Origin of the sequence: Nocardia shimofusensis NBRC 100134, from assembly GCF_001613125.1 — a bacterium.
Lineage (GTDB): Bacteria > Actinomycetota > Actinomycetes > Mycobacteriales > Mycobacteriaceae > Nocardia > Nocardia shimofusensis.
Genome location: NZ_BDBT01000001.1, coordinates 55,730 through 112,973, shown reverse-complemented (window position 1 = coordinate 112,973; position 57,244 = coordinate 55,730). Strand labels below are relative to the sequence as shown.

Sequence of the window (57,244 nt, the reverse complement as noted above, 5' to 3'; positions counted from 1 at the left end):
CTATCCGGCTCGACGGCGAGACGTGGACGTACTCGACGGTGCTCGGCGCGGCGTCGAGCCTGGCGCAGTCGTCGAACTACCCGGCCCTCGCGACGCTGTTGCAGCGCCTGTTCGACGCGGGCACCACCGTTCCCGGACTGCTGCCGGTGGCACGCGGCGGCCCCTACCCCGGCAATCGCACCGAGGCTTACCACGCGATCCAGTGCGCTGACAGCGCCGTCCCGACCGACCCCGCCGCCTACAGCCGCGCGGCGATCGCCGAGGACCAGCGGGTGCCCTGGTTCGGCCGCATCGCCGTCTTCAGCAGCACCGCGTGCGCGTTCTGGCAGGGACCGGACCCCGACCGCTACCCCGGTCCGTGGAACCGCCGCACCGCCGCCCCGATCCTGGTGCTCAACACCCGCTACGACCCGGCGACCCCGTTGTCCGGCGCTCAGGCGGGCGCGGCGCAACTGGCCGACGCGCGAGTGGTGGTGATCGAGGGCGCGGGCCACAGCACCATGTACGCGCCGAGCACCTGCGCCGAACGAGTGAAGCGGGAATACCTGTTCACTGCGCGGCTACCGGAGCCGAACACCGGGTGCGCGGTGGACGCATCGCCTTTCGACCGCTGACAGCACCCCGTGGCACGACGTGCTACGGCTCAGGATCCTGGCAATATGAGTGCGCGGCCCGAGTATCCCCCAGCGGGCCCAGCGCGAATTCGACCCGATTCCCTTCGATGTGGAAGTCGCTCGCGCTTTCGCGCGGCCCGCGGTACCGCACGAGATCGGCTGCTGATCACCGGCGCGGGACGGCGCCTATCCGATAGTGGCCGCGTTCAGCTCAGCCCCCAGAAGAGCCCCGCGGCGGCGGCGAGCACGCCGCACGCCGCCAGTCCGATCGCGAGCGGCCGGGAGGTCTTCCACAGCGAGTAGGCGCCGCCGAGCAGGAAGCCGGCGAGGGCGAGCATCAGGATCATCGTCACGTCGGGGGACATTGGGCCGATTCTGCCGTGCCGCCGGTTCGGGCGGTGCACGATAGGCGGGTGGCGCGTCCGACGTGGGCTCGCCGGTGCGGATTTCCGCGGGTTCCGGCTGTCCGGGTAGGGCGCTGACCTGCATGGACAATTAACAAGCACGCTAGCTTGATTTTTTCTCGACCGGATGTGATGCTGGGGCGGACGCGAACAACCGACCGATGTGATGCATGTCGAAGGGAGGCACCGGGCTGATGCGCAGGCTTGCCGCCGATCCCGAGGTGATCAGGATCGGCAACTGTTCCGGGTTCTACGGCGACCGTCTCTCCGCCATGCGGGAAATGCTCGAAGGCGGGGATATCGATGTGCTCACCGGCGACTATCTGGCCGAGCTGACCATGCTCATCCTCGGCCGTGACCGGATGAAGGACGCGAGCCTCGGCTACGCCAAGACCTTCGTCACCCAGATCCGCGACTGCCTCGGCCTCGCGCTGGACAAGGGCGTGCGCATCGTCGTGAACGCCGGCGGCCTGAACCCCGCGGGTCTGGCCGAGAAGGTGCGCGAGATCGCCGCCGAGCTGGCACTGGACGCGAAGGTCGCCCACGTCGAAGGCGACGACCTGCTGCCGCGGGCGAGCGAACTCGGCCTCGGCGCGCCGCTGACCGCCAACGCCTACCTCGGCGCGTGGGGCATCGTGGAATGCCTCGGCGGCCGCGACGGCCAGAACGCAGCTGCCGACATCGTGGTCACCGGCCGCGTCACCGACGCCTCGGTCATCGTCGGACCCGCCGCCGCGCACTTCGGCTGGACCCGCACCGACTACGACGCCCTCGCCGGCGCGGTCGTCGCCGGGCACATCATCGAATGTGGCACCCAGGCCACCGGCGGCAACTACGCCTTCTTCACCGAGATCGCCGACATGGGCAGGCCGGGCTTCCCGATCGCCGAGATCCGCCGTGACGGCAGCAGCGTCATCACCAAGCACGACGGCACCGGCGGCGCGGTCACCGTCGACACCGTCGAAGCCCAGCTCATGTACGAGATCCAGGGCGCCCGCTATGCCGGACCGGATGTCACGGCCCGGCTGGACAGCGTGCGGCTCACCCAGGACGGCCCGGACCGGGTCCTCGTCTCCGGTGTCACCGGGGAGGCCCCGCCTCCGCAGCTCAAGGTCTCGCTGAACACCCTCGGCGGCTTCCGCAACGAGATGGAGTTCATCCTCACCGGCCTGGACATCGAGGCCAAAGCCGACCTGGCCCGCGAGCAGCTGGAGTCCTGGCTTCCGGTGCGCCCGGCCGAACTGGAGTGGACTCTCGCCCGCCTCGACCGCCCCGACGCCGAGACCGAGGAACAGGCCAGCGCCCTGCTGCGCTGCGTGGTCCGCGACCCGGACCCGAAGAAGGTCGGCCGGGCGTTCTCCGGCACGGCCGTGGAACTGGCGCTGGCGAGCTACCCCGGCTGCAGTTTCACCACCCCGCCCGGCAACGGCTCGCCCTACGGCGTCTACACCGCCGGTTATGTCGACGCCTCCGAGGTCGCCCACGTCGCGGTCCGGCCCGACGGCTCCCGGGTCGAGATCGCACAGGCCGAGCAGACCCGCTCGCTCGAGGCCGTTGCGGAACCCGAACTGCCGCAGCCTTTCCCGAGCGCGCAGACCCGGCGAGCCCCCCTCGGAGCGATCGCCCTGGCCCGCAGCGGCGACAAGGGCGGCGACGCCAATATCGGCGTCTGGGTGCGCACCGACGAGGCCTGGCGCTGGCTCGCGCACACCCTCACCGTCGACAAGCTGAAAGAACTTCTGCCCGAAACCGCGGGCCTGACCGTCACCCGGCATGTCCTGCCGAACCTGCGCGCGGTGAATTTCCTCGTCGCGGGTCTGCTCGGCAAGGGCGTGGCGTATCAGGCCCGGTTCGACCCGCAGGCCAAGGGACTCGGCGAATGGCTGCGGTCCCGTCACATCGATATCCCCGTGGAGTTGCTGTCATGACCGCTTCTGTCAATCCGTGGACCACCCCGGAACGGCGCGAACTACGCGCCACCGTGCGCGGTTTCGTCGAGCGCGAGGTGCTGCCCCACCTGGACCAGTGGGAGCGTGACGGCGAACTGCCGCGCGATCTGCACAAGAAGGCGGGCGAACTCGGTCTGCTCGGCCTGCAGTTCCCCGAGGAGGTCGGCGGTGGCGGCGGCACCGCTCTCGACACCGTGATCGTCTGCGAGGAGATGCACCTGGCGGGCGGCTCGGGCGGCCTGTTCGCCTCGCTGTTCACCTGCGGCATCGCGGTCCCGCACATCGTGGCCTCGGGTAACCAGGATCTGATCGACCGCTATGTCGAGCCGACCCTCGCCGGTGACATGATCGGCTCGCTGGCCATCACCGAGCCCGGTGGCGGCTCCGATGTCAACAACCTGTCGACCACCGCGCGCCTCGAGGGCGACCACTACATCGTCAACGGCGCCAAGACCTACATCACCTCCGGCTGCCGCGCCGACTTCGTGGTCACCGCGGTCCGCACCGGCGGCAAGGGTTCCGGCGGCATCTCGCTGCTGGTCGTCGACAAGGGCACCCCCGGCTTCACCGTCAGCCGTAAGCTGGAGAAGATGGGCTGGCAGGCCTCCGACACCGCCGAGCTGTCCTACGTGGATGTGAAGGTGCCCGTCGCGAACCTGGTCGGCCCGGAGAACGCCGGCTTCTACCTGATCGCGGGCGCGTTCGTCAGCGAGCGTCTCGGCCTGGCCGTGCAGGCCTACGCGCAGGCCCAGCGCTGCCTGGACCTGACCCTGGAGTGGGTGCGCAACCGCGAGACCTTCGGCCGCCCGCTCATCACCAGGCAGGCCGTGCAGAACACCGTCACCGAGATGGCGCGGCGCATCGATGTGGCGCGGGTCTACGCCCGCGAGGTCGCCCGCCGCGCCGCCGAGGGCGAGACCGATCTGATCGCCGAGGTGTGCTTCGCCAAGAACACCGCCGTCGAGGCCGCCGAATGGGTTGCCCACCAGGCGGTTCAGCTGCACGGCGGCATGGGCTACATGCGTGAGGCCGAGGTCGAGCGCCAGTATCGTGACATCCGTCTGCTCGGCATCGGCGGCGGCACCAGCGAGATCCTGCTGGGTCTTGCCGGTAAGCGTCTGGGTTACCAGGCGTGATCGGGGGCGGACAGGCATGACCGTGTTGCGCAGCGTCCTCGACTCCGGCACATCGGAGTACCGCGCGGCCGCCGACGCGATGAGCGCCAAGCTCACCGAGGTCGAGGCCGAGTACGTCAAAGCCGTGGAAGGCGGCGGGCCGGACAAGCTGGCCCGGCACCGCAAGCGCGGCAAGCTCACCGCCCGTGAGCGCATCGAACTGCTCATCGACGAGGACTCCGCGTTCCTCGAACTGTGCCCGCTCGCCGCTTGGGGCAGCGAATTCCATGTCGGCGCCAGCGTCGTCACCGGCATCGGAATCGTGGAAGGCGTCGAGTGCATGGTCGTCGCGCACGACCCCACCGTGCGCGGCGGCACCTCCAACCCGTGGACGTTGCGCAAGAACCTGCGCGCCAACGACATCGCCCGCCAGAACCGGCTGCCGCTGGTGAACCTGGTGGAGTCCGGCGGCGCGGATCTGCCCACCCAGAAAGAGGTGTTCGTTCCCGGCGGAAGGCTGTTCCGCGACATCACCCAGCTGTCCGCCGAGGGCATTCCGACCATCGCCCTGGTGTTCGGAAACTCCACCGCGGGCGGCGCGTACGTGCCCGGCATGTCCGACTACACGGTGATGATCAAGGAACGCTCCAAGGTGTTCCTCGGTGGCCCGCCGCTGGTGAAGATGGCCACCGGCGAGGAGTCCGACGACGAATCCCTCGGCGGCGCGGACATGCACGCCCGCGTCTCCGGCTTGGCCGACTACCTGGCCGCCGACGAGCAGGACGCGATCCGCCTGGGCCGCTCCATCGTCAAGCGGCTGAACTGGCGCAAGCAGGGCCCAGCGCCCCATCCGGTGCTCGAACCCCGTTACGACGCCGAGGAACTGCTCGGCATCGTGCCCTCGGATCTGAAGATCCCGTTCGATCCGCGCGAGGTGATCGCCCGCGTCGTCGACGACTCCGATTTCGACGAGTTCAAACCCCTGTACGGCAGCAGCCTGGTGACGGGCTGGGCGCGCCTGCACGGCTACCCGGTCGGCATCCTCGCCAACGCGCGCGGCGTGCTGTTCTCCGAGGAAGCGCAGAAGGCGGCCCAGTTCATCCAGCTGGCCAACCAGTCCGACACGCCACTGTTGTTCCTGCACAACACCACCGGCTACATGGTCGGCAAGGAGTACGAGCAGAAGGGCATCATCAAGCACGGCGCGCTGATGATCAACGCGGTCTCGAACTCGAAGGTCCCGCACCTGACCCTGCTCATGGGCGCCTCCTACGGCGCGGGCCACTACGGCATGTGCGGGCGCGCCTACGACCCCCGTTTCGTCTTCGCCTGGCCCAGCGCCAAATCCGCCGTCATGGGTGGCGCGCAGCTGGCGGGCGTCATCTCCATCGTAGGCCGCGCCGCCGCCGAAGCGCGTGGCAAAGCCTTCGACGAAGAGGCCGACGCGGGGATGCGCGCCATGATCGAAGCGCAGATCGAGGCCGAGTCGCTGCCGATGTTCATGTCGGGCAGGCTCTACGACGACGGCGTCATCGATCCTCGCGATACCCGCACGGTGTTGGGCATGGCGTTGTCGGCCGTCCACAACGCCCCGATCGAAGGCGCCGCGGGCTTCGGCGTCTTCCGGATGTGAGGCTGTCATGACAACCGATCGGGACGCGACGATTTCCACAGTGCTGGTGGCCAATCGCGGCGAGATCGCGCGGCGGGTCTTCGCGACCTGTCGCCGGATGGGGTTGGGCACCGTCGCGGTCTACTCCGACGCCGATGCGCAGGCTCCGCACGTCGGTGACGCCGACGCCGCCGTCCGCCTGCCCGGCAACACTCCCGCCGAGACCTATCTCCGCGGCGAGCTGATCATCGAGGCGGCGCTGTCCGCCGGTGCCGACGCGGTGCACCCGGGCTACGGATTCCTCTCCGAGAACGCCGAATTCGCGCGCGCCGTGCTCGACGCGGGCCTGACGTGGATCGGCCCGCCGGTGGCCGCCATCGAGGAGATGGGTTCGAAAGTCGCCGCCAAGAAGCTGATGGCCGCGGCGGGGGTACCTGTTCTCCCGGAACTGGACCCCGCCGAGGTCGCCGAGACCCACCTGCCGGTGCTCATCAAGGCCTCGGCGGGCGGCGGCGGTCGCGGCATGCGCGTGGTCCGCGACCTGGCCGAGCTGCCCGAACAGATCGAGGCCGCCCGCCGGGAGGCCGAATCCGCTTTCGGCGACCCCACCGTGTTCTGCGAGCGTTATCTCGAGACCGGCAGGCACATCGAGGTCCAGGTCATGGCCGACACCCACGGCACCGTCTGGGCGCTGGGGGAGCGGGAGTGCTCGATCCAGCGCCGCCATCAGAAGGTCGTGGAGGAAGCACCCTCGCCGCTGGTCGAGCGCATCGACGCGGCCCGCAACTCCGCGACGGCCCCCGGCATCGACTCCTCTGCCGAGCACCGTACCGACGGCGTCGGCTTTCCCGGCGCCTCCGGCGGCGACCGCCCCGGTATGCGGGACCGGCTGTTCGAGGCCGCCCGGCTGGCCGCGTCCGCGATCGGCTACACCGGCGCGGGCACGGTCGAATTCCTGGCCGACGAGGCAGGCGAGTTCTACTTCCTGGAGATGAACACCCGCCTGCAGGTGGAGCATCCGGTCACCGAATGCACCACCGGAGTCGATCTGGTCCGCCTCCAGTTGGCGGTGGCCGCGGGCGATCCGCTGCCCGCCGAGCCACCGGCGATGCGCGGTCACTCCATCGAGGTCCGCCTCTACGCCGAGGACCCCGCCCACGACTGGCAGCCGCAGAGCGGCACGGTGCACCGCATCGACATTCCACAGGTGGCAGCCGAATTCGAACCCCTCACCCGCACGGGCATCCGCCTCGACACCGGTGTGCTCGACGGTTCCGTGGTGGGCGTGCACTACGACCCGATGCTCGCCAAGGTCATCGCCTTCGCCGAAACCCGCACGGAGGCAGCGCGACTGCTGGCCTCGGCATTGCAGCGCGCACACGTTCACGGCTTGGTCACCAACCGGGACCTGTTGGTCCGCGTCCTGCGTCACCCCGCCTTCCTGGCGGGCGACACCGACACGGCGTTCTTCGCCACCCACGGCCTGGACACCCTCGCCGCCCCGCTGGCCGAGCCCGCCGATGAACGCCTGTCCGTCGTGGCCGCCGCGCTGGCCGACGCCGCCGCCAACCGCGCGAGCGCTCGCACCGGCGGCGGATTCCCCAGCGGCTGGCGCAATCTGCCCTCGCAGCCGCAGCGCAAGTCCTACGACAGTCGCCGCACCGGTATCCACGACATCGACTACCGGTATGTCCGCGGCCGCGTCACGGTCGACGGACACGACGGCCTCGAGGTCGTCTCGGCAGGGCCCGACCGGGTCGTGCTGTCCGTGCCCGGCGCACGCGGCCCCGTGCGCCGGACCTTCGACATCGCCCGCTACGGCGACCTGGTCTGCGTCGACTCTCCGCTCGGCCCGGTGAGCGTGCGCAGGCTGCCGCGCTTCAGCGACCCCGCCGACCAGTTCGCCACGGGTTCCCTGCTGGCCCCCATGCCGGGAACCGTGATCCGGCTCGGCGCCGCCGTGGGCGATCGGGTGAGCGCGGGCCAGCCGGTGCTCTGGCTGGAGGCCATGAAAATGGAGCACACCATCGCCGCGCCCGCCACGGGCGTGCTCAGCGCGTTGAACGTCGAGGTGGGCCGTCAGGTCGAACTCGGCGTAGTACTGGCCGTCGTAGATCCCGACGACGCGATCGACGAGAAGTAAGGACCCATCATGAGCTTCATCGAAACCGACGAACGCAAGGCGCTGCGCGCTGCGGTGGCCCAGCTGGCCCTCAAGTACACCTACCGCGACTACGTACTGCCCAAGGCGCGCAAGGGCGAACCGCTCACCGAACTGTGGCAGGAGGCGGGCGCGCTCGGCTTCCTCGGCGTGAACATCCCCGAGGAATACGGCGGCGGTGGCGCGGGCATGTACGAGCTGTCGCTGGTCATGGAGGAGCTGTCCGCCCAGGGCGCGGGCCTGCTGCTGATGGTGGTTTCGCCGGCCATCTGCGGCACCATCATCAGCCGCTACGGCACCGACGAGCAGAAGCAGAACTGGCTGCCGCGGATCGCCGACGGCTCGGCCAAGATGGTCTTCGGTATCACCGAGCCCGACGCGGGCTCCAACTCGCACCAGATCACCACCACCGCCCGCCGCGACGGCGACGACTGGCTGCTGACCGGTCGCAAGATCTTCATCTCCGGCGTCGACCAGGCCGAGGCCGTGTTGATCGTCGCCCGCACCGAGGATCACAAGACCGGCAAGCTCAAGCCCGCGCTGTTCATCGTCCCCACCGACGCCCCCGGCTTCACCAAGGTGGCGCAGGAGATGGACATCATCGAGCCCGACCACCAGTACAACCTGTTCCTCGACGACGTCCGCCTGCCGTCGACCGCCCTGGTCGGCAAGGAGGACGCCGCGCTCATGCAGCTGTTCGCGGGCCTGAACCCCGAACGCATCATGGGCGCCGCCATGGCCGTCGGCGTCGGCCGCTACGCCATCGACCGCGCCGTCGAATACGCCAAGGAACGCACCGTCTGGAAGACCCCGATCGGCGCGCACCAGGGGATTTCGCATCCGCTGGCGAAGGTGAAGATCGAACTCGAGCAGGCCAAGCTGATGATGCAGAAGGCCGCCACCCTCTACGACGCCGGGGACGAGATGGGCGCCGCCGAGGCCGCGAACATGGCCAAGTACGCCGCGGGCGAGGTCAGCATCAATGCCCTCGACCAGGCCATCCAGACCCACGGCGGCGCGGGCCTGACCGCTGACTACGGTCTGGCCGCCATGCTCGGCGCGGCCCGCATCGCCCGCATCGCGCCGGTCAGCCGGGAGATGATCCTCAACTTCGTCGCCCAGCACTCGCTCGGTCTGCCGCGCTCGTACTGATCGACGCCCGTTCGAAGGAGAGCACGATGTCCGATGCCAGGCCGTCCGAAGGCACAGCGTCCGAAGGCGCAGCGTCCGAAGGTACAGCGCCCGAAGGCGCGTCGTCGGGGACCGCGTCCGGCGCCGGGGTATCCGGGCAAGCGGCTCCGCTTGTTCGCTACGAGGTCCGTGACCGTTTCGCGGTCCTGACCTTGGACTCCCCGCACAACCGCAACGCACTGTCGACCCGGCTGGTCGCCGAACTGCTGCGCGGTCTCGACGACGCGGCCGCCGACCCGGCGGTGCGCGGCATCGTGCTCTCCCACACCGGCAACACCTTCTGCGCCGGCGCCGATCTCACCGAGGCGAGCGACGCCGATCCCGCCGTGGCCGCCGACCAGCGGACCAGGACCATGATCGACGTCCTGCGCAGGCTGGTGGAATTGCCCAAGCCGGTCGTCGCGCAGATCGACGGCAATGTCCGCGCGGGCGGCATGGGCATCGTCGCCGCCTGCGACCTGGTCGTGGCCGGGCCGTCCAGCTCCTTCGCCCTCACCGAAGTGCGCATCGGCCTGGCCCCGTTCATGATCTCGCTGACCCTGCTCCCGCGCCTGGACCCCCGCGCGGCGAGCCGCTACTACCTGACCGGCGAGAAGTTCGACGCCGCCGTCGCCGAGCAGATCGGCCTGGTCACGGTCACCGCCGACGACCCCGCCGCCGAGGTCGCCCGGCTGTGCGCCGAACTGCGCAAAGGCGCGCCGCAGGGCTTGGCCGAGGCGAAGCGGCTGGTCAACGCCGCCGTCCTCGCCGAGTTCGACCGCTCCGCAGAGGAATTGGCGCAACGCTCGGCCTCCTTCTTCGGGACCACGGAGGTGCGCGAGGGCATGACGGCCTTCCTGCAGCGCCGACCGCCGCACTGGGCAGAATGACCATCATGGCGACACCGCACGAACCCAAGCAGGACCGCAGCCGGGCCACCCGGCAGCGGCTGCTCGAGGCGACCATCGACTGCCTGGCCGAAATGGGCTGGGCCGCGGCCACGGTCTCGGTGGTCGCCGAACGCGCGGGCGTCTCCCGTGGCGCGGCCCAGCATCACTTCCCGACCAGGGAAGAGCTCATCACCGCCGCCCTCGAGTACATGTTCGACATCCGCACCGAACAAGCCCTCAGCGAAGCCGAAGCCCTCGCCGAACACCTCGACGGCATCGCCCGCACCGAGGCGGTCGTCACCGGTCTGGTCGAATCCTGTACCAGCCCTTTGTTCAAAGCGGCCCTCCAGGTCTGGACCCACGCCGCCGCCGACCCCGCCCTCCGCGAACGCATCGTCCCCCTGGAAGCCCACTTCGGCCGAGCCTCCCACCGCCGCGCCGTGGAAGCCCTCCGAGTCGACGACTCCGACCCCGTCACCCACCACCTCGTCCAGGCCACCCTCGACCTCGCCCGTGGTCTCGGCCTGGCCGACGTGCTGACCGACGACTCGCAGCGGCGTAAGCAAATCGTTCACCAGTGGGCCGCCACCCTCCACACGGCACTCGCCGCAACATCGGCCGCGGAACTCGGCTGACGTCTGCCAGGAGTGCGCGCGAGGAGCCCTGTCGGCGGCTCAGGGACCAGCGGGAAAGGTTCGGCCGACCTGTGACCGAAAAATCGTCAACGGCAATCGGATTGGACTGGTTCTCAATCGGGCACAGAACATCAGACGTGAGAACATCGCGTCGCTGTAGGTGAACCAAGGTCGGATGACGAGAGGAACACCATGAAAGCGCCGAGGACGCTGCTGAGCGTCGCTGTCGCCTTCGCGGGGCCCGTGCTGATGGCGGGTGCCGCGCTTGCGGACGAGCAAGAACTGCCGCCCCCGCCGCCGCCCCCGGCGGTCGACGTCGTAGCGGGCCCGAACTGGATGGTCGTCACCGTCACGCCGCTCGGCGGCGACGCTGCCGATGCCTGCTCGATCGACCCCTACAACGGCACACCCGAAACGCAGAGCATCCCGGTCGCCCCCACCGGGAACGTCTTCGTCGACAACGTCCCCGTCGGCACGCACACCGTCTCGGCCTGGTGCCCGAACGGCGGGATCGCGACAACGACGGTGGAGATCACGGGCTGACCTGACGTACCAAGTCCGAACAACGAGTCCACCCGGCGTATCCGCGCCGGGTGGGTTCTTTCGTCAGCGTTCAGACGCCCGTGGCTCCGTCGATGCGTTCGCGGATGAGGTCGGCGTGGCCATTGGCGGGAGTGCTGGGCTGCGAGTTCGGCACGCTTATCGTTGCTATGCGGACGATAATCCTGGGTTAGGTTATGGCGGTCCTGGTGTGTCATAGTTATCGTTGCCATATCAGTGATAAGAAGGCGGTTGGCACTCTCTGGGGTGCGGCAACGCTGTTATCGTTGTTTCAGCACCGATAGGAGTGTCATGATGACCAGGCCTCAACCACGTCGACGTACACATGCTGAGACGGGACCGCTGTCCGAGTTCGGCACTTATGTCGTCGAAAGACGCTTAACGCTCGGTTTGACGCAGCAGGACGTGGCCGATCTCGCCGATGTCGGTTTGTCGTCGGTGCGCACGCTCGAAGGCGGCAAGAGCTCTCCAACGCTGACCGTGACGCTCCGCATTCTCGATGCTCTTGGACTGACTCTGGTCGCTCTTCCCACCGGGAAGGCCGTCGAACTGCCCGGACAGACAGCCCAACTGCGGCCTGAGAGCGGGGTGAAGAATGGTCGCCTGGCCTGACCCGGAACGTATGCGCGACATCGCAGAAGCCGATGTCTACAAATCGGGTCGATTCGCGGGTACTTTGCGCCGCGAACGAGACGACATCGTCTTTCGGTACGCCGAGGCCTATCGCGCCGACACCGACGCCCCACAGGTGGCTTTCACGCTGCCGAAACGCAACGGCATTTTCCGGTCGACCGGTGGATCAGTTCCCGCATTCTTCGCCGGCCTCCTGCCCGAAGGGGCACGGCTCGCGGTGATCGAGAACTTCTTTCTCGACATGGCTGCGGCGTGCGGCATTCGGGTACCAGACCATCGCCTGGCGACCGATCGCAACGGCCAGACCGCGCTGTTCGTCGAGCGGTTCGATCGTGTGCCCGGACCCGGTGGCGTCCGCCGTCTCGCTCAGGAAGACGCTTGTCAGGTCCTCGATCGATACCCGGCTTCGAAATATCGGATCAGTCTGCAGGAGGCGATCATCGGTCTCGCCGAGGCCGTGCAGGCAGGGGCTGGTTCGCGACGGTCGGCTGTCCTGCACATGCTCGAGATCGCGGCGTTCAGCTATCTCATCGGCAACGGCGACTTACACGGAAAGAACTTGTCGATTCGGCAAGCGCCGGGAGGTATCTGGGAAGTAACCCCGGCTTACGACCTGCTGACGACACAGCCGTACCTGTCATGGAAAGACCCGATGGCGCTGTCACTCTTCGGCCGAAACAACAAGCTGCATCGCCGCTGGTGGCTCGAAGCTGCCGAGCGGCTGGGCGTTCCGGCACGTGCTTGCGATCGCAGTCTGAATCGAATCATCGAGGCAGCCGAACCCTGGATCGATCGCGTCATCGAAATCGGGTTCGAAGAAGAATGGTCGAAGCGCCTTGCCGCGCTCATCGCGGAACGCCGAGACCACCTGCGTCAGCCTTCCTGAGCGGTTCAGATGCCTGTGGTTCCGTCGATGCGTTCGCGGATGAGGTCGGCGTGGCCGCAGTGGCGGGCGTACTCGGCGATCATGTGCGTGTAGATCCAGCGCAGGCTCACCTGGTCATTCATGAACGGACTCGTGTCATCCAACTGGCGGGTGGCGCAATTACGGCGGGCGTGGGCGATCTCGTCCTGCCAGATGGTCAGGGCGGTGTCGTACGACGATTGGTCGGATACCTCGAAACCGCCACTGTGCCCGGCGGTGCCGACGTGAATCGGCGGGGCGGACTCCCCGGTGAGGACCCTGCGGAACCAATTGCGTTCGACCTCGGCCATGTGCTGAACCAAGCCGAGCAAGGTCAGCGGAGAAGGCGCCGCGGCGGCGGTACGCAATTGAGCATCGTCGAGCCCCTGGCACTTGACCACCAGCGTTGTGCGGTAGAAGTCGAGCCACGATTCCAGCGTGGCGCGCTCGTCGGCGTTCAGGGGCGGCATCGGCCGTTCATGGATCGTCACGAACGTCGATGGTGCCAGTACGGTCGGACATCAACTCTCACTCATCATCTCGGCCCGGTGCCCGATCGGCGGGACCGACGAGGGCGACTGCGCAAGTCACGGGCGCTCCCGGCGCCGGCGCCTCGAACTGGCACCAGCCGATTCCTGTGGACTCGCCGTAGCGGATACTGACCTTCGGACGACGACGACGTCGGAGGTGCGGACAGTGGCAATCGATCAGGTGGGCCGAGGACATGCGGTGGTGCTCGGCGCGAGCATGGCCGGGTTGCTCGCGGCGCGGGTGCTCAGCGAGAGCTTCGAGCGGGTCACCGTGATCGAGCGCGACGACCTGTCGCAGCCGGGAGACCGGCAGGGGGTCCCGCAGGGGCGGCACGTGCACGCGCTCCTGGCGCGGGGCAAACAGATCTTCGACGAGCTGTTCCCCGGCTTCACCGAGCAGACGCTCGCGGACGGGGCGGTCGAGTGTCGCTCGCTCACACAGATGCGGATGACGATCGCCGGGCAGACCTTGCGGCAGGCCGATGCGGGCTATTCGTTGCTCCAGGCCGGCAGGCCGTTCCTGGAGTGGCGGGTGCGCGAGCGCGTCCGCGCGCTGCCGAACGTCACGATCGTGGACGGCTGCGCGGCGTCCGGACTGCTCGCCGCGGACGGGAACCGGCGGGTGCGCGGGGTCCGGCTCGAATCCGCATCGGGCGGGGTGCGGGAGGTCGAGGCGGATCTGGAGGCGGATCTGGTCGTCTCGTGCATGGGCAGGCACGGTCCGATCGAGGACTGGCTGGAGGGACTGGGCTACGAGCGTCCGCGGGCCGACGGCGTGCGGATCGACATGAAGTACGCCAGCCGGTACGTGCGGCTGCCCGCGGGCGCGGTCGCCGACAAGGAGATCGTGGTCGCGAACCAGAATCCCGCGCGCGGGCTGGCGCTGTTCGAGGTCGAGGGTGACCGGCACATCCTCACCCTCATCGGCTACGGCGCGGATCACCCGCCGACCGACGACGACGGGTTCTGGCGGTTCGCGGCCTCGGTCGCCCCGCCGGACGTGCGCGAGGCGCTGCTCGACGCGGAGCCGCTCACGCCCGTCTCCACCTACCGCTACCTGGCCAATCAGCGCCGCCGCTACGAACTGCTGACCCGCTTCCCGGACGGCCTGCTCGTGATGGGCGACGCGGTGTGCAGTTTCAGCCCGGCGTTCGGTCAGGGCATGAGTGTCTCGGCGCTGCAATCGCTGTGCCTGCGGCGAGTGCTCGCCGAGCCCTCCGGCTCCCCGCTGGCCGCGCGCTGGTTCGGCGCGGTCGCCGCCGAGATCGACGACGCGTGGATGATCACCCGGCTGTTCGACCTGGCCATGCCGCATGTGGACGACGGCGGCCGGATTCCGACGCGCGCGCTGGAACTCGCCACCCGTGCCGCCATGTCGGTGGGCGCGCGGGACGCGCTGGTGGGCAGGCAGATCGCGCGCATCGCGGGGCTGCTCGACAGGCCGGTCAGTGTGCTCGACCCGAAGCTGCTCGGTCGCGCCGTGGCGGCGCTCGGCGCGGTCGGAGGTCTCGCGCTGCGCGATACCGCCCCGGTGCGGGCGGTCGTGTCGGCACTGCCCGAGGCCCTGCGCGGGCGGGTGGATCGACCGGCGGTCGTCGCGATTGCGGCCTCGTCCGGGTCGCCGGGCTTCGATCCGATGCCCTACGGTCCCGCCCGTGGCTTCCATCGGTTGACCGTCCGCGCGGTGCACCCGGACACCGCCGACAGCGTCGTCGTCGAATTCGATGTGCCCGAACGCCTTTCCGAGCGCTTCCGGTATCGCGCCGGTCAGCACGTGGTGATCCGGGGAGCGAGCCCGGCGGCCTCGGTGCGCCGTACCTACTCGCTGTGCGAGGACCCCGCCGCGGGCGCCCTGCGCATCGCGGTCAAGCGCCAGGAAGGTGGCTTGTTCTCCGCCTACGCGGTGGGCGAGCTGGCCCCCGGCAGCGTCCTGCACGTCTCCGAGCCCGCGGGCACGTTCACCGTCGACCCGCGCCCCGCCTGCCGGTATGTGGCCGTCGCGGCGGGCAGTGGCATCACCCCGATCATCGCGCAGGTCGCCGCACTGCTGGCCGCCGATCCGGACACCACGGTCACCCTGCACTACGGCAGCCGCGACGACCGCGCCATCATGCTGAGAAAGCAACTCGACCATCTGCTGGCCCGATACGCCGACCGGCTCCGGATCGTGCACCACCTCTCCCGCGGCAACGCCTACCCCGCCGACCCCGGTTTCCGCTCCGGCCGCCTCACCCCGGAGGTCGTCGCCGCCGAGGACGCCGACCACTGGCTGCTCTGCGGCCCACGCACACTCGTCACCGACACCGTCGACGCCCTGCGCGCCCGCGGCATCCCCTCCGAGGCGATCGCCTTCGAATTGTTCGACACCGCCCGCCCGACGGCGCGGGGCGCCGCAGACGGTGAAAGTCCGACCAGCGCCGTCACTCTCACCGGCGACGGCTTCGAATTGCGCTTCGACATGCCGCGCAGCGCGACCGTGCTGGACGCGGCACTGCCGCACCGCGAAGACCTGCCCTATTCCTGCCTCGGCGGCTCGTGCGGAACCTGCCTGGCCGCAGTCGAATCCGGCGCCGTGGAACTTCCCGACGACCCGCTGCTCGCGCTCACCGATGCCCAGCGAGCCGTGGGCCGGACGCTGCCCTGCGTGGCCCGCCCGACCACGGACAACCTGACCCTCCGCTTCGTCGACCCCGACTCGTCGCCGAGCTGAGTGTCGGACCGTTCTCCCCTCTCATTGTTCGCGCAGGAGACACTTATAGTTCGCACATGAAACGAATCGTTCTGTGTCTCCGATGATTCGGGCAGCACCCGTCACTCGGCGGGGCCCTTCCCTCGGAGGAGATATGAAGCGATCCGTTCTGCTCATCGCCGCCACGGCCACCGCCGCGGCCGTGCTCACCGCGTGCGGCGGCGAAGACGCCTCCGACAAGGGCTCCGCGGCCTCGACCACCGTGTCCACGAGCGCCTCGGCCCCGGCGACCACCCCCGGCGCCCCGGTCCCCGGTCCCGACGCCGGAACCGCGGCCCCCGCTCCCGAGACCACCGTGCCCGCTCCCGAGGCGACGGTGCCCGCTCCGGAGCCGACCGTGCCCGGCGATACCGGCGTGACCGAATCCCCGGCGCCGTCGGAGGACCACTGTGCCGTGGTGACAGACGAGTATCTGATCACCTCGCTACGCATGACGGGTCCCCCCAACTCCCTGGTCCCGCTCCAGGACTCGCGCTGCACCGGCACCTTCGCCTCGGCGAACAACTGGCCGGAGGGCGCCCTCCATCCCGAGCTGTACCTGTTCCAGTACTCGGAGGCGCACGGGCACTGGCGCTTCATCGAACACGGCTACGGCGGCATGGACTGCGCCGGCAAATACGGCCTGTCGCCGGAGGCCGCCTCGATCCTCCGCTGCTGACCGCGCCTGCTCACCCGCTGACCTACCGGTCCTGGTCCAGGAGAACCGGGCGCGGTTCACCTGATCACTCCCGGGCGGTCAGGTCGTAGACGGTCACGCCGTCGACCTCGATGGCGGTGAAGTTCTGCTCGACCCAGTCGCTGATCCGTGAGCTCTCCGACTCGGAGCTTCCGCCCGGGCCGCCGCGGCTGCCGCCGAGGAAGTAGTGGATCTCGCCGTCGCGCACGTACTGCTGGAACTGTTCGAGGGTGGGCGACGGGTCGCTGCCGTTGAACCCGCCGACGGGCATGACGGGCATGCCGGTCGCCAGCTGCACGCCCGCGGCGCTGTTGGACCCGACGGCTGCGGCGACCCAGGTGTATTGCGAGGCATCGGTTTCCATCAGGGCGACGAGTTCGTTACCGGCTGTGGTGGCGCCGAGGAGGCCGCCGGGGCCGCCCGGCATGCCCGGGCCGCCGATCATTCGTCCGTCGGTGGGAGCGCCTGCCTGCTGTCCGGCGGCGGAATCGTCCGGCGCGGCGGATCCGCTCGAGTTGGGTGCGGCACCGAGGGCCGGGACGGTGTCGTCGGTCGATCCATCGCCGGGCAGCTCTTGTCCGGGGAACAATCCACCGGGCGGCGGGGAACCGCCGGGCATGGCGCGCATCTCGCCGGGCATCCGTGGTCCGGGGCCGCCCCAGCCCCCGGTGGCGGGGCCCGCGGTGGGGATGGAGCCCTGATGGGAGTCGGCGAGGGTCTGGACGGTGTAGGCCACCGGCCCCGCGAGGCTCGCGAAAGCCGCTGCCACCGCGATCCCGGTCAGCACTTTGCGCGGAACGGGGACGAGCACACCGAGGGCGGCGGCGAGGCCGGTCACCAAAATCGCCCAGCGCAGCCACGGCACGAAATCCGCGCTGCGCGACAACAACATCCATGCGATCGTCGTGCTGAGGGCCACAGCGGCCGCGAGGGCGAGCCGCACCCACGGCCGGTCGCGCTCGCGCCAGGCCGGTACCGTTCCCGCGCCCACGAGAGCGGCGATGCCGGGGGCGAGGGCGACCGTGTAGTACTGGTGGAAGATGCCCTGCATGAAGCTGAACACCAGGCCGGTGACGATCAGCCAGCCGCCCCACAGGATCAGCGCGGCGCGCTTGTCGTCGGTGCGGGGAGCGCGGCCGCGCAGCACGAGGCCGGTCACCAGCAGGAGCAGTGCGGCGGGGATCAACCAGGCGATCTGACCGCCCTGGGCATTGTCGAACATCCGGGTGATGCCGGTCTGCCCCCACATGCCGTTGCCGCCGGGCGGGAGTTCGCCGCCGGGGCCGACGCTGCCGGTCTCGTGACCGTTGAGCCTGCCCAGACCGTTGTATCCGAGGGTCAGTTCGACGATCGAATTGTTCTGCGAGCCACCGATCCACGGTCGCGACGACGCGGGCCACAGTTCCACCGCCAACAGCCACCAACCGGCCGCGACCACCATCGCCGCACCTGCCGCGAACAGCTGGGCGATGCGCTTGCCGAGCCGTGGCGGCCCGGCCACCAGGTAGGTCAGCGCGAGCGCGGGCACCACCAGCAGGACCTGCAACTGCTTGGCCAGGAAGCCGAAGCCGATGAACGCGCCGGTCAGCACCAGCCACCGCCAGCGCCCGTCGTCCACCGCGCGGGTCATCGCCCACGCGGCCGCAACCATCAGGAAGATCAGCAGCGCTTCGGGATTGTTGAATCGGAACATCAACGCCGCCACCGGGGTCACCGCCAGCGTCAGCCCCGCCAGCAGGCCGGCGGCGGGACCGAACACCTTGCGCACGGTCGCCCACAACAGCGCCACGCTGCCCACGCCGAGCAACACCTGCGGCACCAGCATGCTCCAGCTGTTGAGCCCGAACAGTCGCGCCGACAACGCCATCGGCCACAGCGAAGCGGGCGGCTTGTCGACGGTGATCGAGTTCGCGGCGTCGGAGGAGCCGAAGAAGAACGCCTTCCAGGATTCGGATCCCGCCTGCACAGCGGCCGAATAGAAGGTGTTGGCCCAGCCGTTGGCGGAGAGGTTGTAGAGGTAGGCCGCGGTGGTGCCCACGAGCAGCAGTGCCAGCAGCACGTATTCGCGGCGGATCGACAGGTGCGCGCGCGGATCGGGCTGTGCGGGCGAGAGGTTCGGCGCGGCGGGGTTCGATGATGCGGTAAGGGTGTCGGTCACCAGGCGGCTCCTGACTTGTCGTCGGTGCGAGGGGTATCGGCCGTGCGCGCGGCGCCGCGAGCGTGGTCGTGGAAACCGAGGAGATCGGCTGTATGGGAGGGATCCGCGCTGTCACCGGAGTGAGCACGACCGGCGGGGTCGCTCGGCGTGTGGTGTCGGCGGACCATCCCGTCACCTCCCGCGTCGCGGAACACCCAGCGCAGGCCGACGAAGCGGGCGATGGTGGCGACCAGGTTGGCCGACACCAGCACGCCCAGCTCGACGAACACGGGCGCGTCGGCGGCCCAGCGGTGCAAGGCGAACAGCGAGCCGCTGGTCACCAGCAGTCCGAAGCAGAAGACCAGCAGACCTTGGAACTGATGGGTGAGCACGCGGGTCGAACCCCGCACGCCGAAGGTGAAGGCGCGATTGGCGGCGGTATTGGCGACCGCGGTCAGCAGCAGGGCGAGGAAGTTGGCGGCCTGCGCGCCCGCGATCGGCTGCAGCAAGAGATACAACAGTATGTAGGCGAGTGTCGATCCCACGCCGACCAGCGCGAAGCGCACCACCTGCCCGACCATGCCGAGGGGGACGCCGGGCACCAGCGGTTCGCGCCCGATGGCCGCGCGTAGTTCCTCCAGCGGCAGTGCGCCGGTGGAGATCGCCCTGGCCAGCCGCCAGACGCCGCGCAGGTCTTTGCGCGCGGTGTCCACGATGTCGACGCGGCTGTCGGGGTCGTCGATCCAGTCGACCGGCACCTCGTGGATACGCAGTCCGGCGCGTTCGGCGAGGACAAGCAATTCGGTGTCGAAGAACCACTCGCCGTCCTCGATCAGCGGCAACAGACGGTGCGCCACCTGCGCGCGGATCGCCTTGAAGCCGCACTGCGCGTCGGAGAAGTGTGCGCGCAGAGCGGCTTTCAGGATGAGGTTGTAGCAGCGGGAGATGATCTCGCGCTTGGGCCCGCGCACCACCCGTGACGAGGCGTCCAGGCGGGTGCCGATCGCCAGATCCGAGTGCCCGGACACCAACGGAGCCACCAGCGGGAGCAACGCGTCCAGATCGGTGGACAGATCGACGTCCATGTAGGCGAGCACCTGCGCGTCGGATAGCTCCCACACCGCGCGCAACGCCCGCCCGCGTCCCTTGGCATCCAGGTGCATCACCCGCACCCCCGGCATCGACGCGGCGAGATCGTGCGCGATGCGCAGAGTGTCGTCGGTACTGGCGTTGTCGGCGATGGTGATGCGCGCGGAGAAGGGGAAACCGCCGCGCAGGTACTCGTCGAGGCGGCGCACGCAGGCGCCCAGCCCGGCCTCCTCGTTGTAGACGGGAATCACGATGTCCAGCACGGGCGCCCGGTCTCCGGCAGCGGAACTGTGCGCCGCCGCATCGGCTGTTGCCACGGTCTCGGTCATGAACTCCACGATCGAGCCCGCTGCTCCCGCGCCGCTGGGATGGAGCTGGGAGGTTCCTGGGAACATCGCGCCGGGTACCGGTGCTGGTCACCACATCGCCGCGCGCGGTGGTCGGCATGCCCGCTGCACGAGCATGCCGATGGTGCGGCCTGGTCAGCGGTCGGAATCAGCTTCCGGCCTGCGCAGGCGAAGGACCGTGTCGGCTCGGGCGCCGATCTGCCCTTCGGGGCCGACCATTTCCTGCTCGACACGCTCGCTGGTCTCGACCGACCACGGTCCGTAGGGGTCGAGCAGCGCGAGGGTGCCCTCGATGGTCGGGAATTCGAAGATCGGCGGCTCGGTCATCCAGCTCGGCCAGCCCGCGTGCCCCACGATCAGGAACACCCCGCCCGGCGCGACGGCCTCGGCCGCGCGGAACATGATCGAGTCGCGCTCGCCGGGCGCGGCCACCGGGGAGTGCAGGAATTGCGCGGATACCAGGTCGAAGGTGCCTTCGGGGAAGGTCTCGAGCAGGTTGTGCCGGACGAAGGTGATGCGATCGGCGACATCGGCGTCGGCGGCGTGCTTCGCGGCGCGCTCGAGCGCGGTCGCGGAGATGTCGGTGGCGGTGACCTGCCAGCCGCGTTCGGCCAGCCAGATCGCGTCCGCGCCCTCACCGCAGCCGAGGTCGAGTGCGGTGCCGGGGGTCAGTGCGTCGGCTTCGCGGGCGAACAGCGGGTTCACCTTGCCCGACCAGATGTTGTCGCGCTCGCGGTAGAAGTCTTCCCAGAACTGTTCGGGCGTGGGCTCGGGCATGCTTGTCTCCTCGTCACGTGGTGCGGTGGGGCTCGTGACGTGATGGTGCTCGCTCGCCGTGCCGGTCGGCAAGTAATGTTGCCGATTCGGCAAAGTATCCGTCGCCTCCACCATGGAACGCCGTTGTCCCGAACCGTCCGCGCCGTTGCGAGTGATGGTGGTGGCGACTGCCGAAAGTATGGGCTCGGCCATCGGCGTGGTCATCGGCTTCGTTCCGTTGAACGGAAGTCCGGATTCGGGAACGGCGCCTGTCCGGGCGTGCGCGCTTGCCTCGCGCTCGGCCAGCGGCACCATGAATCCCCGGCCCGCAGGATGCCGGCCTCGGTGCCGGGCCGGGGTGAGGTGGAGTCGTCGTCACCGGGAACGCCGTTGGTCCGGATTGCCGCGCCGTTGCGGTGGATGGTGGCGGCGACGAACTCAGTATCGCGCCGAGGTCCGACAGGTTTTCCGCACCGGCCGAGCGTGTGGATCAGGCCTGGTGCAGCCGCCAGAGCGGGGAGACCGGGCCGTGCCCGGCGCCCAGGTCGTAGGCGGCGGCCAGGCAGCGACGGGTCCACTCCTTGGCGAAGGCGACCGCGTCGGGCACCTGGTAGCCGTGGGCGAGAGCGCAGGCGATCGCGGCGGCCAGAGTGTCGCCGCCACCGTGGTCGTTGCCGGTGGCGATCCGGGGTGCGGTGAACTCGTGGAAGGCGTGGCCGTCGAACAGCAGGTCGGTGCTGACCTGGGAGGACCGCAGGTGTCCGCCCTTGACCACCACCCAGCGCGGGCCGAGCGCGTGCAGGGCTTCGGCGGCCTTGCGCGCGGAGGCGTGGTCGGTGACCTGGATACCGGTGATCAGCCGCACCTCGTCCAGATTCGGGGTGACGACCGTGGCCAACGGGAACAACGTGTTGCGGACAGCATCGAGGGCTTCCTCGTGCAGCAGCGGATCGCCGTGCATGGAGGCCGCGACCGGATCGACCACCAGCGGGGTCGGCCCGCCGCCGCCGATGCCGACCTCCCGGCACACCTCGGCGACCGCCTCGATGATCGCCGAGGACGCGAGCATCCCGGTCTTGGCCGCCTGGACGCCGATGTCCCCGGCCACCGAGCGCACCTGGTCGGCCACCACCTGCGGCGGGATCTCGTGGAAACCGCTGACGCCCACCGAGTTCTGCACGGTCACGGCGGCCACCGCGACGAGCGCGTGCACGCCGCACAGCGCCATGGTCCGGGAGTCGGCCTGGATGCCTGCACCACCACCGGAGTCGGTGCCTGCGATGGTGAGGACGCGGACCGGGGTCTGTCCTTCGGCGGGGAGGGGCAGCAGTTTCACAACAGGCACATTACGGTCTCGCGGCCAGCCGCGGGGCGGCCGGTCGCGCGGCGGATCGAACCCCGCTTACCGACGATTAATGAAAACGATTATCGTTTACTGTATGACCGAATCCGTGAGCATCGCTCCGCTGCCCGTCACCGTTCTGTCCGGCTTCCTCGGGGCGGGCAAGACCACGTTGCTCAACCATGTCCTCGCCAACCGGGAAGGCCGCCGGGTGGCGGTGATCGTCAACGACATGAGCGAGGTGAACATCGACGCCGCCCTCGTCGCCGGTCAGGGGCACCTCGACCGCACCGAGGAGAAGCTGGTCGAGCTGACCAACGGCTGCATCTGCTGCACGTTGCGCGAGGACCTGGTCGAGTCGGTCGGCAGGCTGGCGCGGGAGGGGCGCTTCGATCAACTGGTCATCGAGTCGACCGGTATCTCCGAACCGATGCCGGTGGCGGCGAGCTTCGAGTGGGAGTTCGAGGACGGGTTCCGGCTCGGCGATATCGCCCGGCTGGACACGATGGTCACCGTCGTGGACGCCTCCACGTTCTTGGCCGAGGTGGTGCGCGGTCAGGCGCTGGCCGAGCGCGATCTGCAGGCGGGCGAGGGCGACGAGCGCACCATCGCCGACCTGCTCGTCGACCAGGTCGAGTTCGCCGACGTGCTGTTGATCAACAAGACCGACCTGGTGAGCGAGTCCGCGGCGGGGACCGTGGAGGCGACCGTGCGCCGGATGAACCCGCGCGCCCGGGTGCTGCGCACCGAACGCGGCGTGGTCGAGCTGTCCGAGGTGCTGGGCACCGGCCGCTACAGCCCGCTGCTCGCGGCCGAAAGCGACGGGTGGGACGAGGAATTGGCGGGCGGTCACGTTCCCGAGACCGAGGAATACGGAATTCGCAGCATCACCTACACCGCCGCGCGCCCCTTCCATCCGGCGCGGCTCGGCGAAGCGCTCGAGCAGATGCGAGGGATGTTGCGCAGCAAGGGATTCTGCTGGATCGCCAGTCGCGGTGAGTTCGCGGCGGTGTGGTCGCAGGCCGGGCCGAACCTCACCTTCGAACCGGCCGCCTGGTGGTCGCAACTGGATGGGGCGCCGGGGCAGGAGATCGTCTTCATCGGGGTGCGTCTCGACGGGGACCGGGTGCGCGGGCTGCTGGACGCCGCGTTGCTCACCGACCAGGAGTTCGCGGCGGGGCCTGCCCGATGGGCGGCCTACGAGGACCCGTTCCCGGCCTGGGGTGCATTGCACGAGCACGCGTGAGTGGCGCCGACTCGAGGTTTACGATGCTAGACAGATAGTGCAATCTGTCTTACCGTCGAAACATGTTGACTCAGAAGTATCACGGCTTTCGGCTGTGCACCGGCGCCACCTGGGCCGCCCCGTGGTCCCTGTACTCGGCGTTGCGTGAGCACGACCCGGTGCACCGCGTGGTTCCCGAGGACAGACCCGAGAACGACTACTGGGTGCTCACCCGGCACGCCCACGTCGTCGCCGCGGCCCGCGACACCGCGACGTTCTCCTCCCGCGACGGACTGACCGTCGAATACGGCGAGCTGGAGCAGATCGGACTCACCGCGAATCCGCCGCTGGTCATGCAGGACCCGCCGCAGCACACCGAGTTCCGCACGCTGGTGGCGCGCGGGTTCACGCCGCGGCGCGTGGAGACGCTCGAGCCGATGGTGCGCGCTTTCGTCCGCGAGCGGCTGGACCTGCTCGCGGACGGCGGCGACATCGTCGAGACCCTGTTCAAACCGCTGCCGAGCATGGTCGTCGCGCACTATCTCGGTGTACCGGAGCAGGATCGGGACAGGTTCGACGGGTGGACCGACGCCGTGGTGGCGGGCGGCGTCGACCGGACGAACGAGCAGGCCGAGGCGGCCTCGACGGACATGGTCGGCTACTTCGCCGAGCTGATCCGGCGCAGGCGCACCGAGCCCGGCGACGACACCGTTTCGCTGCTGGTCCAAGCGGGACTCGGCGCCACCGACGAGGACGTGACCGGTCTGGTCCAAGTGCTCGCCTATGCCTGGACCATGGTCGCCGGCGGCAACGACACCACCACCGGCCTGCTCGGCGGCGCGGTCCAGTTGCTGCACCTGAACCCCGCGCAGCGAGACGCGCTGACCGCCGACCCCGCCCTGATCCGGCCCGCGATCGAGGAGTTCGCCCGGCTCACCTCCCCGGTGCAGGGCCTGGCCCGCACCACCACGCGCGAGGTGGAGATCGAGGGCGTCACGATCCCCGCGGGCCGTAAGGTGCTGCTGGTGTACGGCTCCGCGAACCGCGACGAACGGGTGTTCGGCCCCGACGCCGCCGACCTCGACATCACCCGCAATCCACAGCACATCCTCACCTTCGGCCACGGCCCGCACCACTGCCTCGGCGCGGCCGCCGCTCGCTTGCAGGCTCGCGTCGCGATGGAAGAACTGCTCGCCCGCTACCCCCGCTTCACCGTGGACATCGACGCCGTCGAATACGCCGAGGGCCCCTACGTGCGCCGACCCACCCGGGTGCCGTTCCGGAGCGCGGCATGAGCGGAGACTGGCTCGCCGGTCAGCGCACCGAACTCGCCGCCGAACGCATTCTCGACGCGGTGCGCGGACTGTTCCTGGAACGCGGCGTCGAGGGCGTGACCGGGATCGGCATGGCCGAGGTGGCGGCCGCCGCCGGTTGCTCCCGCGCCACGCTCTACCGGTACTTCCCCAACCGGCAGGAGCTCTTCGTCGCCTTCGCCGGGCGGGAGGCACGGCGCGTCGTCGCCCGGGTGTGGCGGGATCGCGCCGCGGCGACCGACCCTGCCACCGCCCTGCTCGACACTCTCACCGCGATCCTGGCCGAAGTGCGCGAAACCCCGCATCTGGCTGTCTGGTTCCGGCCGGTGAACGCCGGTGTCGTCGCCCAGCTGGCCGACTCCTCGACCGTTGTCGAGGAACTGGCCCGCGATTTCGTCGCCGCGTTGCGGCCCGATCTCGACGCGCCCGCCGCGCGCAGGCTCGGCCGGTGGACCGTGCGGGCGGTGGTCTCGCTACTCACCATGCCCGCACCGGACGCCGATGAAGAGCGGGAGATGCTGCGCGCCTTCGTTGTTCCGTTTCTGGTGGACGAACACATCGCTGTGTGAACGCGGCCCGATGCGAAAGCGGTGAGCCGCACTGCAACTCCAGGAGTCACCGATGACCAGCACCACACAGCACCCGGCCCCTGTTCTCATCCGGTCCGAGAACGCGGCCACGCTTCAGGACGGCGCGCTCAGCCTCATCACGCTGCTCGCCGACGCGGACGCGACCGGCGGAGCGCTCACCGCGAACAAGGCGACATTGACGAAGGGATCGCCCGGAGCGCCCGCGCACTTCCACACCAAGGCCACCGAGATGTTCCTGGTGCTCGAGGGTTCCGCGCGATTCCTGCTCGGCGACAGGGTGATCCGGCTCGGCAGGGGCGACTTCCTGACCGTGCCGCCCACCGTGGCGCACGCGTTCGCCCCGGCGCCGGACGCCGACGCCGAACTGCTCGTGGTCTTCACACCCGGCATGCAGCGCTTCGACTATTACCGGCTGTTGGAGCGGGTCTACCGCGGTGAGGCGACGGTGCAGGACATCCGCGAGAGCTCGCCGTTGTACGACAACCATTACGTCGACAGTTCGCTGTGGCGTGATGAACTGGCGAACAACTGATCTCGCTCGCGTCGATGGTGTCCTGGCGCGGCGTCGAGGGCGAACTCCCGGCCGCGCCGGAAGCTGGGACGGACGGCGGTGGACGCCGCGGCGTGAAGCCGGTCCGGACCTGAGCGACCGGGCCCGCGTGCCGAGTTTCCCGGTCAGCGCGGGCCGAGGAATAGAGTCTGGGTGCTGCGGCCGAGCGGTCCGTGCTCGTCGAACAACGCCGACTCGGCCAGGCCGATGCCGCCGGGCTGCGGGTGGGTGACAGCGTCCAGGCAGACCCATTCGCCGACCGGCTGGCGGTGCAGGGTCACCGTGAGGTCGGTGTTGATGAACAAGTACTTCGACCAGTCGAGCACGGCGCTGACGCCGTTGCCCGAGTCGGCCGCGGCGAGGGTGCGTTCCAGCGGGCTGGGGGTGGTGCCCGCGACGATCGGGTACTTCAGCCTGACCCAGCACACCGCCGGGCCCGGTTCGGCGAAAGATCCTCGCTGGAAGCGGTATTCGATGCCGGTGTGGAATCCGACCGGTTGCAGGGAGGGGAACGGGGTCGGCGGCGGCGTGGTCTCGGGGCGAGGGCGGCTGCCGGTGGGCCGGAACTCCTCGGGCACGTCGAGGTCGGGATCGGCGCGGCGGAAGCGCCACGCGTTGGCCTTCATCACCGGGCCGCGATCGGCCGACAGCGTCGCTTCGAGCAGTTCCACGCTGCGGCCCGGCCTGGTAACCCTGGTCTCGACGGTGAGCGGGGCCAGCGGCACCGGGCCGAGGATCTCCACCGCGACCCGGCCGATCCGGAAGTCCTCGCGCGGTTGGCAGCGCTCGAGCGCGTGGCCGATCAGGGCCGAGGGCGGGCCCGCGTGCTGGGCGTCGGGGGACCACGGTCCCCGGGTGAGTTCGGTGGACAGGAAACGGCCCGGCTGGTCGGGGTCGGGCAGGTAGAAGGCCTCGGGCGCGTCACTCATGGTCGTTTCCCGTCCATCGGGCCGACGGAGGCCGCCGGTCACGGATAGTTCGTTCGGCAAATGATTCTGCCATCTCCCGCTCGGACCGGCCGGTGGCAGCGCCCGTGCGCTCGGCGGCAGCCATGATGCGGTCAGGCGCGGCCGAAGACCAAGGCGACATTGTGGCCGCCGAACCCGAAAGAGTTGTTGATCGCGTAGTCGATCCGCTGCTCGCGGGGCTTGTCGGCGACGATGTCGAGATCGATCGCGGGGTCCGGATGATCGAAGTTGAGGGTGGGCGGGACGATCTGCTCGCGCAGGGTGAGGGCGGTGACGGCGGATTCGAGGGCGCCGGCCGCGCCGATGGAGTGTCCGAGTGCGGATTTCGGGGCGTAGACCGAGGCGTGCGGGAGAACGGCGGTCAGTGCCGCGGCCTCGGAGGCGTCGCCGATCGGGGTGGAGGTGGCGTGGGCGTTGGCGTGGGTGATGTCGGCGGGGCTCAGACCTGATGCGCGGATGGCTTGACGCATGGCCCGCGCCGCGCCGTCGCCGGTCGGGTCGGAGGCGACGATGTGGTGGGCGTCGGAGGTGATGCCCGCACCGAGCAGCCTGGCGTGGATCTTCGCTCCACGGGACCGCGCGTGCGCTTCCGATTCGAGGACGAGCAGGGCGCCTGCCTCGCCGAAGACGAAACCGTCGCGATCGGCGTCGAAGGGTCGCGACGCCCGTTCCGGTTCGTCGTTGCGGGTGCTGAGTGCGCGCATCATGGCGAAGCTCGCGATCGGAACGGGATGCAGATGGCCCTCGACTCCGCCCGCGACCACCAGGTCGGCCGCGCCGTCGCGAATCAGCCGCCAGCCCTGCGCGATCGCCTCCGAGCCCGAGGAGCATGCCGACACGGGGGCGAAAACCCCTGCCTTCGCTCCGATCTCGAGTCCGACGGTGGCTGCGGGACCGTTGGGCATGATCATCGGCACCGACAGTGGCGAGACCTTGCGGTAGCCGCCCGTACGCATGGCGTCTACGGCGTCGATGAGTGCGTCGCCGCCGCCGAGGCCGGTGCCGATCGCCACCGCGAGGCGCTCGCCGTCGACCTCCGGTGCGCCGGCGGCCGCCCAGACGCGCCTGCCCAGCACCAATGCCAGTTGTTCGACGTAGGAGAGTCTGCGCTGTTCCAGGTGGGTGAGTCGCTCGGTGGGCCGCTGCGCGAGCCTCCCCCCGATCCGCACCGGAAGGTCGTGTTCAGCGGTGAAATCGGCGTCCAGAGAACCTATTCCGCTGCGACCCTCGAGCAATGCCGACCAGGTCGCGTCCATGTCGTCGGCCAGTGCGGTGGTGGCCGCGTAGCCGGTCACGACAACGGAGCGGAGCTGCGCATCGATAGTTTGTGAAGCGATCGGTACAGTCACGATGACATGAATACCTGTAGCAATCGCTACAGTCAATGCATGGCCCGTCCTCTCGACCACGTGCGTCGTGCCGAACTGCTCGCAGGCGTCGTCGGCTATATCGCCGAGCGCGGACTCGCCGAACTGTCGCTGCGTCCGCTCGCCGCGGAGTTGGGGACCAGTTCGCGCATGCTGATCCACTACTTCGGCACGAAGGAGGAACTGCTGGTGCAGGCACTGGCCACCCAGCGACCGGATCTCACCGCCGTCTTCGCGGACGTCGCCGACATGGCGACCTTGCGTGATCGGCTGTGGGAGTTCTGGCGGTCCAATGCCGACGGCGCGGAATCCACGAGCGTGAAGGTTCTGCTGCAGGTGCTCGGCGCGGCCTGCGCCGCCGGTGGGCCGTTCCGGGACTATGCCACCGAGGCCATCGCGGCCTTCATCGGGACGCTCGCGGACGGGTTGCGTCGGATCGACTCCGTGGACGACCCGGAAATCGTTGCCACGCTGCTGGTGTCCGGCCTCCGGGGTGTTCTCCAGGATCGGCTCGTCACCGGCGAAGTGGAGCGCACCGATCGTGCGGCTCGTCGGCTGATCGACACCGTTCTCGGCTGACTAGCGGCCGGGTCGGTCGGCGTCGCCTCGGGCGGCGGTGGCGAATCGGGCGAGGAGTTCGCGGAGGGTGTCGCGCTCGGCGGCGGTGAACGCGTCGGCGATGCGGCGTTCGATCGCGGCCGCTCGGCGGTCCGCGGCGTCGAAGGCCGCGCGACCGGCCTCGGTCAGGCGGGTTTCCAGGACGCCGCGGTGCCAGGGATGGGGCGTGCGTTCGACGAAGCCGCGGTCCTGGAGGTTGCGCAGGACCACCGTCATGGCCTGGGGGGTGACCAGGCAGGCGCGCGCGAGAGCCGCCGCGGAGATGCCGGGGTTGTCGGCGAGGGCGAACAGCGCGGCGTATTGCGGGACGGTCAGCGGTTTGACCGCCTCGTGCTTGGCGGCCATCAATTCCTGCTCGGCTCGTTTGAGGTCCAGGCCGAGTCGTTCGTGCGCGGGCATGCCCATGACAGTCAAGAGTAGGGCTGATATAAAAGCTTTGATGGTAATCAAAGCTTGGAGATGCGCATGATTCCCGATAGTCACACCGACCTGTTGACCCGCCCGTTGTTCGCGCATATGGGCACGCTGAATCCCGACGGCACGCCGCAGGTCACTCCGGTCTGGCAGGTGTGGGACGGTGAGTTCCTGCGGCTGACCACGACCACCGATCGCGCCAAACATCGCAATGTCGACCGGAATCCGGTGGTCGCGCTCAGCATCAACGATCCCGAGCAGCCCTACCGGTACCTGGAGGTGCGCGGTGTGGTGGAACGGGTCGAGCCCGATCCCGAGGGCGAGTTCTTCGATGTGCTCGCCCGCCGGTACGGGCTCGAGTACGACAAGCCGGTCGGCGATCATCCCCGGCGTGTGGTCGTCGTCGTCCGGCCGGTGCACGCCACTTTCCAGTAGATCCGGCCGGGCTGCGCGGCCCGGGCTCGGCGCGATGGCCGAAACCCTGGCCGCGCAGTCGATTACGACACGACCGGGAGGTAGACCTGCCCGCCCGCTTCGGCGAACTCCGCGGACTTCTCCGCCATGCCCGCCTCGATCGCCGCGACGTCGGTGAGGTTGTGGGTCTCGGCGTATTCGCGGACGTCGGCGGAAATGCGCATCGAGCAGAACTTCGGGCCGCACATGGAGCAGAAGTGCGCGGTCTTGGCGGGCTCGGCGGGCATCGTCTCGTCGTGGTACTCCCGGGCGGTGTCCGGGTCCAGCGACAGGGCGAACTGGTCGCGCCAGCGGAACTCGAAGCGCGCCTTGGACAGTGCGTCGTCGCGTTGCTGGGCGTGCGGGTGGCCCTTGGCGAGATCGGCGGCGTGAGCGGCGATCTTGTAGGTGATCACGCCGGTCTTCACGTCGTCGCGGTTGGGCAGGCCCAGATGCTCCTTGGGGGTGACGTAGCAGAGCATGGCGGTGCCCGCCTGGGCGATGATGGCCGCGCCGATGGCCGAGGTGATGTGGTCGTAGGCGGGCGCGATATCGGTGGCGAGCGGGCCGAGGGTGTAGAAGGGGGCCTCTTCGCAGAGTTCTTCCTCGAGGCGGACGTTCTCCACGATCTTGTGCATGGGCACGTGGCCGGGGCCTTCGATCATCACCTGCACGCCATGGGATTTCGCGATCTTGGTGAGCTCGCCCAGGGTGCGCAGCTCGGCGAACTGGGCCTCGTCGTTGGCGTCGGCGATGGAGCCGGGGCGCAGGCCGTCGCCGAGGGAGAAGGTGACGTCGTAGCGGGCCAGGATCTCGCAGAGTTCTTCGAAGTGGGTGTAGAGGAACGATTCCTGGTGATGGGCCAGGCACCAGGCGGCCATGATGGAGCCGCCGCGAGAGACGATGCCGGTGACGCGCTTGGCGGTGAGCGGCACGTACCGCAGCAGCACGCCGGCGTGCACGGTCATGTAGTCGACGCCCTGTTCGGCCTGCTCGATCACAGTGTCGCGGTAGATCTCCCAGGTCAGCGCGGCGGGATCGCCGTTGACCTTCTCCAGCGCCTGGTAGATCGGCACGGTGCCGACCGGGACCGGGGAGTTGCGCAGGATCCACTCGCGGGTCTCGTGGATGTTCTTGCCGGTGGACAGGTCCATGATGGTGTCGGCGCCCCAGCGGGTGGCCCACACCATCTTCTCCACTTCCTCGGCGATCGAGGAGGAGACCGCCGAGTTGCCGATATTGGCGTTGATCTTCACCAGGAATTTCTTGCCGATGATGGTCGGCTCGAGTTCGGGGTGGTTGTGGTTGGCGGGGATAACCGCGCGGCCCGCGGCGACCTCTTCGCGCACGAGTTCCGGCGTGACGCCCTCGCGGGCGGCGATATACCGCATCTCGTCGGTGACGATGCCCGCCCGGGCCCAGGCCAGCTGGGTGCGCGGGCCCTCGACGGACGGCTTGGCCCAGCTGTCGCGCAGCTCGGGGAGTCCGGCCTCCAGGTCGATGACGGCGGTGTCGTCGGTGTACGGGCCGGAGGTGTCGTAGACGTCGAAGGTCTCGCCGTTGCTGAGGTTGACCCGGCGCACCGGAATCCGGAGATCGTCGACTTCGAGGTAGTGCTTGACGCTGCCTTCGATCGGGCCGGTGGTGACGGTGTCGACGGGCGCGTTCGTGTGATCGGCCGAGGCCATGGCTGTTCCTCCCTACGCCGGCATTACCCGGTCAGGTTCATACGGTCGACGGCCCTGACCGCCCGCGATCGGGCTAGCCGTCCTCTCAGCCCGCTGGTGCGAGCCCCCGTTGGTGATGGAATTGTGGTGACGAGTTCGTCCGGGCACGACCCTACCTGTCGTCGTGCCCGGTCTGCCCGGGGAACGAACAATTCCGCCCAGAAGGAACAGCCGCTGACGTCGATCAGCCGTTATAGGCGTCCTGCATGGTCTTCAGGTCGATCTTCTTCATGCCGAGCATGGCCTTGGTGGCGCGGTCGACGGCGGCCGGATCACCGGTCATCAGGGCGTCGGCCGCGGCGGGCCAGACCTGCCAGTGCACGCCGTAGCGGTCGGTGACCCAGCCGCACTCGATCTCCTTGCCGCCGCCCGCGAGCAGGGCCTCCCACAGACGGTCGACCTCCTGCTGGTCGGCGCAGTTGATCAGCAGGGACATGGCGTGGGTGTAGTGGAATTCGCCGCCGCCGTTGATGGCGGTCAAGCGCTGGCCGTCGAGTTCGAAATCCACCGTCATCACCGCGCCCGGTTCGCCCATGCCGGACTCGCTGTAGCGGGTGATGCCGGTGATGCGGGAGTTGGGGATGAGCGAACAGTAGAAGTTCGCGGCTTCTTCGGCATTGCCGTCGTACCAGAGATTGGTGACGATCTTCTGCATGGCGGTACTCCTGTCCGTGCTGGTGGGGTCTTTCCAGTACCGACGATCCGCGGCGGCGGAATTCATCGTCCGCGCCGGCGCTATTGTTGATCTTCGTGACCGGCGACGATTCCGCCGCGCGGCCCGGGGGCCCTGCGGCAGACGATCGGCGTCGAGCGCTGCTCGCCGCCGCCCTGGAAGTGCTGGCCGAACAGGGATTCTCGCGGACAACCCGGGAACAGGTCTGTGCGCGGGCGGGGCTCGCGCCATCGGATTTCGACGCCAGGTTCGACGGGGTGACCCAGTGCTACGAGGCGCTGCTCGACGAGTTCGCCGCGCGGATCAGGGACCGGGTGAGCACGACGGCCCTGCGGCAGGCCGACCGGCCGTTCGGTGAGCGCGGACCGGCGATCGTGGCGGCGTTCGTGCACACCCTCGCCGAGGATCCCCGCCTGGTGCGGGTGGCGTTCGGGGAGGTCGCCGAGGTGCCCTCGACGGTGCGGCGGCAGCGGCGCACGCACCGGCGCTGGGCCGCGGCGTTCCTGGACACACAGTGGCCGGCCGAACCCGAGGCCGGGGAGCGCGCGAGCCGTCGCAGATTCGCGGTCGCGATGGCGACCATCGGCGGGATGTTCGAGTTGGTCGCCGACTGGTCGCGGCATCAGGCGGAGGAACACTCCGGTTCGGCCGCCGACTGGCCTGCCGAATGGGGCGGTGCTACGGGCGCCGTCGGGGCGTTCTCCCACGGGGGGCGAGGCGGCGAGCCGGGCGGTGACGTGAACAGCTGGGCCGCACAGGCGTTGATCGACGATCTCACGGAGTTCGTCGGTGTGGTCTACACCGGGCGGGTGGCGGCCCGGCGCTGAGCGCCCGGCGTCCACCACGGCACGAGGATGTCGCGCCGATCGCGCATTGCGGCGCACCGCACGCCGTCCTCACGCGGACTGCTCGTGACGCCGGCAGATGTCGTCGGTCGCGCACCGGCCGCCCGACGGGGGCGGTGTCATTTGCCGAGCGAAACAGCTTCCCGCTTTCGGGCTTCGACCTCGAATGCCGGGTGTTCCTCGGCCTCGTGCAGGCCGAAACGCGCGTGCAGGGCGGCCAGCGGCCTGGGCGCCCACCAGTTGGCGGTGCCGAGCAGGCGCATGAGGGCGGGCGCGAGCAGACCGCGGATCACCGTGGCATCGCTGAGGACGGCCAGCGCGCAGCCGATGCCGAACAACTTCATGGCCGTCACGCCGGAGGTGGCGACCGCGAAGAAGACGATGCTCATGAGCAGGGCGGCGGCGGTGAAGATGCGGCCGGTGCGGGCCACGCCCATGGCGACGGCATGGGTGTTGCCCTCGGCGGTCTTCGGACCGGCCAGCCATTCCTCCCTGATGCGGGAGAGCAGGAACACCTCGTAGTCCATCGAGGCGCCGAAGGCGATGCTGAACATCAGGATCGGCATGGACAGGTCGAGGTTGCCGGTCGGGGTGAAGCCGAGCAGACCGGACAGGTGGCCTTCCTGGAAGACCCACACCATCGCGCCGAAGGTGGCCGCCAGGGACAGCATGTTCAGGGCCAGCGCCTTGATCGGCAGCAGCAGGCTGCCGGTGAACAGGAACAGCAGCACCAGCGTGGTGACCGCGATCAGGACGGCGGCCAGCGGGAGGCGTTCGCCGATGGCGGTGAGGGAGTCCTGGTTCAGGGCGCCGGGGCCGCCGAACAAGGTCTCGCCGGGTGCGGGGACCTCGCGCAGCTGGGCGAGCTGGTCCTTGCCCGCGCCGGAATAGGGGTCGATGCGCGTGCCGACGGAGACGAACGCGCCGGCGTCGGAGATCATGCCGGGCAGGGGCGGGGCCACTTTCAGGCCGTCGAGGTAGACCCCGGCGCCGGAGAGCACGGCGGGCACGTCGGGGACCTTGGACAGGGCGGCGGCGTAGTCGCCGATCTCGGAGACCCCGCCCTCGAACTCCGGCAGCGCGATCAGGATGCTGGTGGCCATGTCGGCCTGGAAGTTCGCGCGCAGTTCGTCGCCGACTTCCCGGCTCGGCGCGTCGGACAGCGCGCGATCGTCCGGGTAGCCGAACTGCGCGCCCAGGAACGGGGAGCCGACCAGGAGCAGCAGCACGGTGGTCAGCAGGGCGACGGGGATCGCGCGGCGCATCACCGCGATGACCCAGCGGTACCAGAAGCTGCGGTCGGCGGGGACCGGCACGGGTTCGGGCCTGCCGAGCAGCCTGCGGACGCCCGCGCGCAGGTCCCAGGCGTTGACCCGGTCACCGAGCAGCACCAGCATGGCGGGCAGCACGATCACCGCCGCGGCGGCGGCCGCGCAGACCACGGCGACACCCGCGTAGGCGAAGGACTTGAAGAAGTACTGCGGGAACACCGCCAGCGCCGCCAGCGAGAGCGCGACGACCAGGGCGGAGTAGACGACCGTGCGACCCGCGGTCTGCACCGAACGGACGACGGCGGCGGCCGGGTCCAGGCCGCGGGCCAGCTCCTCGCGGTAGCGACTGACGATGAACAGGCTGTAGTCGATGGCCAGCGCGAGACCGAGCGCGGTCGTCATGTTCAGCGCGTAGATCGATACGTCGGTGACGACGGTGAGGGTGCGCAGGATGCCGAGCGCGGCGACGACCGCGAACAGGCCGATGGCCACCGGCATCGCGGCCGCGACGACGCTGCCGAACACCAGCACCAGCAGCAGTCCGGTCAGCGGGATGGCGATGGCCTCGGCGACGATCAGGTCCTTGCTGATCTGGGTGTTCATGTCGGCGAAAGCCGCGCCGAGACCGCCCGCGCGGACGGTGACACCGTTCTCGCTGGTCTGCACCTGCTGGCTGATGCGGTCGGCGCGCTCGGTGAGTTCGGAGTCGTCGCCCGCGACATAGGCGATCACCAGGGCGCTCTTGCCGTCCTTGCTGCGCAGCGCGGGGGCCAGGTCGGCGCGCGTCGTCCAGTACGACTGCACGCCGCTGACCTCGTCGAACTGCGTGAGCTGGGCGACCGCTTTCTCACCCGCGGCCCTGGCGGCCGGCGAGTCGGCGCCTTCGGGAGCGGTGACCAGCAGGATGTAATTGGTTGCGCCACCGGGGAAGTGCTCGCTGAGGAACTCCCCGGAGCGGACCGATTCCAGCTCTCCGGTGACGAACCCGCCCGCCTTCATATGGCTCGCCGCGCTCGCGCCGAAGGCACCGCAGGCCAGCATCACCAGCAGCGCGGCCGCGAGTACGACGCGCGGCCGCGTGGTGGCGAACCGAGCGAGAGTGGTCAGCATCGACGCGAACTCCCCATCCGAAGAAACGTTTCCTCGCACGGTAAACCGTACGGTCGTCCGAACAGAATCCGGTTACTCCGTGATGCTGACCACGTTGCTCACCGCGGGTGAGATCGGTCACCTGTCGACCGATGGTGTTCAGACCCCGAGGGTGACCAGGGTCGTGACCACAGGGGTCACATTGCGGGTGAGATCGAGCACGGGGCAGTGCGCGTCCACAGCCTGCTGGAGTTCGAGGTAGCGCTCCCGCGACTCCGGGCCGGTGATCTCGACCCGCACCCGCACCGCACCGAAGCCGGGGCGCACCGCGTCGTCGAAACCGAAGAAGCCGCGCACGTCCAGATCGCCCTCGGCGGTCGCGCGGATGTCCTCGACCGCGATGCCGAGCTTGTCCGCCCACACTCGCCAGGTGACCACCTGGCAGGACAGCAGCGAGGCCAGGTAGTACTCGACCGGGTTGGCCGCGGTGTCGGCGCCGCCGAGCGCGGGCGGCTCGTCCACCTCGATCTGGAAGCGGCGCGCGGTCACGGTGCTGGCCACGGCGTCGTGCGCGGTGGCGGATGTCTTGAAGACGACGGCGGCCTGGGACGCGTCGGCGGTCACCGCGTCGTGGTTGGCGGCGATCACCGCGCCGAGCGCGGAGGCGGACGTGCTGGTGGAGGCGGTCATGCGCGAACTCCCTCGAAGACGCGGGGACCGGTGCGAGGCACCGGGACTGACGCGTCGACAGTAGGTTCGCACCCGCCGACCGCTGGGCGCGCGGAGCCGCGGGAGAGCCGCTGACCTGCGCGGATGGGTTGTATTCCGGCTGAGCGAAACGTCATCGTCCGCCCGGCCGGAAACGAACCGCGGTGGGTCAGGCGCTCAGGTGCACCGGGAACTGGGCGAGATCGTTCTGGGTGAGCACCGGCATGTTCACGATCTGCTCGACCGGCACCGCCAGGCGCAGGCCGGGGAACCGCTCGAACAGCGCGGGCACCGCGATACCGGCCTCCAACCTGGCCAGAGCCGCGCCGGGGCAGATGTGCGGGCCGTGGCCGAAGGAGATGTGCCGGGCGGCGGTCGCGCGGGTGATGTCGAAGGTGTCCGCGTCCTCGCCGTGTACTTCGGTGTCGCGGCCGATCGCGCGGTAGGAGATGACCACGCCGGAGCCCTGCGGGATGACCGCGTCGCCGAGATCGATGTCCTCGGTGGCGAAGCGCATGAGCAAGTGGATGACCGGGCCGTCGAAGCGCAGCGTCTCCTCGATGGCGGTCTCCCAGGACACCTCGCCCGAGCGCACGAGCGCCAGCTGGTCCGGGTTGGTGAGCAGCGCGCGCACCGTGGCCAGGATCAGGTTGACGGTGGTCTCGTGACCGGCGGCGACCAGCGCCTTGAGGTTGCCGATCACCTCCTCCTCGGTGAGCGGGGTTTCCTCGTCGGTGGAGTAGATCAGCGCGGAGGTGAGATCGTCGCCCGGCTCGGCGGTCTTGCGGCGCACCATCGCGGTGAAGTACTCGTCCATCAGGTCGATCACCTTCAGGCGCTCGTCCTGCGGGGTCATGATCGAGAAGAACGCCTTGTACCAGTCGAGCAGCATCTTCTGGTCGTCGCTCGGCACGCCCATCAGATCGCCGATCACCCGCATGGGCAGCGGGTAGGCGAAGGTCTCCTTCAGATCGACGGCCTCGCCGTCGGCGGCGGCGCGCTCCAGATCGCCGAGCAGTTCGGCGACGTACTGCTCGATGCGGGGCTTCAGCGCGTCGAGGCGACGGCGGGTCAGCGCCTGGGTGGTCTTGATCCGCAGCCTGCGGTGCTCGGTGCCGTCCACGCTGAACATCGAGCGGTCCACGTCGATCATGCCGATCAGCGGCCACTGCCTGGTGACCGCGCCGGAGGTCCACAGCGACCAGGAGTTGATGTCCTTGACCAGCCTGGGGTCGGTGAGCAGTTGCCTGGCCAGCGTGTGCCGGGTGACGGTGTAGGCGGGCACGCCGAGCAGTTCGATCTTCGCCAGCGGGCCCGACTCGCGCAGCAGGCTGGTCTCGCCCGCCAGATCCGAGATCATCGGGTCGATGACGATGGTGTCCGAACTGTCACGGTCGGCATGATCTGGGTCTGTGTGCGGGCAACTCACTTAGAAACCTCCGACAACGGGAACCGGTGTGTAGCGGACGGGCACACTGCTCAGACCACGCAGCCACGGGTTGGGCTTGCGGACCAGCTCGTGCTCGGGGACGGCGAGATCGATGTCGGGCAGACGGTCGAGCAGCACTTCGATGCCGGTCCGTGAGATGACCTCGGCGATCTGCTGCGCCGGGAACGGGCAGCGGAATTCTCCGTGGCTGAAGGCGAAGTGCGCGCTGTTGCCCGCCTGCGCCGGTTCGGGTCCGTCGCCGAGGTGCTGGCGCACGTGCGGATCGGAATTGGCGGCCCCGAGTCCGAGCAGCAGCATGTCGCCGGCCCGGATGACCTGGTTGCCGAGCCTGGTGTCGCGGGTGGCCCAGCGGCCGGCCAGGATCTGGGTCGGCGCTTCCTCCCACAGCACCTCGTTCATGGCCTGGCCGATGCTGTGCCTGCCGCCGCCGAGCGCGGCGGCGAACCGGTCGTCGACGAGCATCAGGCGCACCGAGTTCACCAGCCAGTCGGAGGTGGGCAGATAGCCCGCCGCCGTGATGGCCATCAGATTGTGGATGTATTCCTCGTCGGTGAACGGCGCGGGGAAGTTCAGCATGCGGGTGACGATGTCGTCGCCGCCACGGGTCTTGGCTTGCGCGAGCAGCCGCGCCATCAGCTCGTAGAAGCGCACGTGGGCCGCCTGGGCGTCCGCGCCGCCCATGGACAGCGTGCGCATCGTCCAGGCCAGCAGCGAACCGTCCTCGGAGGCGAAGCCGAGCGCCGAGGCCAGCGCGAGCAGCGGAAGGGGTTCGGCGTATTCGGACACCAGATCGGCCCGGCCACGGCCGCAGAACGAATCGATCAACCGGTCGGCGATGTCCTCGACGGTGCGGCGCAGGGCGAACGGGTCCACCCCGTCCAGCGCGGCTTCCACCATCTCCGAATGGCGCCGGTGCTCGGCGCCCACGGTGTAGTAGATCGAGGGGACCGGCATTCCGACCATCGGACGCAGCGGCCAGTCCTCGGGGACGTTCGGCCACTGGTTCCAGCTGTCGGACTTGCGGTTGAACAGCTCGGAATCGCTGGTCACCTGGTGCAATTCGCGGTAGCCGATCACCAGCCAGGCCGGAAACCCGCCGTAGAGTTCCACCGGCACCACCGGGCCGCACTCGCGACGGACACGGGCGTAGAGGCCGTAGGGATCGGAGAGGAACTCGGGGCCGTCCAACGGCACCGCGCCCGGATGCGCGGGGCACCCGCCCGCTCGGGCGGTGGCCTGCTCGGCGGAACTCACAACCGATCTCCGATCGCCTGCGCGCCTGCTGCGTTCGCCTGCGCGCGTGTGTAGAGCTGCTCGACCAGCGTCACCAGGACCTGCTTGGACGACTCGCGCGAGCGGGCATCGCAATCCAGCAGCGGTACTCCGGGATCCAGGTCGAGCGCGTCGCGCACGTCGTCGAGCTGGTGCGGGCCGCCGCCGAAGTTGTTGCAGGCCACCACGAACGCGGTGCCCTGGCTCTCCAGCCGGTCGATGGCGTACCAGGAGTCGGAGATCCGGCGGCGATCCACGAGCACGATCGCGCCGAGCGCGCCGCTGAACAGCCGGTCCCACAGAAACCAGAAGCGTTGCTGGCCCGGTGCGCCGAACAGATAGAGCACGTTCTCGGAATCGATGGTGATGCGGCCGAAGTCGAAGGCGACCGTGGTCGTCGATTTGCCCGGCGCGCCGGTGAGGTCGTCGATGCCCACGCCCGCGTCGGTCATGGTGGCCTCGGTGTCCAGTGGACGGATCTCGCTGACCGAACGGACCATGGTGGTCTTGCCCACGCCGAATCCGCCGACGATGACGATCTTCAGGCCCTGGCTCGCGGTGCCGAGCAGTGGTGCGTCGGAGCGCAGGGGCGCGGCCGTCGCGATCGATGTGTTAGAGACTGCGGAGTCCAACAAGCACCTTCTCGAGGGTGGTGGAGTCGAGAACCAGGTGGTCGCCGAAGCGCCCGGCTCGTGGATGACGCACGGTGATCTTGCCCGCCGCAAGCAGGTCGGAGAGCAGCACCGTGGTGATGCCGACCGGCAGCCGCAGCTCGGCCGCGATCTCCACCACCGAGGTGGGGGAGCGGCAGATGCGCAGGATCGCCGCGTGCTCGGAGGGCATGCCCGGCGCGGGCTCGGATTCGCTGACCACCAGGGTCACCAGATCGAAAGCGTCCGTGTCGGGCTGGCTGCGGCCACCGGTGAGCGTGTACAGCCGGTCGGGGCTGTCGTCGCGTCCCGGTCTGGGTCTGCTCACGACCGGCTCGCCCCGGCGGCCCGTGGCGCAGCCACCCGCGGCGCGGCGGTGAGCTGGTCACCGAGCTGCTCGACGAGTTCGCGCATGTTGTGCCCGATCAGGCCCGCGTCGGCGTCCTCGTCGGCGAGCACGGCCAGGTGCGCGCCGAGGCCGGCTTCGACGATGAACAGGATGCCGCCGTAGAACTCGGTCATCGACTGGCGCACACCGCTTCTGCCGTCGCCGAACTCGGCGGAGGCGCCGTGCGCGAGGGACTGGATGCCCGCGGCGATGGCGGCCAGCTGGTCGGCCTTGTCGATGGTCAGTTCCGGGGTGTGGCAGATTTTCAGGCCGTCACCGGACAGCAGCAGCGCGTGCCGGGTCTGCGGGGTGCGCTGTAGCAACTGCTCGAGCAGCCATCCGAGCTCGGCGGGGGTGGTCGAAGAGGTCATCGATCGTTCTCCAGGGCGACGGGCGGGGACGGGGGGACGTGATCCTGGGCGTCACGCCCGGCGAACGCCCGTTGGAAGGCGCCCAGTGCGGCCGGTCGCGTGGGCGGCGAGGTCGGCTCCTGCGCGGCCCGCAGGGTGGCCGAACCGGGGGTGCGCTTCTCGACGAGCCCCTCGGGATGGGCCTCGGCCAGGGTCTGACCGCGCTTGCGCTTGGGCAGCGGCGCGTCGTCGCCGAGCAGCCGCACGGGTGCGGGCTCCCGGCGCGCATCCGGCGCGGGCGCGACGGCGATGGGCGGGGTGAGCTGAGCCCGAACCGTGGTGGGCGTATGGGCGTTGTCGAGCTGGGCGATGAGTTCGCGCGGGACCACCACGACCACCGCGGTGCCGCCGATGGCCGACGGGCGGTAGGAGACGGTGAGGCCGTGCTTGCGGGCGAGGTGGCCGACCACGGCCAGGCCGAGGCGGGTGCCGGTGAGGGCGGCGAGGTCGGCTTCGGCCTGGGTGTTGCCGTCGCGCCCGCTCGACACCGCGAGTTCGGCACGGCGCAGCGCCGATTCGCCCATCACCAGGCCGCTGTCCTCGATGGTGACGATCACGCCCGCGGGCACCTCGGCGGCGTAGACGTGCACCTCGGTGGTGGGCGGGGAGAAGTTGCAGGCGTTGTCGAGCAGTTCGGCCAGCGCGTGCATCACGCCCTCGGCGGCATGCCCGGCGACGGCGATCTCGGCGATCGCCCGCAGTCGCACCCGCTGGTAGCCGGCGACCCGGCCCATCGCGCCGCGCAGGATCGACTCCATGCTGATCGGCTTGGCCCAGCGCCTGCCCGAGCGCGCGCCGCTGAGCACCGCGATGGAGTCGGCCAGCCGCCCGGCCTGCGCGGTGCGGTGATCGAGCAGCAGCAGATCGGCCAGCACCTTGGGGTCTTCGTGGCGGTGTTCCATCTCGCGCAGTTCGGCGAGCATGCTGGTGGTCATCGCCTGGATGCGGCCCGCGGCGCCTGCGAAGGCGGCCAGCGCGGCGGTCCTGCGGTTCTCGTCGCGGCGGGCCACGTCGATCGCCCGCGAGGTGGCGGCGCGCTCGTCGGCAACCATGGATTCCATTGCCGCGCAGCGAATATCGGCCTCCTGCCGGCGATGCTCGGCCTCGGCGGCGCGGGCCTCGGCGGCGGCGACGGCCCGCGCGTTCGCGGCGGCCTTGCGGCGGAACCAGAAGGCGGCGAACAGCGCGGCCGTCAGCAGCGCGCCGACGACGCCGATACCGATGGTGAGCGGTAGGCGGACCGAGTCCGTGGTGAGCAGGTAGGCCGCGACGGCCGATCCGGCGGTGACGGCGATACTCAGGACCGGAACCACTGCGAGGGCCGCTCGCCCGGGAACCGTCTGTTCGTCTGCCGACGGATTCGATGAATCTGACACGCCCTGCACTTTCACGCTCACGGGGATTCGACCATGCTGCCGCAGCTCCCCTTCTGCGTCGCCGAGTCGATCGAAATACGCGCCCCGACAAGCATCAATCGGGCCAAAGCATAGCCAGCCACATGGGCGTTGGCTACCCGACGACAAACGCCCTGGCAGGCGGTCCGAGAGGTTCGGCCGCAAGCGATCTCGGCGTGCGAGCCCCGGTCAGGGGGCGGTACGGCCCGGGATGTCGAGATCGCGCGGGATGTCGAATTCGGCGATCACCGGCGCGTGGTCGCTGGCGCCCTTGCCCTTCCTGGCTTCCCGATCGACACCGGCGTCGACGACGGTCGCGGCCAGCGCGGGCGAGGCCAGCAGGAAATCGATGCGCATCCCTTCCTTTCGAGGGAAGCGCAGCTGGGTGTAGTCCCAGTAGGTGTAGACGCCGGGGCCTGGGGCGAACGGGCGCATCACATCGGTGAATCCGGTGTCCAGGACGGCGGTGAAGGCGTCGCGCTCGGGGCCGGAGGTGTGCGTCTTGCCCTCGAAGAACTCCGGCGACCACACATCGTCGTCGGTGGGCGCGATGTTCCAGTCGCCGACCAGGGCGATCCTGGCCTCCGGATGCTCGGTCAGCCAGCGCTCGGCATTGTCGCGCAGCACCGACAGCCACTCCAGCTTGTAGATGTAGTGCGGATCGCCGAGGGCGCGGCCGTTGGGCACGTACAGGCTCCATACCCGCACCCCGCCGCAGGTGGCCGCCAGCGCGCGCGACTCCACCACCGGGCTGGGCAGCAGGGAGTTCCCGGCTTCCTTGTCGAAGCCGGGCTGGCCGGGGAAGGCGGTCGCCACGTCGTCGAGGCCGACGCGGGAGGCGATGGCCACGCCGTTCCACTGGTTGACGCCGAGATGGGCGACCTCGTAGCCGAGCGCCTCGAAGCGCTCGAACGGGAACTGGTCGTCGCGGCACTTGGTTTCCTGCATGGCCAGCACGTCGACGTCGTGCTCGTCGAGCCAGGCGGTCACCCGGTCCACGCGGGAACGGATCGAGTTGACGTTCCAGGTCGCCAGTCGCACGAGAAGAGCCTTCCTCACCGCCGGTGGTGCCGGGGTCACGACGCCGGGGCGGCGTAGCGGTAGTAGTGGTGGTCGACGAAGCCGAGATCGCGGTAGAGCGCGAGCGCGCCGGCGTTGTTCGCGGCGACCTGGACGTAGGCGTGGGTCGCGCCGCGATCGCGACCCCAGCGGATCAGCTCCGCGTTCACCAGCACGGCCAGGCCGTGCCTGCGGTGCTCGGCGGCGACCGAGACACAGGTCAGGCCGACCCAGCGACGGCCGTCGGGGGCGGTGGTCAGCGCGCCGCGGGCGATCGCGATGGGGCGGGGCAGCCCCAGCGAGGCGAAGCCGAGCGTGCCGTCGCGGACCGCGGTGAGCACGCCGCGATCGGGCGGGGCGACCGGCTGCTCGGACGGCGCCTCCCCGCGCAGGGCGTGCATCTGCAGCCAGGCCTCGTCGGGTTCGGACGCGACGCGCACCATCGACGGGCCCTGCGGGAGCACGAAGTTGTCGATGTCGAGGCCGAGCACCAGGGTCTCGCCCCAGGTGTGCCAGCCCGGCGGCGCGGGAGCCAGCCGGTCGGGCAGCACCAGGCGCGGTGGCAGCTCGCGGGCGGCGAACCATTCGCTCAGTCGAAGCAGCACGTCCCGGCCCAGCCGTGCGGGCTGACCGGGAAGGCCCAGCGGCACAGCCGAATTCGCGCGATCGGTGTATCCGTGGCCGGCGCGCGCCAGCCAGCCGTCGATCATCTCGCATTCCAGGCCGGGCCAGGCGTCGGCGGCGGCCGCTTCCAGCGCGCGGATCTCACCGGTGCGCACCGGACGAGGGCCCACCGCGCGCACCGCGACGATCTGGTCGGCGGTGACGGTGACGGTGACGCCCGCGCTGTCGCGCACGGTCAGCGGGTCGAGCGCGATCACCTCACCGATCACATCGGTCAGCGGCGGGGAACTGCCCGCGGGCAGCCGATAGCGCAGCACCACCCGGCGGCCGGGTGTTATCTCGGGCGTGGGCGCCGGTTCAGTCGTCATGGCCGAACGGATCGGGCACCTCGCCGGGCACCCAGGTCAGCCCGGGCGTGCCCCAGCCGTTGCGCTTGATCGTCTTCTTCGCCGAGCGGGCGTGGCGTCCGATCAGCTTGTCCACGTAGAGGAAGCCGTCGAGGTGGCCGACCTCGTGCTGGAGCATCCTGGCGAAGAAGCCCTCGGCGCTGAGGTCGACCGGGTCGCCGTTCTCGTCGGTGCCGGTGACCCTGGCCCAGTTCGCCCGGCCGGTCGGGAACTGCTCGCCGGGCACCGACAGGCAGCCCTCCACGTCGTCGTCCGGGTCGGGCATGGTCTCGGGGATCTCCGAGGTCTCCAGCACCGGGTTGATCACCGCGCCGCGCCTGCGCACCGGCTCGCCGTCCGCGCCGAGATCGGGGCAGTCGTAGACGAACAGGCGCAGCGACACTCCTACCTGGTTGGCGGCCAGACCCACGCCGTTGGCGGCGTCCATCGTCTCGTACATGTCCGCGACCAGCCCCGCCAATTCCTCCGGGGACTGGGTGACCGGTCGGGTCGGATTGTGTAGCACCGGGTCGCCGACGATCACGATGGGGAGGATTGCCATGACCGGGAAGCGTACCCGCCGTGTCGGGTTGACCAGCGGCTGACCGGAGGCCCAGGAGCGCGGACCTACCGGCCGGTAAGCAACACGCCGAGGTTCGGCCCCGGAGTGCCCCCGGTCACCGTGGTTCAATGAACCGCGACGGACGAGCACCCACTTTTCGTCTGGAGATCACTCGGCGAGGGAGCGAGATGGACGGCGCAGCGGCTCGGAATCCTTCCGCGATCGGCAACGACCTACCCGGCGGCGGCAGCGGCGCGGACGGAGACGATCCCAGCGGCCTGTCCCGCCGCGAACTCGACATCCTGGCCTTCGAGCGGCAGTGGTGGAAATACGCCGGAGCCAAGGAAGAGGCCATCCGGGAGCTGTTCGGCATGTCCCCGACCCGCTACTACCAGGTGCTCAACGCCGTGGTGGACCGGCCGGAGGCCCTGGCCGCCGACCCGATGCTGGTGAAGCGGCTGCGCAGGCTGCGCGCCAGCAGGCAGAAGGCACGGGCGGCGCGCCGTCTCGGTTTCCAGGTATGAGCTCGGCGGCAATCGCGCGTTTCGCGGGCCCGATGCGGGCGCGTGCGGGGCTGGAGCGACTAGGGTCGGCACGGTGAGCTACCCCAATCCCACCTCCGGCGGGCCGCCGTTGCGCGCGCTGGCGATGGTGTTGATCGCGCTGGCCATCGTCTTCGCCGGCCTGGGCGCGATGTCGATGTCGAGTTCGGATTCCGACGGCGAGGAATCCGCTGCACCGGCGACCTCCGCGCAGACCTCGGCCCCCGCCACCGCGGCGCCGAGGACGACCGCGGCGCCGGCCGCCACCGAGGGCGCGAGCCCGGCGACCACCACTGTGGCGAGCAGCACCACCGAAGCCCCCGAGACTCCGCTGGCAGCGCCTCCCGCGTCGCCCGTGCCCTCGATCGACCGCTCGGTGCCGGTGCAGGTGCTCAACAACAGCTTGGTCGTCGGCCTGGCCGGCCGCACCGCCGATCAACTGACAGCAGGCGGTTGGACCAATGTCAGGGCGGACAACTACGCGGCCGACACGATCGCCGAAACGACTGTGTACTACGGGAATTCGCCGGGCGAGAAGGCGGCGGCCGAGGCCATCGCCGCCGAGCTCGGCGCCGCGGTCGCCCCGAAGACCCCCGGTATCGGCAACGGAGCGGCCGGCGTGGTCGTGATCCTGACGGGCAACTGATTCCGGCAGGCGACCGAGCGGGCGGCGTGGGTCGAGCGATCCCCGGCACGCGGGCGCGCGGCCCCGCAACCGAGCGGCGTGGCGGGCGTGGCATCATCGTGACCGGTAACGGAATGTGTCCACCCAGCTTTACTCGTAAACTCGGTACTCGTAAAGGAGTTCCCCGATGGCCTCGTCCACAACTCGTCGCCCGTCCTGGCGGACTGTGACCCCGGTGCTTGCGGTCGCGGTCTTCGGCCTCGCCGCCTGCTCGAACAGCCAGGAGTCCAGCGACGTCAAGGGAACGACGCCTCCGGTGTGGACCGGCGCTCCCGCGCCCGCGGGCACGGGTACGGGCGAGGATCACGGCACCGGCACGGACTCCGGTGCGCACGAGTCCGCAGGCGCGACCGCCGAGCTGAAGGACCCCTCGGGCTCCTCGGTGGGCACCGCGACGTTCGCCGAGGAGGGCGGCCACCTCGTGGTCACCGTCGAGGCCCGCGGTCTGCAGCCCGGCTTCCACGGCCTGCACCTGCATCAGGTCGGCAAGTGCGAGGCCAATTCGGTGGCCCCGACCGGCGGCCCGGCGGGCGACTTCCTCTCCGCGGGCGGGCACCTGCAGGTCGGCGGCAACAACGCGCATCCGGCCAGCGGCGACCTGACCTCGCTGCAGGTGCGTGCGGACGGCTCGGCGGAGCTGGTCACCACCACCAGCTCGGTGACCCTGGACGAGATCAAGGACAAGGCCCTGATCATCCACGCGGGCGCCGACAACTTCGGTAACATTCCTGATCGATACCAGCGTGAAGGGGGCGCCGGTCCGGACGCCACCACGCTGGCCACCGGCGATGCGGGCGGAAGGGTTGCCTGCGGCGTCGTCCAGTAGCCGGACGGGGGATCGAGATGGCCGGGTCGGTCGGGGTAGTCCAGAACATCGAGTTCGGGGGTTCCCCCCGGCCGACCATCGGGATCGAGTGGGAGATCGCGCTGGTCGACAAGGTCACCAGGGATCTGTCCAATACCGCCGCGGCGGTCTTCGACGCCGTCGGTGATCTGCGGGCCTGGGACGGCACCCCGCAGATCACCAAAGAACTGCTGCGCAACACCGTCGAACTCGTCACCGGTGTGCACGAGACGGTGGGCGGTGCGGTCGAAGATCTCAGCTCGACGATGAACCAGGTCCGCCGCGCCGCCGACGGACTCGGCGTCGATCTGTTCTGCGCGGGAACCCATCCCTTCGCCCAGTGGTCCACCCAGCAGCTGACCCGCTCGCCGCACTACGACGAGCTGATCGAGCGCACCCAGTGGTGGGGCAGGCAGATGATGATCTGGGGCGTCCACGTCCACGTCGGGGTCTCGCATCGGGAGAAGGTGTTCCCGATCCTGAACGCGCTGCTGACCTCCTATCCGCATCTGCTGGCGCTGTCGGCGTCCTCGCCGATGTGGGCGGGCGCGGACACCGGCTACGCCAGCAATCGCACACTCATGTTCCAGCAGCTGCCCACGGCCGGCCTGCCGTTCCAGTTCGAGAACTGGGGGCAGTTCGAGCATTTCGTGCACGACGCGACGAAGACCGGGGTGTTCGACCACCTCGGCGGGCTGCACTGGGACATCCGGCCCGCGCCCAAGTGGGGCACCATCGAGATCCGCATCTGCGACGGCGTCCCCTCGCGCGCGGAGCTGGCCGCTCTGGCCGCGCTCATCCACTGCCTGGTGGTCGATCTGGACGCACGGGTGGAGAACGGTGAGCAGTTGATCAACCTTCCGCCCTGGCACGTTCAGGAGAACAAGTGGCGGGCCGCGCGTTACGGGCTCGACGCCATCGTCATCACCGACGCCGACAGCAACGAACGGCTGGTGACCGACGACCTGATGGACCTGCTGAACCGGCTGGAGCCGACCGCGAAGAAGCTCGGTTGCGCGGACGAACTCGCCGCCGTGGCCGAGATCCCGAAGCGCGGCGCGTCCTATCAACGTCAGCGCAAGGTGGCCGCGGCCGCGCAGGGTGACCTGGTGGCGGTCGTGGACGCGCTGGTGAAGGAACTCGATCAGTGACCGGTTCGTGACCGGTCGCTGACCGGCGCACCCATCGGTGGCCGGTTGTTCAGTCGCCCGGCGATGCGCCGTTCACCGCCCGTTTACTATGGGCGACGTGCTACTCGAGAACCCGAATGCCACAGACGAACACGCGGCGCGGGGAACGCTGCCGCCCCGTCTCGGGCTGCGGATCGTTCTCGCCGGTGTGCCGCTGCTGTTGATCGCCTTGCAGTTCGTCGCGATGCGCGGCGGTTTCGAGGGGCCGCTGGAGAGCCTGTGGAAGGACTACGCGGGCACCCCGAAGTCGATGTCGGTGCCGTGGGCCGGACTGCTGCTGGCGCTGGTCGGAATCTCCCTGCGGCGCAGGCTGATCGCGGTGGGCGCGGCGGTCGCCATCGACCTGGTGGCGGCGGGGGCGCGGCTGGCGGCCGGTGAGCCGCCCACGATCGGCAACGGTCCGGTCCTCGTCCTCACCGCGCTCGCGCTGATCGCCTGGCTGCGCTGGCGCGGCATCGAACGGCGCAATGCCTTGCACGCGGCCGCACTCGGCGCGCTGCTCATCCTGGCGACCAAGGTCGGCGACGTGTGGCTGAGCCTCACGGTCGCGGCCTCGCCCGAGGTCCTCGACGAGTACGTCGTGCTGGCCGACCACGCCCTCGGCGACCCCTCCTGGGTGATGGGCCGCGTGCTCGACACCCTGGGGCCGGTGGTCTACGCGGTGCTGCACTGGGTCTACATCGAGCTGCCGGTCGCCGCGATCGTGGTGGCGGCGTGGCAGTTGCGCCGGGTGGTCGATTCCGGTCGCTGGCCTGCCCACTATCTGGTCCGCACCTTCCTGGTGCTCGGCCTGGTCGGTCCGTTGATCTACATGTTCTTCCCGGTCGTCGGCCCGATGTTCGCCTACGGCGCGGACGGGCAGGGATTCCAGGTCGGCAACTACTGGCCGGACATGGTGCCGCCGATCGATCGCAGTCCGGAGGCGATGCCCTTCGACGAGGCGACTCCGCGCAACTGCGTGCCGTCGATGCACACGGCATGGGCGCTGGCGGTGTTCCTGCACAGCCGTCGAGACGCCGACGGCTCGCCCGCACCGCGCGTGCTGCGCTGGGGTGGCACGTTCTGGCTGGTGGCCACGCTGGTCGCGACTCTCGGCTTCGGCTACCACTACGGCGTCGACCTGGTGGCGGGCGCGGTGCTGTGCCTGACCGTGGACTCGGCGTTGCGCGATCCCGCGCGTGGCTGGGGCGCGTTCCGGGTGCGTCTGGTCGCAGGCGGGGCCACGCTGCTGATCGCGCAACTGCTGGCCTACCGCTATCTGGCGGTGGAGATGGCCGACCATCCGGTCCTGGCAGGCGGGATCGTGCTGGCGCTGCTGGCGGGGATGGTCGCGGCATACCACGCGACCTGGTTCGCCAAGGGGCAGCGCGAGGACGTCACCGGCGAATCGGTCGCGGCCGCGCGCTGAGCTTCGTGCGTGTTCAGGGGAGTTCGGGGCCGTCGAGGGCGTTGCCGAGTTCGTTGACGCGCAGCAGGCCGTCACGGTGACGTTGCTCGCGATAGGCGGTGCGGCCGAGCAGATGGGCGATCACCGGGGCGGTCAGCAGCGTGAACATGCCGACCAGGGCCAACAGCCAGATGTTGCCGCGGCCGTAGAGATCGATCGCCGCACCGAAGAGCACCAGGACCAGCCCGACGATCTGCGGTTTGGTGGCCGCGTGCATACGGGTCAGCGAGTCGGGGAAACGGACGATCGCGATGGCGGCGGTGAACGACAGACCGGAACCGCCGAGGATCAACAGGCCCGACAGCGCGTCGCGGACAATGCTCATCGGTCGTCCCTCACTCGGAATCGGGTGACGGCGGCCGAGCCGAGGAAGCCGACCAGCGCCAGCGCTATCGCCGCAGGCAGCACCGTGGTATTTCCGGTGTAGGCGGCCCACACCGCCAGGCCGGAGGCGAAGATCGCGGTCAGCGAGTCCATGCCGACCATCCGGTCCAGCGTGCTGGGCCCGGCGAGTATGCGGTAACTGGTGATCACGGCGGCGGCCGACAGGAGCACGGCCGCGATGGTCATGACGACGGTCATATGCTCACCTCCTCATCGTTTGCGTAGGGGCGGCTTCGGGACCGACCGCTCGAAGGCGATGATCAACAGCCGCTCGAGGGTGCGGGTCTGCCGGTAGAACTTCTCCACGGCCTTCTCGCTGCCCACGTCGAGCACGTGCACGTAGACCAGGCAACGGGCCCGGTCGATCTCGAGCACCATGGTGCCGGGGATCAGGTTGAGCAGGTCGGTGGCGAGGACGAGCACCAGGTCCGAGCGAGTGCTCAGGCCGACCCGCAGCACACCGGAGACCGGCGGCGGTCCTGGCCGGAGCGCGAACCAGGCGATCTGCAGGCTCGACTCGATCGCGTAATAAGTGCCGATGACAATCGCCTGGACGATCGCGAACGGTTGGAACCGGCCGGTGACCGGCATCTTCGGTAGCGGCAACGCGATCATGACGATCGTGCCGACGGCGAGTCCGGCCAGCACATTGGCCACGCTCAGATCGCCCCACAGGGCGGTGTAGACCACGGCCAGCCACAGCAATACGCCGACGCGGACCAGTCGCTCCCGGCTGGGCTGCCACCACGGTCCGGAGGACTGCTCGGCGGTGCTCATGGCTTCGACGTCGGTCATCGGTACTCCTGCGGATCGCCCAGCACAGCGCCGGTGTACACGCCCGGATCACGTAGTTCGACGGCGGCTCGATCGGCGATGCCGAGGATGGGGCCCGCCAACACCGTCATGGCGACGCCGACGGCGATCAGGCCCGCGGTGGACAGCAGCATCAGCGCGGGCATCCGGCCGGGATCGACGCGCTCGTCGTAGAGCACATCGGTCGAGTCCTCCACCAGTGTGGGCGGTCGCGCCGCCGCGAGGTGCCCCTCGGGGGCTTCGGCGCGTGGCCGCCAGAACGCCTTCGCCCACAGCAGCGCCACCACGTAGAGGGTGAGCAGGCTGGTGACGACCGAACCGGCGACCAGCACCCAGGCCAGTACGCCGCCGTCGTCCGCGCCCGCCTGCAACAGCGCCACCTTGCCGATGAAGCCGGAGAACGGCGGGATGCCGCCCAGATTCAGCGCGGGCACCAGGTACAGCAGGCCGAGCAGCGGACTCGCCGCCGCCAGGCCGCCGAGTCTGCGCAGCGAGGTGGACCCGGCCTGGCGCTCGATGAGACCGGCGACCAGGAACAGCGCGGTCTGCACGAGGATGTGGTGGGCGACGTAGTACACCGCGCCCGCCATACCGGCGGCGCTCGACAGCGCGACGCCGAAGATCATGTAGCCGATGTGGCTGACGAGCGTGAACGACAGCACTCGGCGGATGTCGCTCTGCGCGATCGCGCCGAGGATGCCGACCAGCATGGTCAGCAGGCCGCAGACCATCAGGATGGTGTCGAAGGCGCCGTCGGGAAAGAACAAGCTGTTGGTGCGGATGATCGCGTAGACGCCGACCTTGGTGAGCAAGCCGGCGAACACGGCGGTGACCGGGGCGGGCGCGCTCGGGTAGGAGTCGGGCAGCCAGTTCGACAGGGGGAACACAGCCGCTTTGATGCCGAAGGCCACCAGCAGCACCGCGAACGAGGCGGTCCGCACGCCCTCGGGGATCGCTTCCAGCCGCACCGCCAACTGGGCCAGATTGACCGTGCCGGTGGTGGCGTAGACCAGGGCGATGCCGATCAGGAAGATCATCGACGAGAGCATCGAGACCATCACATAGGCGATGCCCGCGCGGATGCGTTCGGTGGTCGCGCCCACCGTGAGCAGCACGAACGAGGCGGCCAGCAGGATCTCGAACCCGACGAACAGGTTGAACAGGTCACCGGCGAGGAAGGCGACGCAGATGCCCGCGGTCAGGATGAGATAACTCGGACGGTAGATGGAGGTCGGCTGGCGGTCGTCGCCGTCGCGGATGTTCTGGCCCGCACCGTAGATCGCGACCGCGAGCAGCACGATGGACGAGACCAGCAGCATGCTCGCCGAGAGCCGGTCGACCACCAGAGTGATGCCGATCGGGGTGTCCCAATTGCCCACCTGCAGCGCGGTCGTGCCGTCGCGGTCGGCCAGGTACAGCAGCAGGCCGGAGATGACCACGATCGCGGTGAGCGCGACGAGCATGACGGTGCCCTGTACGCGCGGGCTGCGGCCGAAGATCAGGCACAGCGCGGCGGCCAGCATCGGCACCAGTACCGGCAGCGGCGCCAGGACGGTGATGAGGTCGGCGGAGAGGGTCACTGGTCGGGCTCCTCGCCGTCGCGGCGCGCGGCGATCTCCGCGTCGTCCTGGTCGGTGGGCACGTCTTCGGTGGTGGTCAGGCGGTAGGCGCGATAGGCCAGGGTCAGCACGAACGCGGCCAGGCCCATCGTGATGACGATGGCGGTGAGCACCATCGCCTGCGCCAGCGGGTCTGCCATCTCCTCGGTCTCGGCCCCGGAGCCGAGAAACGGTGGCTCACCGCTCGGGCCGCCGACGGTCAGGATGAGCAGGTTGACGGCATTGCCGAACAAGAGCATCCCGAGCAGCATGCGCGAGACCGCTCGTTCCAGGATCAGGTACACCCCGCACGCGGTGAGCACGCCGATGATGATCAGAATCGTCAGATTGGCACTCATCGGTGGGCGCCCTTCGTGTCGCTGTCGGTGCCGGCGATGCCGTTGCTGTCCGAGCGACCGTTGGTAGCTGTTCGGTTGCCCGCGGTGGTGCCGTTGGCTCGGGTGTCCTTCGAGGTAGTCGTGCCGTTGGCAGCTGCGACGCCGGCGGCGACGGCCGAGGCCTCGGCGCTGGAAGCCGTGTCCGGCAGTTCGAGGTCCAGGCGGGCGCCGAGGCTGCGCAGCACATCCAGGACCAGGCCGACCACGATGAGGTAGACGCCGAGATCGAAGAACAGCGCGGTGACCAGCTTGATGTGGCCGAGCACCGGCAGGGTCACCTCGATGATCGCCGAGGACAGCGGCGGGGCGCCGAGCAGCAGCGAACTCACCGCCGTGCCCGCGGCCAAGGTCAGGCCCGCGCCGAGCACGTGCCCGGCATCGACCGGCAGCGCCTCGCCGAGTTCGTACCGGCCACCGGCGAGATAGCGCAGGGTCAACGCCAGGCCCGCGGTGAGACCGCCCGCGAAGCCGCCGCCGGGGGCGTTGTGCCCGGCGAAGAAGAAGTAGATCGACAGCACCATGATGGTCGGGAAGACCAGCCGGGTGGTGACCTGCAGAACCATCGAGCGCTCGCGGCGGTCGACCAATCGTCCGGCGGGCAGCCAGCTCACCGCGTCGGGATCGTAGTTCGGCGAGTCGGCCGCACGGGGCGCGCTGCCGAACCTCCTGGTGCGGAACACCAGCGAGGCCACGCCGGTCGCGGCGACGATCAGCACCGTGATCTCGCCGAGGGTGTCCCAAGCCCTGATGTCGACCAGCAGCACGTTCACCGCGTTCTTGCCGCCGCCGAATTCGTAGGCGGCCTCGGGAATCAGCTTCCAGATCGGTTCGGCCGAGCGGGCGGCGACCGCGAACCCGGTCAGCACCGCCACCGTGACGCCGACCAGCACGGCCAGGATCGCGCGGCGAGCTTTGAAGGCGACCTCGCGGCCTGCCTCGATCTCGGCCGGGAACCCGCGCAACACCAGCACGAAGACCACCAGCGTGATGGTCTCCACCAGGAACTGGGTGAGCGCCAGATCGGGCGCGCCGTGCAGGGCGAAGATCAGGCCGCAGCCGTAGCCGGTGGCGCCGACGACGATGACCGCCGCCAGCCTGTTGCGCAGCACCGTCGCCGCCAGCGCCATCATCACCATGATCGCGCCGATGACCACCTGCAGCGGGTTGTCCCACAACCGCAGCTCGACGCCTGCGCGGGTGCCGAAGGCGAGCAGTGCGGCGGGCAGCAGCACCAGCGTGACCAGGATGGTCGCCTGACTCAGCGGCAGCGAACCGCGCTGCACCGCTCCGGTCATCCGCAACGACAGCGTGGTCATGCCGCGCAGCGTCGCGTCGTAGGCGCGGTCGGCGTTGCCGAGCAGATGGTGCTCGGTGTCGACGATGCGTCCGCGCACCAGGAACAGCGCGGCGCCGCCGGCCACCACGATCACCGTGAGCCCGAGCGCGAGCGTGACACCGTGCCACAGCGCCAGGTGGTCGTGCAGTTCGCCGGGCAGCGTGCGGGCGTAGGGCGCGAGCAGCTCGTCCATCCAGGGCGCGGCGAGACCGGCGGCGAGGCTCGCCACCGCCAGCAGGGCAGGCGCGACGACCATCAGCCGGCCGGGGCGATGCCAGTCCACCGCCGGCACATCCGCTTTGTCGGCGAACGCGCCCCAGACGAAGCGGGCGCTGTAGCCGACGGTCAGCGCGGAGCCGACCACCAGCGCGGCGGTCAGCGCGATCCGCGCCGGGTCGGTGAGAATGCCCGCCTCGGCGGCGGCGGTGAGCGCGGCTTCTTTTCCGACGAAGCCGAACAGCGGCGGGATGCCCGCCATACTCAACGCGGCCGGCGCGGAGATCCACAGCAGCCGGGGTTCGCGTCGACCGAGTCCGGTCAGTTGGCGCAGGTCGCGGGTGCCCGCGCTGTGGTCGATGATGCCGACCACCATGAACAGAGCTGCTTTGAACAGCGCGTGCGCGACGATCATGGCGACTCCGGCCAGTGCCGCCGCGGGCGTGCCGATGCCGACCAACACGACGATGAAGCCCAGCTGGGAGACCGTGCCGAAGGCGAGTACCAGTTTCAGGTCGGTCACCTGCAGCGCGCGCCACCCGGCCAGAATCATCGTCACCGCGCCGAGGGTGAGCACGATCGGATGCCACAGCGGGTAGTCCGCGAACGCGGGTGCCAGGCGGGCGACCAGATACACGCCGGCTTTGACCATCGCCGCCGCGTGCAGATAGGCGCTGACCGGGGTGGGCGCGGCCATCGCGCCGGGCAGCCAGAAGTGCAGCGGCACGATCGCGGACTTGCTCAGCGCGCCGACCAACAGCAGCACCACCGCCACCGTCACCGCCGTCCCGCTGGGCGGCTCCGGCATGGCGATGATCTCCGAGAGCCGGTAGGTGCCCGCGGTCTGGCCGAGGATGATGATGCCGACCAGCATCGCCAGGCCACCGGAACCGGTGACCAGCAGCGCCTGCAACGCCGCGCGCCTGCTCGGCCTGGCGGTGTTGTGCCCGACCAGCAGGAACGACAGGACGGTGGTGATTTCCCAGAAGACGAACAGCACCAGCATGTTGTCGCTGACGACCAGGCCGAACATGGCGCCGGCGAAGGCGACCAGATAGGCGGCGAACTGTCCGAGCGCGGGTTCGTCGTCCTCGAAGTAGCGCGTGCAGTACAGCAGCACCAGTGCGCCGATGCCGAGCACGAGCACAGCCATCACCGCGGCCAGCGAGTCGAATCGCAAGTCGAAGTCCATGGAGATGCTGGGCGCCCATTCCAGCCGGACCTCGCTGGTCGTACCCCATGCGGCGACAACCCAGCCGAGTGAGAGAAAAGGCACGAGAGCGAGCGCAGCGAAGGCTCGGCGACCCCACATCCGCACGCATACGGGCGCGACAAGCGCGGCACAGGCGTGTGCGAGCAGAATTATGAGCAAAACTGCACTCCGTCGGGTAGTAGCGGCGGGGTGTTTGTGTATTCATCCTATGTGGCGCAGTCGGCGCGAATGCGGGTGGGTTGACTCTTCTTGGTGTATCGGCTGGTCAATCGGGGTAATCCGATGGCCTTCATCGCACCGCCCGCACCCCGGAGTGGCACGTTCGTGCTGGACTCCGCGGGACGCCGTGTCGCGACGGCGAGGAACCCGCTCAGCCGCGCACGTCGGCGTAGCGGCGCAACGACTCCACCTGGGCCGGATCCAGGGACGGATTGACGGCTCGGCGCGCCGTTTCGACATCGCCTGCGGTCACATCGGCGGTGTTCACATCGCGTCGCATGGCGGCCAGCGCGGCCTCCCGCAACAATGCAGCACAGTCCGCGGCGGAGTAACCGGTGAGGTCCTCGGCCAGTGCGGCCAGATCCACATCGGCGGCCAGCGGCACCGACTTGCCCGCGGTGCGCAGGATCGCCAGCCGGGCCTGCGCGTCCGGCGGCGGCACGAACACCAGCCGTTCCAGGCGGCCGGGCCGCAGCAGCGCGGGGTCGATGAGTTCGGGGCGGTTGGTCGCGCCGAGCACCACCACGTCGCGTAAGGGTTCCACGCCGTCGAGCTCGGTGAGCAGCGCGGCCACCACCCGGTCGCCGACGCCGGAGTCGCCGGTCTGACCGCGCCGTGGCGCGAGCGCGTCGACCTCGTCGAGGAAGATCAGCGACGGCGCGGAGTCACGGGCCCGCTGGAACAGTTCGCGCACCGCGCGCTCGGAGGAGCCGACCCATTTGTCCATGAGTTCGGCGCCCTTCACCGAATGCACGCTGAGCTGGCCGGAACCGGCGAGCGCGCGTACCAGGAAGGTCTTGCCGCAGCCGGGCGGACCGTAGAGCAGCACCCCGCGCGGCGGCTCCACGCCGAGACGGGCGAAGGAGTCGGGGTGGTGCAGCGGCCACAGCACCGCCTCGGTCAGCGACTGCTTGGTCTCCACCATGTCGCCCACGTCGTCGAGGCCGAGGCTGCCGATCGCCAGCTCCTCGGTACCCGAGCGCGACAGTGGGCGGATCACCTCGAGTGCCCCGAGCAGATCGTCCTGGGTCAGCTTGGGCGCAGTGCCCTGCCTGCTGGCTCGCGAGGCCGCCCGCAGACCGGCTTCCCTGGCCAGTGCGGCCAGATCGGCGATCACGAAGCCGGGCGTGCGCGCGGCGATCGCGTCCAGCGCCAGCTCGCCGGTGGGCACCTTGCGCAGCACCTGTTCGAGCAGCGCCCGGCGCACCGGCGCGGTCGGCAGCGGCAGCGCGAGTTCTCGATCGCACAGATCGGGGCCGCGCAGCCGGGCATCGACCCGGCCGGGGTGCGCGGTGGTGGCGAGGAACGCCACCCCGGGGCCGGAGATGGCGGCACGCAGCTGATCGAGGATCAGGGTGGCCACCGGCTCGGGTTGCTCGGGCAACAGCGCGTCGATATCGCTGATCAACAGCACGCCGCCCTGCCCGGAACCCACCTCGGCCACCGCGGCGGCGACCTCGCGCAATCGGGCGCCGCTCTCCGCCGCGCCCACCGTGGGGCCGTCGAGTTCGATCAGCCTGCGCGGGGCTGCCACCGCGCGTGCCAGCGTCGCCTTGCCGACACCGGCCGGTCCGGTGATCAGCACACCCAAGTGCGCGGACGCGCCGAGAGCCCTGAGCAGTTCGGGTTCGTCCAGCGACAGGCTCAGCCATTCGGACAGCTTGGCGGCCTGGGCGTGCATACCGGTCAGATCCTCCACCGGAATCGGCGCCTCGCCGGAGGTCGAGCGGTGGACCGCGGCGGCCGAGCCCGCCGATTCCACGCCGGTCCCGGCGAGACCGGGTTCATGGGATACCGCTGCCTCGGTGCCCCCGCGCGAGCCACGACCGCTCGGGCCGCCCACCGCGGCTCGGTCGGCGGCCTCCCGCGCGGCGACCGCGCCCGCCGTCCACGACACCGCGGTATTCGGCTGCACGCTGACCGGGCCCGGCGCGGGATCGACGGCGGTCACCGTCAACAGTTCGGTGGTCCAGGCGATGCCGAAGGTGCGCGAGAGTGCCTGTCCGGCGGTCGAGGTGGGCATGTCGGGACCGAGGTCGCGGGGTAGCAACGACACCGCGTCGCCGACGGTCACCACCT

At 69.7% G+C, this 57,244-nt stretch carries 54 protein-coding genes (2 of these 54 cut by a window edge); 25 read left to right on the top strand and 29 right to left on the bottom strand.

The genetic code is table 11. From position 1 onward, the window contains the following. On the top strand, nt 1–614 hold the 3' end of the coding sequence (locus NS3_RS00555) for an alpha/beta fold hydrolase (RefSeq protein WP_245649432.1). It extends 961 nt beyond the left edge of the window; only the last 614 of its 1,575 coding nucleotides appear in the window; its start codon lies beyond the left edge, outside the window; its stop codon occupies nt 612–614. A 206-nt stretch (nt 615–820) separates the two neighbouring features. Here the strand turns inward: NS3_RS00555 and NS3_RS29380 are convergent, their stop codons facing one another. Further along, nucleotides 821–979 carry a CG2302 family histidine operon protein gene (locus NS3_RS29380; RefSeq protein WP_169811573.1) on the bottom strand — a complete coding sequence of 53 codons (159 nt, stop codon included), beginning with the start codon at nt 977–979 and terminating at the stop codon, nt 821–823. A 233-nt stretch (nt 980–1,212) separates the two neighbouring features. Between NS3_RS29380 and NS3_RS00550 the strand changes: the two genes are divergently transcribed. From NS3_RS00550 to NS3_RS00505, 10 genes are all read left to right on the top strand, one after another. Beyond that, nucleotides 1,213–2,946, top strand: a complete 1,734-nt coding sequence (locus NS3_RS00550) for an acyclic terpene utilization AtuA family protein (RefSeq protein ID WP_067852721.1) — start codon at nt 1,213–1,215, stop codon at nt 2,944–2,946. Beyond that, entirely contained in the window at nt 2,943–4,103 is a 1,161-nt protein-coding gene (locus NS3_RS00545) for an acyl-CoA dehydrogenase family protein (RefSeq protein WP_067852175.1), read from the top strand. Before NS3_RS00550 ends, NS3_RS00545 begins: the two co-directional genes overlap by 4 nt. A 16-nt stretch (nt 4,104–4,119) precedes the next feature. Next, nucleotides 4,120–5,715 carry an acyl-CoA carboxylase subunit beta gene (locus NS3_RS00540; protein ID WP_067852172.1) on the top strand — a complete coding sequence of 532 codons (1,596 nt, stop codon included), beginning with the start codon at nt 4,120–4,122 and terminating at the stop codon, nt 5,713–5,715. A 7-nt stretch (nt 5,716–5,722) separates the two neighbouring features. After that, nucleotides 5,723–7,837, top strand: coding sequence for an ATP-binding protein (locus NS3_RS00535; RefSeq protein WP_067852170.1), 2,115 nt, complete (start codon nt 5,723–5,725; stop codon nt 7,835–7,837). A gap of 9 nt (nt 7,838–7,846) precedes the next feature. Further along, nucleotides 7,847–9,007, top strand: coding sequence for an acyl-CoA dehydrogenase family protein (locus tag NS3_RS00530; RefSeq protein WP_067852169.1), 1,161 nt, complete (start codon nt 7,847–7,849; stop codon nt 9,005–9,007). 26 nt (nt 9,008–9,033) lie between these two features. Continuing rightward, nucleotides 9,034–9,915 carry an enoyl-CoA hydratase family protein gene (locus NS3_RS00525; RefSeq protein WP_084494919.1) on the top strand — a complete coding sequence of 294 codons (882 nt, stop codon included), beginning with the start codon at nt 9,034–9,036 and terminating at the stop codon, nt 9,913–9,915. 5 nt (nt 9,916–9,920) lie between these two features. After that, a complete protein-coding gene (locus NS3_RS00520) occupies nt 9,921–10,550 on the top strand; it encodes a TetR/AcrR family transcriptional regulator (RefSeq protein ID WP_067852717.1) in 630 nt (209 codons plus the stop codon). Between the two features lie 192 nt (nt 10,551–10,742). After that, entirely contained in the window at nt 10,743–11,093 is a 351-nt protein-coding gene (locus NS3_RS00515) for a hypothetical protein (RefSeq protein WP_067852166.1), read from the top strand. 312 nt (nt 11,094–11,405) lie between these two features. Then, the gene (locus tag NS3_RS28165; protein WP_084494962.1) at nt 11,406–11,723 is read left to right on the top strand and encodes a helix-turn-helix domain-containing protein; all 318 of its coding nucleotides are present in this window, start codon (nt 11,406–11,408) and stop codon (nt 11,721–11,723) included. Between the two features lie 10 nt (nt 11,724–11,733). Continuing rightward, nucleotides 11,734–12,630, top strand: a complete 897-nt coding sequence (locus tag NS3_RS00505) for a type II toxin-antitoxin system HipA family toxin (protein WP_067852163.1) — start codon at nt 11,734–11,736, stop codon at nt 12,628–12,630. A 5-nt stretch (nt 12,631–12,635) separates the two neighbouring features. Here the strand turns inward: NS3_RS00505 and NS3_RS00500 are convergent, their stop codons facing one another. Continuing rightward, the gene (locus tag NS3_RS00500; RefSeq protein WP_245649372.1) at nt 12,636–13,139 is read right to left on the bottom strand and encodes a DinB family protein; all 504 of its coding nucleotides are present in this window, start codon (nt 13,137–13,139) and stop codon (nt 12,636–12,638) included. 205 nt (nt 13,140–13,344) lie between these two features. Here NS3_RS00500 and NS3_RS00495 point away from each other — a divergent pair, with 205 nt between their 5' ends. After that, a complete protein-coding gene (locus tag NS3_RS00495) occupies nt 13,345–15,888 on the top strand; it encodes a 2Fe-2S iron-sulfur cluster-binding protein (protein ID WP_157101087.1) in 2,544 nt (847 codons plus the stop codon). A 133-nt stretch (nt 15,889–16,021) separates the two neighbouring features. Beyond that, nucleotides 16,022–16,585 (top strand): hypothetical protein, encoded by a 564-nt coding sequence (locus NS3_RS00490; RefSeq protein WP_067852157.1) that lies wholly within the window; start codon nt 16,022–16,024, stop codon nt 16,583–16,585. 64 nt (nt 16,586–16,649) lie between these two features. Here NS3_RS00490 and NS3_RS00485 read toward each other — a convergent pair whose 3' ends face one another. The 4 genes from NS3_RS00485 to thiD all read right to left on the bottom strand — a co-directional run bounded on the left by NS3_RS00485 (nt 16,650) and on the right by thiD (nt 22,268). Continuing rightward, nucleotides 16,650–18,761 (bottom strand): glycosyltransferase family 39 protein, encoded by a 2,112-nt coding sequence (locus NS3_RS00485; protein WP_067852155.1) that lies wholly within the window; start codon nt 18,759–18,761, stop codon nt 16,650–16,652. Next, the gene (locus NS3_RS00480; RefSeq protein ID WP_084494961.1) at nt 18,758–20,158 is read right to left on the bottom strand and encodes a bifunctional glycosyltransferase family 2/GtrA family protein; all 1,401 of its coding nucleotides are present in this window, start codon (nt 20,156–20,158) and stop codon (nt 18,758–18,760) included. The genes NS3_RS00485 and NS3_RS00480 overlap by 4 nt, the downstream gene beginning before the upstream one ends. A gap of 153 nt (nt 20,159–20,311) precedes the next feature. Continuing rightward, nucleotides 20,312–20,953 (bottom strand): class I SAM-dependent methyltransferase, encoded by a 642-nt coding sequence (locus NS3_RS00475; protein WP_067852715.1) that lies wholly within the window; start codon nt 20,951–20,953, stop codon nt 20,312–20,314. A 469-nt stretch (nt 20,954–21,422) separates the two neighbouring features. Then, complete coding sequence (gene thiD / locus NS3_RS00470) at nt 21,423–22,268, bottom strand: bifunctional hydroxymethylpyrimidine kinase/phosphomethylpyrimidine kinase (RefSeq protein ID WP_067852153.1); 846 nt, start codon at nt 22,266–22,268, stop codon at nt 21,423–21,425. Nucleotides 22,269–22,371: 103 nt separating this feature from the next. Between thiD and NS3_RS00465 the strand changes: the two genes are divergently transcribed. From NS3_RS00465 to NS3_RS00450, 4 genes are all read left to right on the top strand, one after another. Beyond that, a complete protein-coding gene (locus tag NS3_RS00465; RefSeq protein ID WP_067852151.1) occupies nt 22,372–23,520 on the top strand; it encodes a GTP-binding protein in 1,149 nt (382 codons plus the stop codon). Between the two features lie 62 nt (nt 23,521–23,582). Continuing rightward, the gene (locus NS3_RS00460) at nt 23,583–24,794 is read left to right on the top strand and encodes a cytochrome P450 (protein WP_067852149.1); all 1,212 of its coding nucleotides are present in this window, start codon (nt 23,583–23,585) and stop codon (nt 24,792–24,794) included. Next, complete coding sequence (locus tag NS3_RS00455) at nt 24,791–25,381, top strand: TetR/AcrR family transcriptional regulator (RefSeq protein WP_067852147.1); 591 nt, start codon at nt 24,791–24,793, stop codon at nt 25,379–25,381. Before NS3_RS00460 ends, NS3_RS00455 begins: the two co-directional genes overlap by 4 nt. Before the next feature lie 52 nt (nt 25,382–25,433). Next, nucleotides 25,434–25,934 (top strand): cupin domain-containing protein, encoded by a 501-nt coding sequence (locus tag NS3_RS00450; protein WP_067852145.1) that lies wholly within the window; start codon nt 25,434–25,436, stop codon nt 25,932–25,934. A 143-nt stretch (nt 25,935–26,077) separates the two neighbouring features. Here NS3_RS00450 and NS3_RS00445 read toward each other — a convergent pair whose 3' ends face one another. Then, nucleotides 26,078–26,881 (bottom strand): thioesterase family protein, encoded by an 804-nt coding sequence (locus tag NS3_RS00445; RefSeq protein ID WP_067852143.1) that lies wholly within the window; start codon nt 26,879–26,881, stop codon nt 26,078–26,080. A gap of 131 nt (nt 26,882–27,012) precedes the next feature. Beyond that, entirely contained in the window at nt 27,013–28,269 is a 1,257-nt protein-coding gene (locus NS3_RS00440; protein ID WP_067852141.1) for a KasA/KasB family beta-ketoacyl-ACP synthase, read from the bottom strand. Nucleotides 28,270–28,308: 39 nt separating this feature from the next. Between NS3_RS00440 and NS3_RS00435 the strand changes: the two genes are divergently transcribed. Continuing rightward, nucleotides 28,309–28,866: a TetR/AcrR family transcriptional regulator gene (locus NS3_RS00435; protein WP_067852139.1), complete on the top strand. Its 558-nt coding sequence runs from the start codon at nt 28,309–28,311 to the stop codon at nt 28,864–28,866. On the opposite strand, the gene NS3_RS00430 is transcribed toward NS3_RS00435, so the two are convergent. Next, nucleotides 28,867–29,310: a MarR family winged helix-turn-helix transcriptional regulator gene (locus NS3_RS00430; RefSeq protein WP_245649370.1), complete on the bottom strand. Its 444-nt coding sequence runs from the start codon at nt 29,308–29,310 to the stop codon at nt 28,867–28,869. Nucleotides 29,311–29,364: 54 nt separating this feature from the next. On the opposite strand from NS3_RS00430, the gene NS3_RS00425 reads away from it, so the two are divergent. Continuing rightward, the gene (locus NS3_RS00425) at nt 29,365–29,754 is read left to right on the top strand and encodes a PPOX class F420-dependent oxidoreductase (protein WP_067852711.1); all 390 of its coding nucleotides are present in this window, start codon (nt 29,365–29,367) and stop codon (nt 29,752–29,754) included. Between the two features lie 62 nt (nt 29,755–29,816). On the opposite strand, the gene thiC is transcribed toward NS3_RS00425, so the two are convergent. Both thiC and NS3_RS00415 read right to left on the bottom strand, forming a co-directional pair. Continuing rightward, nucleotides 29,817–31,460 (bottom strand): phosphomethylpyrimidine synthase ThiC, encoded by a 1,644-nt coding sequence (thiC, locus tag NS3_RS00420; protein ID WP_067852136.1) that lies wholly within the window; start codon nt 31,458–31,460, stop codon nt 29,817–29,819. Between the two features lie 223 nt (nt 31,461–31,683). Then, nucleotides 31,684–32,154, bottom strand: a complete 471-nt coding sequence (locus NS3_RS00415; protein WP_067852709.1) for a VOC family protein — start codon at nt 32,152–32,154, stop codon at nt 31,684–31,686. Between the two features lie 95 nt (nt 32,155–32,249). On the opposite strand from NS3_RS00415, the gene NS3_RS00410 reads away from it, so the two are divergent. Continuing rightward, the gene (locus tag NS3_RS00410; RefSeq protein WP_169811572.1) at nt 32,250–32,999 is read left to right on the top strand and encodes a TetR/AcrR family transcriptional regulator; all 750 of its coding nucleotides are present in this window, start codon (nt 32,250–32,252) and stop codon (nt 32,997–32,999) included. 137 nt (nt 33,000–33,136) lie between these two features. On the opposite strand, the gene NS3_RS00405 is transcribed toward NS3_RS00410, so the two are convergent. From NS3_RS00405 to NS3_RS00355, 11 genes are all read right to left on the bottom strand, one after another. Beyond that, complete coding sequence (locus NS3_RS00405; protein WP_067852133.1) at nt 33,137–35,398, bottom strand: MMPL family transporter; 2,262 nt, start codon at nt 35,396–35,398, stop codon at nt 33,137–33,139. A 138-nt stretch (nt 35,399–35,536) separates the two neighbouring features. Then, entirely contained in the window at nt 35,537–36,067 is a 531-nt protein-coding gene (locus tag NS3_RS00400) for an OsmC family protein (protein WP_067852131.1), read from the bottom strand. A gap of 187 nt (nt 36,068–36,254) precedes the next feature. Continuing rightward, on the bottom strand, nt 36,255–37,445 hold the full coding sequence (locus NS3_RS00395; RefSeq protein WP_157101116.1) for a cytochrome P450 family protein: 1,191 nt from the start codon (nt 37,443–37,445) through the stop codon (nt 36,255–36,257). Between the two features lie 69 nt (nt 37,446–37,514). After that, nucleotides 37,515–38,789 carry a cytochrome P450 family protein gene (locus NS3_RS00390; protein ID WP_067852127.1) on the bottom strand — a complete coding sequence of 425 codons (1,275 nt, stop codon included), beginning with the start codon at nt 38,787–38,789 and terminating at the stop codon, nt 37,515–37,517. Then, nucleotides 38,786–39,376, bottom strand: a complete 591-nt coding sequence (locus tag NS3_RS00385; protein WP_245649427.1) for a GTP-binding protein — start codon at nt 39,374–39,376, stop codon at nt 38,786–38,788. The genes NS3_RS00390 and NS3_RS00385 overlap by 4 nt, the downstream gene beginning before the upstream one ends. 43 nt (nt 39,377–39,419) lie before the next feature. After that, on the bottom strand, nt 39,420–39,785 hold the full coding sequence (locus NS3_RS00380; protein ID WP_067852123.1) for a DUF742 domain-containing protein: 366 nt from the start codon (nt 39,783–39,785) through the stop codon (nt 39,420–39,422). Next, nucleotides 39,782–40,216: a roadblock/LC7 domain-containing protein gene (locus tag NS3_RS00375; protein WP_067852121.1), complete on the bottom strand. Its 435-nt coding sequence runs from the start codon at nt 40,214–40,216 to the stop codon at nt 39,782–39,784. The genes NS3_RS00380 and NS3_RS00375 overlap by 4 nt, the downstream gene beginning before the upstream one ends. Beyond that, on the bottom strand, nt 40,213–41,631 hold the full coding sequence (locus tag NS3_RS00370) for a sensor histidine kinase (protein ID WP_218018174.1): 1,419 nt from the start codon (nt 41,629–41,631) through the stop codon (nt 40,213–40,215). The genes NS3_RS00375 and NS3_RS00370 overlap by 4 nt, the downstream gene beginning before the upstream one ends. Before the next feature lie 207 nt (nt 41,632–41,838). Beyond that, the gene (locus NS3_RS00365) at nt 41,839–42,690 is read right to left on the bottom strand and encodes an exodeoxyribonuclease III (protein ID WP_067852117.1); all 852 of its coding nucleotides are present in this window, start codon (nt 42,688–42,690) and stop codon (nt 41,839–41,841) included. Nucleotides 42,691–42,725: 35 nt separating this feature from the next. Then, entirely contained in the window at nt 42,726–43,700 is a 975-nt protein-coding gene (locus NS3_RS00360) for an N-acetylglutamate synthase, CG3035 family (RefSeq protein WP_067852115.1), read from the bottom strand. Continuing rightward, the gene (locus NS3_RS00355; RefSeq protein WP_067852113.1) at nt 43,690–44,280 is read right to left on the bottom strand and encodes a peptide deformylase; all 591 of its coding nucleotides are present in this window, start codon (nt 44,278–44,280) and stop codon (nt 43,690–43,692) included. Before NS3_RS00355 ends, NS3_RS00360 begins: the two co-directional genes overlap by 11 nt. A 188-nt stretch (nt 44,281–44,468) precedes the next feature. On the opposite strand from NS3_RS00355, the gene napA reads away from it, so the two are divergent. The 5 genes from napA to NS3_RS00330 all read left to right on the top strand — a co-directional run bounded on the left by napA (nt 44,469) and on the right by NS3_RS00330 (nt 48,949). Next, nucleotides 44,469–44,804, top strand: coding sequence for a nucleoid-associated protein NapA (gene napA / locus NS3_RS00350; RefSeq protein ID WP_067852111.1), 336 nt, complete (start codon nt 44,469–44,471; stop codon nt 44,802–44,804). 73 nt (nt 44,805–44,877) lie between these two features. Beyond that, on the top strand, nt 44,878–45,468 hold the full coding sequence (locus NS3_RS00345; RefSeq protein ID WP_067852108.1) for a LytR C-terminal domain-containing protein: 591 nt from the start codon (nt 44,878–44,880) through the stop codon (nt 45,466–45,468). A 166-nt stretch (nt 45,469–45,634) separates the two neighbouring features. Beyond that, on the top strand, nt 45,635–46,333 hold the full coding sequence (gene sodC / locus NS3_RS00340) for a superoxide dismutase[Cu-Zn] (RefSeq protein ID WP_067852106.1): 699 nt from the start codon (nt 45,635–45,637) through the stop codon (nt 46,331–46,333). 17 nt (nt 46,334–46,350) lie between these two features. Then, entirely contained in the window at nt 46,351–47,502 is a 1,152-nt protein-coding gene (locus tag NS3_RS00335; RefSeq protein WP_067852104.1) for a glutamate--cysteine ligase, read from the top strand. A gap of 88 nt (nt 47,503–47,590) precedes the next feature. Then, a complete protein-coding gene (locus tag NS3_RS00330) occupies nt 47,591–48,949 on the top strand; it encodes a phosphatase PAP2 family protein (protein WP_067852102.1) in 1,359 nt (452 codons plus the stop codon). Between the two features lie 13 nt (nt 48,950–48,962). On the opposite strand, the gene mnhG is transcribed toward NS3_RS00330, so the two are convergent. The 7 genes from mnhG to NS3_RS00295 all read right to left on the bottom strand — a co-directional run. After that, nucleotides 48,963–49,313, bottom strand: coding sequence for a monovalent cation/H(+) antiporter subunit G (gene mnhG / locus NS3_RS00325; protein WP_067852100.1), 351 nt, complete (start codon nt 49,311–49,313; stop codon nt 48,963–48,965). Beyond that, on the bottom strand, nt 49,310–49,570 hold the full coding sequence (locus NS3_RS00320) for a monovalent cation/H+ antiporter complex subunit F (RefSeq protein WP_067852099.1): 261 nt from the start codon (nt 49,568–49,570) through the stop codon (nt 49,310–49,312). Before NS3_RS00320 ends, mnhG begins: the two co-directional genes overlap by 4 nt. Before the next feature lie 12 nt (nt 49,571–49,582). After that, entirely contained in the window at nt 49,583–50,149 is a 567-nt protein-coding gene (locus NS3_RS00315; protein WP_245649426.1) for a Na+/H+ antiporter subunit E, read from the bottom strand. Nucleotides 50,150–50,163: 14 nt separating this feature from the next. Continuing rightward, complete coding sequence (locus NS3_RS00310) at nt 50,164–51,765, bottom strand: Na+/H+ antiporter subunit D (RefSeq protein ID WP_067852095.1); 1,602 nt, start codon at nt 51,763–51,765, stop codon at nt 50,164–50,166. Continuing rightward, entirely contained in the window at nt 51,762–52,142 is a 381-nt protein-coding gene (locus NS3_RS00305) for a Na(+)/H(+) antiporter subunit C (RefSeq protein ID WP_067852093.1), read from the bottom strand. The genes NS3_RS00310 and NS3_RS00305 overlap by 4 nt, the downstream gene beginning before the upstream one ends. Then, nucleotides 52,139–55,105 (bottom strand): Na+/H+ antiporter subunit A, encoded by a 2,967-nt coding sequence (locus tag NS3_RS00300; protein WP_084494917.1) that lies wholly within the window; start codon nt 55,103–55,105, stop codon nt 52,139–52,141. The genes NS3_RS00305 and NS3_RS00300 overlap by 4 nt, the downstream gene beginning before the upstream one ends. Before the next feature lie 211 nt (nt 55,106–55,316). Further along, nucleotides 55,317–57,244, bottom strand: partial view of an AAA family ATPase gene (locus tag NS3_RS00295; RefSeq protein WP_067852090.1) — the 3' portion only. It continues 355 nt past the right edge of the window; only the last 1,928 of its 2,283 coding nucleotides appear in the window; its start codon lies off the right edge, out of view; it ends in the stop codon at nt 55,317–55,319.

Bases quoted from the DNA above. Each gene is read 5' to 3' on its own strand.
- NS3_RS29380 (WP_169811573.1), bottom strand. From the start codon at position 979: ATGTCCCCCGACGTGACGATGATCCTGATGCTCGCCCTCGCCGGCTTC.
- NS3_RS00550 (WP_067852721.1), top strand. From the start codon at position 1,213: ATGCGCAGGCTTGCCGCCGATCCCGAGGTGATCAGGATCGGCAACTGT.
- NS3_RS00545 (WP_067852175.1), top strand. From the start codon at position 2,943: ATGACCGCTTCTGTCAATCCGTGGACCACCCCGGAACGGCGCGAACTA.
- NS3_RS00540 (WP_067852172.1), top strand. From the start codon at position 4,120: ATGACCGTGTTGCGCAGCGTCCTCGACTCCGGCACATCGGAGTACCGC.
- NS3_RS00535 (WP_067852170.1), top strand. From the start codon at position 5,723: ATGACAACCGATCGGGACGCGACGATTTCCACAGTGCTGGTGGCCAAT.
- NS3_RS00530 (WP_067852169.1), top strand. From the start codon at position 7,847: ATGAGCTTCATCGAAACCGACGAACGCAAGGCGCTGCGCGCTGCGGTG.
- NS3_RS00525 (WP_084494919.1), top strand. From the start codon at position 9,034: ATGTCCGATGCCAGGCCGTCCGAAGGCACAGCGTCCGAAGGCGCAGCG.
- NS3_RS00520 (WP_067852717.1), top strand. From the start codon at position 9,921: ATGGCGACACCGCACGAACCCAAGCAGGACCGCAGCCGGGCCACCCGG.
- NS3_RS00515 (WP_067852166.1), top strand. From the start codon at position 10,743: ATGAAAGCGCCGAGGACGCTGCTGAGCGTCGCTGTCGCCTTCGCGGGG.
- NS3_RS28165 (WP_084494962.1), top strand. From the start codon at position 11,406: ATGACCAGGCCTCAACCACGTCGACGTACACATGCTGAGACGGGACCG.
- NS3_RS00505 (WP_067852163.1), top strand. From the start codon at position 11,734: ATGCGCGACATCGCAGAAGCCGATGTCTACAAATCGGGTCGATTCGCG.
- NS3_RS00490 (WP_067852157.1), top strand. From the start codon at position 16,022: ATGAAGCGATCCGTTCTGCTCATCGCCGCCACGGCCACCGCCGCGGCC.
- NS3_RS00480 (WP_084494961.1), bottom strand. From the start codon at position 20,158: ATGACCGAGACCGTGGCAACAGCCGATGCGGCGGCGCACAGTTCCGCT.
- NS3_RS00475 (WP_067852715.1), bottom strand. From the start codon at position 20,953: ATGCCCGAGCCCACGCCCGAACAGTTCTGGGAAGACTTCTACCGCGAG.
- NS3_RS00465 (WP_067852151.1), top strand. From the start codon at position 22,372: ATGACCGAATCCGTGAGCATCGCTCCGCTGCCCGTCACCGTTCTGTCC.
- NS3_RS00460 (WP_067852149.1), top strand. From the start codon at position 23,583: ATGTTGACTCAGAAGTATCACGGCTTTCGGCTGTGCACCGGCGCCACC.
- NS3_RS00455 (WP_067852147.1), top strand. From the start codon at position 24,791: ATGAGCGGAGACTGGCTCGCCGGTCAGCGCACCGAACTCGCCGCCGAA.
- NS3_RS00450 (WP_067852145.1), top strand. From the start codon at position 25,434: ATGACCAGCACCACACAGCACCCGGCCCCTGTTCTCATCCGGTCCGAG.
- NS3_RS00445 (WP_067852143.1), bottom strand. From the start codon at position 26,881: ATGAGTGACGCGCCCGAGGCCTTCTACCTGCCCGACCCCGACCAGCCG.
- NS3_RS00435 (WP_067852139.1), top strand. From the start codon at position 28,309: ATGGCCCGTCCTCTCGACCACGTGCGTCGTGCCGAACTGCTCGCAGGC.
- NS3_RS00430 (WP_245649370.1), bottom strand. From the start codon at position 29,310: ATGGGCATGCCCGCGCACGAACGACTCGGCCTGGACCTCAAACGAGCC.
- NS3_RS00425 (WP_067852711.1), top strand. From the start codon at position 29,365: ATGCGCATGATTCCCGATAGTCACACCGACCTGTTGACCCGCCCGTTG.
- thiC (WP_067852136.1), bottom strand. From the start codon at position 31,460: ATGGCCTCGGCCGATCACACGAACGCGCCCGTCGACACCGTCACCACC.
- NS3_RS00415 (WP_067852709.1), bottom strand. From the start codon at position 32,154: ATGCAGAAGATCGTCACCAATCTCTGGTACGACGGCAATGCCGAAGAA.
- NS3_RS00405 (WP_067852133.1), bottom strand. From the start codon at position 35,398: ATGCTGACCACTCTCGCTCGGTTCGCCACCACGCGGCCGCGCGTCGTA.
- NS3_RS00400 (WP_067852131.1), bottom strand. From the start codon at position 36,067: ATGACCGCCTCCACCAGCACGTCCGCCTCCGCGCTCGGCGCGGTGATC.
- NS3_RS00395 (WP_157101116.1), bottom strand. From the start codon at position 37,445: ATGATCTCGGATCTGGCGGGCGAGACCAGCCTGCTGCGCGAGTCGGGC.
- NS3_RS00375 (WP_067852121.1), bottom strand. From the start codon at position 40,216: ATGACCTCTTCGACCACCCCCGCCGAGCTCGGATGGCTGCTCGAGCAG.
- NS3_RS00360 (WP_067852115.1), bottom strand. From the start codon at position 43,700: ATGACGACTGAACCGGCGCCCACGCCCGAGATAACACCCGGCCGCCGG.
- NS3_RS00355 (WP_067852113.1), bottom strand. From the start codon at position 44,280: ATGGCAATCCTCCCCATCGTGATCGTCGGCGACCCGGTGCTACACAAT.
- napA (WP_067852111.1), top strand. From the start codon at position 44,469: ATGGACGGCGCAGCGGCTCGGAATCCTTCCGCGATCGGCAACGACCTA.
- sodC (WP_067852106.1), top strand. From the start codon at position 45,635: ATGGCCTCGTCCACAACTCGTCGCCCGTCCTGGCGGACTGTGACCCCG.
- NS3_RS00335 (WP_067852104.1), top strand. From the start codon at position 46,351: ATGGCCGGGTCGGTCGGGGTAGTCCAGAACATCGAGTTCGGGGGTTCC.
- NS3_RS00330 (WP_067852102.1), top strand. From the start codon at position 47,591: ATGGGCGACGTGCTACTCGAGAACCCGAATGCCACAGACGAACACGCG.
- mnhG (WP_067852100.1), bottom strand. From the start codon at position 49,313: ATGAGCATTGTCCGCGACGCGCTGTCGGGCCTGTTGATCCTCGGCGGT.
- NS3_RS00320 (WP_067852099.1), bottom strand. From the start codon at position 49,570: ATGACCGTCGTCATGACCATCGCGGCCGTGCTCCTGTCGGCCGCCGCC.
- NS3_RS00315 (WP_245649426.1), bottom strand. From the start codon at position 50,149: ATGAGCACCGCCGAGCAGTCCTCCGGACCGTGGTGGCAGCCCAGCCGG.
- NS3_RS00305 (WP_067852093.1), bottom strand. From the start codon at position 52,142: ATGAGTGCCAATCTGACGATTCTGATCATCATCGGCGTGCTCACCGCG.